The sequence below is a fragment of the Streptomyces sp. NPDC046203 genome (assembly GCF_040646255.1).
Lineage (GTDB): Bacteria > Actinomycetota > Actinomycetes > Streptomycetales > Streptomycetaceae > Streptomyces.
Genome location: NZ_JBEYZX010000009.1, coordinates 56,059 through 112,670, shown reverse-complemented (window position 1 = coordinate 112,670; position 56,612 = coordinate 56,059). Strand labels below are relative to the sequence as shown.

General features: G+C 72.1%; 52 protein-coding genes and 1 riboswitch (2 of these 53 only partly in view). Of the genes, 19 read left to right on the top strand and 33 right to left on the bottom strand.

Annotation, left to right across the window (positions count from 1 at the left end; all coding sequences use genetic code 11):
• From ABZ990_RS10550 to rsmH, 16 genes are all read right to left on the bottom strand, one after another.
• Window positions 1-208, bottom strand: the 5' portion of a protein-coding gene (locus ABZ990_RS10550) for a DivIVA domain-containing protein (RefSeq protein WP_361228411.1). Its footprint begins 980 nt before the window's first position; only the first 208 of its 1,188 coding nucleotides appear in the window; its start codon is at window positions 206-208; its stop codon lies beyond the left edge, outside the window.
• Window positions 209-274: 66 nt separating this feature from the next.
• The gene (locus ABZ990_RS10545) at window positions 275-565 is read right to left on the bottom strand and encodes a YggT family protein (protein WP_361228408.1); all 291 of its coding nucleotides are present in this window, start codon (window positions 563-565) and stop codon (window positions 275-277) included.
• Between the two features lie 83 nt (window positions 566-648).
• Entirely contained in the window at window positions 649-1,272 is a 624-nt protein-coding gene (gene sepF / locus ABZ990_RS10540; RefSeq protein ID WP_361228405.1) for a cell division protein SepF, read from the bottom strand.
• Between the two features lie 135 nt (window positions 1,273-1,407).
• The gene (locus tag ABZ990_RS10535; protein ID WP_361228403.1) at window positions 1,408-2,127 is read right to left on the bottom strand and encodes a YggS family pyridoxal phosphate-dependent enzyme; all 720 of its coding nucleotides are present in this window, start codon (window positions 2,125-2,127) and stop codon (window positions 1,408-1,410) included.
• Between the two features lie 140 nt (window positions 2,128-2,267).
• Window positions 2,268-3,014 (bottom strand): peptidoglycan editing factor PgeF, encoded by a 747-nt coding sequence (pgeF, locus tag ABZ990_RS10530; RefSeq protein ID WP_361228400.1) that lies wholly within the window; start codon window positions 3,012-3,014, stop codon window positions 2,268-2,270.
• Window positions 3,011-4,228 (bottom strand): cell division protein FtsZ, encoded by a 1,218-nt coding sequence (gene ftsZ / locus ABZ990_RS10525; RefSeq protein WP_361228397.1) that lies wholly within the window; start codon window positions 4,226-4,228, stop codon window positions 3,011-3,013. The genes pgeF and ftsZ overlap by 4 nt, the downstream gene beginning before the upstream one ends.
• A gap of 280 nt (window positions 4,229-4,508) precedes the next feature.
• The gene (locus tag ABZ990_RS10520; RefSeq protein WP_361228394.1) at window positions 4,509-5,306 is read right to left on the bottom strand and encodes an FtsQ-type POTRA domain-containing protein; all 798 of its coding nucleotides are present in this window, start codon (window positions 5,304-5,306) and stop codon (window positions 4,509-4,511) included.
• A gap of 100 nt (window positions 5,307-5,406) precedes the next feature.
• On the bottom strand, window positions 5,407-6,495 hold the full coding sequence (gene murG, locus ABZ990_RS10515) for an undecaprenyldiphospho-muramoylpentapeptide beta-N-acetylglucosaminyltransferase (RefSeq protein WP_361228391.1): 1,089 nt from the start codon (window positions 6,493-6,495) through the stop codon (window positions 5,407-5,409).
• A 6-nt stretch (window positions 6,496-6,501) separates the two neighbouring features.
• The gene (gene ftsW, locus ABZ990_RS10510) at window positions 6,502-7,851 is read right to left on the bottom strand and encodes a putative lipid II flippase FtsW (RefSeq protein ID WP_361228388.1); all 1,350 of its coding nucleotides are present in this window, start codon (window positions 7,849-7,851) and stop codon (window positions 6,502-6,504) included.
• A gap of 58 nt (window positions 7,852-7,909) precedes the next feature.
• Window positions 7,910-9,349, bottom strand: coding sequence for a UDP-N-acetylmuramoyl-L-alanine--D-glutamate ligase (gene murD, locus ABZ990_RS10505; protein ID WP_361228385.1), 1,440 nt, complete (start codon window positions 9,347-9,349; stop codon window positions 7,910-7,912).
• Window positions 9,331-10,401, bottom strand: coding sequence for a phospho-N-acetylmuramoyl-pentapeptide-transferase (mraY, locus tag ABZ990_RS10500; RefSeq protein WP_361228382.1), 1,071 nt, complete (start codon window positions 10,399-10,401; stop codon window positions 9,331-9,333). Before mraY ends, murD begins: the two co-directional genes overlap by 19 nt.
• Window positions 10,398-11,828 carry a UDP-N-acetylmuramoyl-tripeptide--D-alanyl-D-alanine ligase gene (gene murF / locus ABZ990_RS10495; RefSeq protein WP_361228380.1) on the bottom strand — a complete coding sequence of 477 codons (1,431 nt, stop codon included), beginning with the start codon at window positions 11,826-11,828 and terminating at the stop codon, window positions 10,398-10,400. Before murF ends, mraY begins: the two co-directional genes overlap by 4 nt.
• A gap of 4 nt (window positions 11,829-11,832) precedes the next feature.
• Entirely contained in the window at window positions 11,833-13,545 is a 1,713-nt protein-coding gene (locus ABZ990_RS10490) for a UDP-N-acetylmuramoyl-L-alanyl-D-glutamate--2,6-diaminopimelate ligase (RefSeq protein WP_361228376.1), read from the bottom strand.
• Window positions 13,546-13,561: 16 nt separating this feature from the next.
• Complete coding sequence (locus ABZ990_RS10485) at window positions 13,562-15,586, bottom strand: penicillin-binding protein 2 (RefSeq protein ID WP_361228373.1); 2,025 nt, start codon at window positions 15,584-15,586, stop codon at window positions 13,562-13,564.
• Between the two features lie 3 nt (window positions 15,587-15,589).
• On the bottom strand, window positions 15,590-16,096 hold the full coding sequence (locus ABZ990_RS10480) for a cell division protein FtsL (RefSeq protein ID WP_361228370.1): 507 nt from the start codon (window positions 16,094-16,096) through the stop codon (window positions 15,590-15,592).
• Window positions 16,097-16,154: 58 nt separating this feature from the next.
• A complete protein-coding gene (gene rsmH / locus ABZ990_RS10475; RefSeq protein ID WP_361228368.1) occupies window positions 16,155-17,111 on the bottom strand; it encodes a 16S rRNA (cytosine(1402)-N(4))-methyltransferase RsmH in 957 nt (318 codons plus the stop codon).
• A 331-nt stretch (window positions 17,112-17,442) separates the two neighbouring features.
• On the opposite strand from rsmH, the gene ABZ990_RS10470 reads away from it, so the two are divergent.
• The 4 genes from ABZ990_RS10470 (at window position 17,443) to ABZ990_RS10455 (ending at window position 23,420) form a co-directional block, all read left to right on the top strand.
• Window positions 17,443-18,042: a carbonic anhydrase gene (locus ABZ990_RS10470; RefSeq protein ID WP_361228366.1), complete on the top strand. Its 600-nt coding sequence runs from the start codon at window positions 17,443-17,445 to the stop codon at window positions 18,040-18,042.
• A 229-nt stretch (window positions 18,043-18,271) separates the two neighbouring features.
• Window positions 18,272-19,387: an AAA family ATPase gene (locus ABZ990_RS10465; protein ID WP_361228363.1), complete on the top strand. Its 1,116-nt coding sequence runs from the start codon at window positions 18,272-18,274 to the stop codon at window positions 19,385-19,387.
• A complete protein-coding gene (locus tag ABZ990_RS10460) occupies window positions 19,387-20,748 on the top strand; it encodes a DUF58 domain-containing protein (RefSeq protein ID WP_361228670.1) in 1,362 nt (453 codons plus the stop codon). The genes ABZ990_RS10465 and ABZ990_RS10460 overlap by 1 nt, the downstream gene beginning before the upstream one ends.
• Before the next feature lie 260 nt (window positions 20,749-21,008).
• Complete coding sequence (locus tag ABZ990_RS10455) at window positions 21,009-23,420, top strand: transglutaminaseTgpA domain-containing protein (protein WP_361228361.1); 2,412 nt, start codon at window positions 21,009-21,011, stop codon at window positions 23,418-23,420.
• A 256-nt stretch (window positions 23,421-23,676) separates the two neighbouring features.
• Here the strand turns inward: ABZ990_RS10455 and ABZ990_RS10450 are convergent, their stop codons facing one another.
• From ABZ990_RS10450 to ABZ990_RS10440, 3 genes are all read right to left on the bottom strand, one after another.
• Complete coding sequence (locus tag ABZ990_RS10450; protein ID WP_361228359.1) at window positions 23,677-24,081, bottom strand: DUF3040 domain-containing protein; 405 nt, start codon at window positions 24,079-24,081, stop codon at window positions 23,677-23,679.
• A 631-nt stretch (window positions 24,082-24,712) separates the two neighbouring features.
• Complete coding sequence (locus tag ABZ990_RS10445; RefSeq protein WP_361228356.1) at window positions 24,713-25,501, bottom strand: methyltransferase; 789 nt, start codon at window positions 25,499-25,501, stop codon at window positions 24,713-24,715.
• 74 nt (window positions 25,502-25,575) lie between these two features.
• Window positions 25,576-26,172, bottom strand: coding sequence for an SAV_6107 family HEPN domain-containing protein (locus ABZ990_RS10440; RefSeq protein WP_361228353.1), 597 nt, complete (start codon window positions 26,170-26,172; stop codon window positions 25,576-25,578).
• Between the two features lie 219 nt (window positions 26,173-26,391).
• Here ABZ990_RS10440 and ABZ990_RS10435 point away from each other — a divergent pair, with 219 nt between their 5' ends.
• On the top strand, window positions 26,392-26,697 hold the full coding sequence (locus tag ABZ990_RS10435) for a hypothetical protein (RefSeq protein ID WP_361228350.1): 306 nt from the start codon (window positions 26,392-26,394) through the stop codon (window positions 26,695-26,697).
• A 50-nt stretch (window positions 26,698-26,747) separates the two neighbouring features.
• Window positions 26,748-27,416, top strand: a complete 669-nt coding sequence (locus tag ABZ990_RS10430) for a YdcF family protein (RefSeq protein ID WP_361228347.1) — start codon at window positions 26,748-26,750, stop codon at window positions 27,414-27,416.
• Here the strand turns inward: ABZ990_RS10430 and ABZ990_RS10425 are convergent.
• From ABZ990_RS10425 to ABZ990_RS10415, 3 genes are all read right to left on the bottom strand, one after another.
• Window positions 27,403-28,131, bottom strand: coding sequence for a class I SAM-dependent methyltransferase (locus ABZ990_RS10425; protein WP_361228345.1), 729 nt, complete (start codon window positions 28,129-28,131; stop codon window positions 27,403-27,405). The two genes, ABZ990_RS10430 and ABZ990_RS10425, sit on opposite strands and share 14 nt — an antisense overlap.
• A 118-nt stretch (window positions 28,132-28,249) precedes the next feature.
• A complete protein-coding gene (locus ABZ990_RS10420; protein ID WP_361228342.1) occupies window positions 28,250-29,770 on the bottom strand; it encodes a hypothetical protein in 1,521 nt (506 codons plus the stop codon).
• A gap of 137 nt (window positions 29,771-29,907) precedes the next feature.
• On the bottom strand, window positions 29,908-31,704 hold the full coding sequence (locus ABZ990_RS10415) for a hypothetical protein (RefSeq protein WP_361228340.1): 1,797 nt from the start codon (window positions 31,702-31,704) through the stop codon (window positions 29,908-29,910).
• A 304-nt stretch (window positions 31,705-32,008) separates the two neighbouring features.
• Here ABZ990_RS10415 and ABZ990_RS10410 point away from each other — a divergent pair, with 304 nt between their 5' ends.
• The gene (locus ABZ990_RS10410; protein WP_361228337.1) at window positions 32,009-32,632 is read left to right on the top strand and encodes a hypothetical protein; all 624 of its coding nucleotides are present in this window, start codon (window positions 32,009-32,011) and stop codon (window positions 32,630-32,632) included.
• Window positions 32,633-32,740: 108 nt separating this feature from the next.
• Here the strand turns inward: ABZ990_RS10410 and ABZ990_RS10405 are convergent, their stop codons facing one another.
• The 4 genes from ABZ990_RS10405 to ABZ990_RS10390 are packed head-to-tail and all read right to left on the bottom strand — an operon-like array spanning window position 32,741 to window position 36,314.
• On the bottom strand, window positions 32,741-33,523 hold the full coding sequence (locus ABZ990_RS10405; protein WP_361228334.1) for a class I SAM-dependent methyltransferase: 783 nt from the start codon (window positions 33,521-33,523) through the stop codon (window positions 32,741-32,743).
• Window positions 33,520-34,335, bottom strand: coding sequence for a class I SAM-dependent methyltransferase (locus ABZ990_RS10400; protein WP_361228331.1), 816 nt, complete (start codon window positions 34,333-34,335; stop codon window positions 33,520-33,522). Before ABZ990_RS10400 ends, ABZ990_RS10405 begins: the two co-directional genes overlap by 4 nt.
• Window positions 34,336-34,360: 25 nt before the next feature.
• A complete protein-coding gene (locus ABZ990_RS10395) occupies window positions 34,361-35,377 on the bottom strand; it encodes a hypothetical protein (RefSeq protein ID WP_361228328.1) in 1,017 nt (338 codons plus the stop codon).
• Window positions 35,370-36,314: a phosphotransferase gene (locus ABZ990_RS10390; RefSeq protein WP_361228325.1), complete on the bottom strand. Its 945-nt coding sequence runs from the start codon at window positions 36,312-36,314 to the stop codon at window positions 35,370-35,372. The genes ABZ990_RS10395 and ABZ990_RS10390 overlap by 8 nt, the downstream gene beginning before the upstream one ends.
• A 48-nt stretch (window positions 36,315-36,362) precedes the next feature.
• Between ABZ990_RS10390 and ABZ990_RS10385 the strand changes: the two genes are divergently transcribed.
• The 3 genes from ABZ990_RS10385 to ABZ990_RS10375 all read left to right on the top strand — a co-directional run bounded on the left by ABZ990_RS10385 (window position 36,363) and on the right by ABZ990_RS10375 (window position 39,126).
• A complete protein-coding gene (locus ABZ990_RS10385) occupies window positions 36,363-37,034 on the top strand; it encodes a histidine phosphatase family protein (protein ID WP_361228322.1) in 672 nt (223 codons plus the stop codon).
• Window positions 37,035-37,043: 9 nt separating this feature from the next.
• Window positions 37,044-38,168 (top strand): hypothetical protein, encoded by a 1,125-nt coding sequence (locus tag ABZ990_RS10380; protein ID WP_361228319.1) that lies wholly within the window; start codon window positions 37,044-37,046, stop codon window positions 38,166-38,168.
• A 205-nt stretch (window positions 38,169-38,373) separates the two neighbouring features.
• A complete protein-coding gene (locus ABZ990_RS10375) occupies window positions 38,374-39,126 on the top strand; it encodes a GntR family transcriptional regulator (RefSeq protein ID WP_361228316.1) in 753 nt (250 codons plus the stop codon).
• 1,042 nt (window positions 39,127-40,168) lie between these two features.
• On the opposite strand, the gene ABZ990_RS10370 is transcribed toward ABZ990_RS10375, so the two are convergent.
• Together ABZ990_RS10370 and ABZ990_RS10365 are read right to left on the bottom strand one after the other, a co-directional pair.
• Window positions 40,169-41,149 (bottom strand): hypothetical protein, encoded by a 981-nt coding sequence (locus tag ABZ990_RS10370; RefSeq protein WP_361228313.1) that lies wholly within the window; start codon window positions 41,147-41,149, stop codon window positions 40,169-40,171.
• A gap of 41 nt (window positions 41,150-41,190) precedes the next feature.
• Window positions 41,191-41,634 (bottom strand): hypothetical protein, encoded by a 444-nt coding sequence (locus ABZ990_RS10365; protein WP_361228310.1) that lies wholly within the window; start codon window positions 41,632-41,634, stop codon window positions 41,191-41,193.
• Window positions 41,635-42,327: 693 nt separating this feature from the next.
• Here ABZ990_RS10365 and ABZ990_RS10360 point away from each other — a divergent pair.
• From ABZ990_RS10360 to ABZ990_RS10335, 6 genes are all read left to right on the top strand, one after another.
• On the top strand, window positions 42,328-43,329 hold the full coding sequence (locus ABZ990_RS10360; RefSeq protein WP_361228307.1) for an ATP-binding cassette domain-containing protein: 1,002 nt from the start codon (window positions 42,328-42,330) through the stop codon (window positions 43,327-43,329).
• Complete coding sequence (locus tag ABZ990_RS10355; RefSeq protein WP_361228304.1) at window positions 43,301-45,526, top strand: YhgE/Pip domain-containing protein; 2,226 nt, start codon at window positions 43,301-43,303, stop codon at window positions 45,524-45,526. Before ABZ990_RS10360 ends, ABZ990_RS10355 begins: the two co-directional genes overlap by 29 nt.
• Before the next feature lie 84 nt (window positions 45,527-45,610).
• Window positions 45,611-46,219 (top strand): TetR/AcrR family transcriptional regulator, encoded by a 609-nt coding sequence (locus ABZ990_RS10350; protein ID WP_361228302.1) that lies wholly within the window; start codon window positions 45,611-45,613, stop codon window positions 46,217-46,219.
• A gap of 420 nt (window positions 46,220-46,639) precedes the next feature.
• Window positions 46,640-47,284 carry a DUF4126 domain-containing protein gene (locus ABZ990_RS10345; protein WP_361228299.1) on the top strand — a complete coding sequence of 215 codons (645 nt, stop codon included), beginning with the start codon at window positions 46,640-46,642 and terminating at the stop codon, window positions 47,282-47,284.
• A gap of 105 nt (window positions 47,285-47,389) precedes the next feature.
• A complete protein-coding gene (locus tag ABZ990_RS10340) occupies window positions 47,390-48,838 on the top strand; it encodes an NAD(P)/FAD-dependent oxidoreductase (RefSeq protein WP_361228297.1) in 1,449 nt (482 codons plus the stop codon).
• Window positions 48,839-49,013: 175 nt separating this feature from the next.
• Window positions 49,014-49,706, top strand: coding sequence for a type 1 glutamine amidotransferase domain-containing protein (locus tag ABZ990_RS10335; RefSeq protein ID WP_361228294.1), 693 nt, complete (start codon window positions 49,014-49,016; stop codon window positions 49,704-49,706).
• A gap of 63 nt (window positions 49,707-49,769) precedes the next feature.
• On the opposite strand, the gene ABZ990_RS10330 is transcribed toward ABZ990_RS10335, so the two are convergent.
• The 5 genes from ABZ990_RS10330 to ABZ990_RS10310 form a co-directional block, all read right to left on the bottom strand.
• Window positions 49,770-50,690, bottom strand: a complete 921-nt coding sequence (locus ABZ990_RS10330) for a hypothetical protein (RefSeq protein WP_361228292.1) — start codon at window positions 50,688-50,690, stop codon at window positions 49,770-49,772.
• Between the two features lie 51 nt (window positions 50,691-50,741).
• Entirely contained in the window at window positions 50,742-51,659 is a 918-nt protein-coding gene (gene metF / locus ABZ990_RS10325) for a methylenetetrahydrofolate reductase [NAD(P)H] (protein ID WP_361228289.1), read from the bottom strand.
• 218 nt (window positions 51,660-51,877) lie between these two features.
• Window positions 51,878-52,579, bottom strand: coding sequence for a thiamine phosphate synthase (thiE, locus tag ABZ990_RS10320; RefSeq protein ID WP_361228667.1), 702 nt, complete (start codon window positions 52,577-52,579; stop codon window positions 51,878-51,880).
• A 226-nt stretch (window positions 52,580-52,805) separates the two neighbouring features.
• Window positions 52,806-53,171, bottom strand: a complete 366-nt coding sequence (locus ABZ990_RS10315) for an Rv2175c family DNA-binding protein (RefSeq protein ID WP_361228287.1) — start codon at window positions 53,169-53,171, stop codon at window positions 52,806-52,808.
• 43 nt (window positions 53,172-53,214) lie between these two features.
• Window positions 53,215-54,549 carry an FAD-dependent oxidoreductase gene (locus tag ABZ990_RS10310; RefSeq protein ID WP_361228284.1) on the bottom strand — a complete coding sequence of 445 codons (1,335 nt, stop codon included), beginning with the start codon at window positions 54,547-54,549 and terminating at the stop codon, window positions 53,215-53,217.
• A gap of 103 nt (window positions 54,550-54,652) precedes the next feature.
• A riboswitch (TPP riboswitch) is annotated at window positions 54,653-54,765 on the top strand.
• Between ABZ990_RS10310 and thiO the strand changes: the two genes are divergently transcribed.
• The 3 genes from thiO to ABZ990_RS10295 form a co-directional block, all read left to right on the top strand.
• Window positions 54,763-55,947 (top strand): glycine oxidase ThiO, encoded by a 1,185-nt coding sequence (gene thiO, locus ABZ990_RS10305; protein ID WP_361228281.1) that lies wholly within the window; start codon window positions 54,763-54,765, stop codon window positions 55,945-55,947. It overlaps the preceding riboswitch by 3 nt.
• Window positions 55,944-56,240 carry a sulfur carrier protein ThiS gene (thiS, locus tag ABZ990_RS10300; RefSeq protein WP_361228278.1) on the top strand — a complete coding sequence of 99 codons (297 nt, stop codon included), beginning with the start codon at window positions 55,944-55,946 and terminating at the stop codon, window positions 56,238-56,240. The genes thiO and thiS overlap by 4 nt, the downstream gene beginning before the upstream one ends.
• 5 nt (window positions 56,241-56,245) lie before the next feature.
• Window positions 56,246-56,612, top strand: partial view of a thiazole synthase gene (locus ABZ990_RS10295; RefSeq protein ID WP_361228275.1) — the 5' portion only. 428 nt of this gene lie beyond the right edge of the window; the window shows 367 of its 795 coding nt (coding positions 1-367); the start codon lies at window positions 56,246-56,248; its stop codon lies off the right edge, out of view.

Here is a 56,612-nt window from a genome sequence, read left to right as displayed (position 1 = left end):
TGCGCATGCTCTGCTGCTGCTGACTCTGCGCGGCGGCACGCGTGGCGGCGGCCAGCTTGGCGCGCAGGTCCTCGTTCTCGCGGAGCAGTTTGGTCAGTTCGGCTTCGACCTCGTCGAGGAAGGCATCCACCTCGTCCTCGTCATAGCCTTCTCGAAGGCGGACGGTCGTGAACTGCTTGTTCCGCACGTCCTCAGGAGTCAGCGGCATCTCTTCTTCACCTCTACGTAGTCGTCGGCAGTCGGCAAGACCGTATCGTCCACATTCACCCCATTCTCACCGCGCGAAACCCTCAACGACGCGAATCAGGATGAAAACGATGATCATTAGAACGAAGAAGGACAGGTCGAGTGCCACGCCCCCGAGACGCAACGGCGGGATGAGCCGCCGAAGAAGCTTGAGCGGTGGATCGGTGACGGTGTAGGTGGCTTCCAGAATGACCACCATCGCCTTGCCGGGTCGCCAGGAACGGGCGAACTGGAAGACGTAGTCCATGACCAGTCGGAGGATCAGGAGGACCAGGAAGCACATCAGCGCGATGTAGACCACCTGTAGCGCAACGCCCATCCCGCGGTTCCCTCTCCCCTGACTTTCGTGCTCTCACTTGTCCGGCCGCGGTGTCGCGGCCGGCCGTTCTCGGTCTCGTGCTCTCAGCTCTGGTTGAAGAATCCGCCCTCTGCGATACGGGCCTTGTCCTCCGCCGTGACATCGACGTTAGCAGGCGACAACAGGAACACCTTCTGCGTCACGCGCTCAATGCTGCCATGGAGACCGAAGACGAGTCCGGCGGCGAAGTCGACAAGTCGCTTCGCATCCGTATCGTCCATCTCCGTGAGGTTCATGATCACCGGAGTGCCCTCACGGAAGTGTTCCCCGATGGTACGGGCCTCGTTGTAGGTCCGCGGGTGCAGAGTGGTGATGCGGTAAGGCTCCCGCTCGGACACGACCTTGGGCATGATCACCGGCGCGTTCTTCTCCAGGCTCGGACGTTCGGGTGTGATGGATGCCACGGGGGCAATTCGGGCCGGGCGCACGCTCTCTGCCGTTACCGGTACAGAACGGGACACCGGCTCACGGGGGGCGGGCGGCGTCACCACGCGCGCCGGCTCCTCCCGTTCCACCTGCCGCGGCGGCTGGTGGTGGCGCCGGTCGCGCTCGGGCTCCGGCTCCAACTCGGGTTCGAAGTCGTCGTCGGGGTCGAACCCCCGGCCGTCGTAACCATCGTCCTCCACGAGGCCGAGGTAGACCGCCATCTTGCGCATCGCGCCGGCCATATCTCCGCATCCTCCGCTCTGTGGTGGATCGCCTAACCGAATGTCGCAGTGTCACCAAGTGCCCGCGATCCACGAGTCCACCCGCCCCTCGGCGGATTGACCATATTTTCTGCTGTGGTCCGACTCTTCGCGACGTTACCCGAGCTTCGGACGGACTCCGAGCACCGCAGTACCGACGCGCACATGTGTCGCACCGGCCGCCACGGCCTCTTCGAGGTCCCCGCTCATCCCCGCTGACACCATGTTCGCAGCCGGGCGGGTCGCGCGCAGCGCAGTCGACAAATCCATGAGCCGCTCGAAGGCGGCCCGTTGCCGGCCCGCGTACGGGCCGGCCAGCGGTGCGACGGTCATCAGTCCACCGAGCCGCAGTCCGGGCGCGGCGTCCACCGCGGCGGCCAACTCCTCGATCCCGTCGGGGCTCACCCCGCCCCGGTCGCCCCGCCCGCCGGCCTCGGCGTCGAGGGCGACCTGGATCAGACAGCCCAGTTCGCGCTCCGCCTTCACGGCGGCCGCGGACAGAGCGGAAACCAGCTTCAAACGGTCGACGGACTGCACCACATCGGCATAACCCACCACGGAGCGGACCTTATTGGTCTGCAACTGACCCACGAAATGCCAGTCGAGGTCGAGATCCGCGCACGCGGCGGCCTTCGGCGCCGCGTCCTGGTCCCGGTTCTCGGCCACCTGCCGCACACCGAGTTCGTACAGGAATCGCACATCGCTCGCGGGGTAGGTCTTGGTGACCACGACGAGGGTCACCTCCTCCCGCGCGCGCCCGGCGGCGGCGCACGCGGCGGCGATGCGCTCCTCGACCCGGGCGAGGTTCGCGGCGAGTTCCGCCTTGCGGTCCGTCATCAGCTCATTCCTGCGGGAGGTTCGGGGTGCGGTCCCCCGGGAGAAGGGGTCCGGAGAAGGAATAGAAGGGTCTGCGGGGATGCGGTACGCCGGGGAGTGCCTCCCCCGCGGACGGTGCCCGCGGGGGCGCCGGATCCCGTTCAGCGAGGAGACTTCGGGTCCAGCCAGACATATCCCGCGAGTCGCCCCGTGGTGCGGTCGCGGCGGTACGAGTAGTGGTCACGGGATTCCAGGGTGCACACCCCGGCGTCCGCGACGTCCCGTACGCCGAGCCGCTCCAACTGGGCGCGGACTCCGGCGGCCACGTCGACGGCCGGGGTGCCCCAGGAGGTCTCCGCGTACGCGGCCGGTTCCACGGCGGCGACCTCGGCACGCATCGCCTCGGGCACCTCGTAGCAACGGCCGCAGACCGCGGGCCCGGTGCGGGCGACGATCCGGGCGGGATCGGCACCCCGCTTCCGCATCGCCTCGACGGCGGCGGGGACCACCCCGGCGACCATGCCGGGACGTCCGGCGTGGGCCGCGGCGACCACCCCGGCGACCGGGTCGGCGAGGAGGACGGGAACGCAGTCGGCGGTGAGGACGGCGAGTGCGAGGCCCGGACGGGACGTCACGAGGGCGTCCACGCACGGGATCTCACGCTCCGTCGGCCAAGGTCCTTCGACCTCGGCGACGTCGGCGCCGTGCACCTGGTTCATCCAGACGACCCGCGCCGGGTCCAGGCCCAGCTCCCCGGCGGCCCGCGCGCGGTTGGCCCGGACCGTGTCCGGGTCGTCGCCGACCGCGCCGCCGAGGTTGAGCTCCTCGTACGGAACGGCGCTCACCCCGCCCCACCGGTCGGTGAAGGCGAAGTGGGCGCCGCTCGTGTCGTAACGCTGCCCTATCACTTCAAGAAGTCCGGGACATCCAGCTCTTCGGCCGAGGTGTCCGGGTACGGACGGGCCGGCGGGACCACCGGCGGGGCGACGGGCGGCAGCGAGCTCTCGCTCGCCTGGCGCACCGGCTCGGACTGGACCGGGACGGGCTCCTCGCGCGGGGTCACCGTGCCGAGGCCGCCCAGCGGGCGGGCCGGCTCGGCGGCGCGGGGGGCCGGGGCGGGCTCCTCGCGCTTGCTGGAGGCCGAGCCGATGATGTTGTCCCGGCGGGCCGGCGGCTGGCCGCCGTCGAAGCCGGCCGCGATGACGGTGACCCGGACCTCGTCGCCGAGGGCGTCGTCGATGACGGCGCCGAAGATGATGTTCGCCTCCGGGTGGGCGGCCTCGCTCACCAGCTGGGCGGCCTCGTTGATCTCGAAGAGACCGAGGTCGCTGCCGCCGGAGATGGAGAGCAGCACACCGCGGGCGCCGTCGATGGACGCCTCCAGGAGCGGCGAGGAGATCGCCATCTCCGCGGCGGCCACCGCGCGGTCGTCGCCGCGGGCGGAGCCGATGCCCATCAGGGCCGAACCGGCCTCGGACATGACCGACTTGACGTCGGCGAAGTCGAGGTTGATCAGACCCGGGGTGGTGATGAGGTCGGTGATGCCCTGGACGCCGCTGAGGAGCACCTGGTCGGCCGACTTGAAGGCGTCGAGCACGGACACCTGGCGGTCCGAGATGGACAGCAGCCGGTCGTTCGGGATGACGATGAGGGTGTCGACCTCTTCGCGGAGCTCGGCGATGCCGTCCTCCGCCTGGTTGGCGCGACGGCGGCCCTCGAAGGTGAACGGGCGGGTGACCACACCGATCGTCAGGGCGCCGAGCGAGCGCGCGATGTTGGCGACGACGGGGGCGCCGCCGGTGCCGGTGCCGCCGCCCTCGCCGGCGGTGACGAAGACCATGTCGGCCCCCTTGAGGACCTCCTCGATCTCCTCACGGTGGTCCTCTGCCGCCTTGCGGCCGACCGCCGGGTTGGCCCCGGCCCCGAGACCGCGGGTGAGTTCACGGCCGACGTCGAGCTTCACGTCGGCGTCGCTCATCAACAGCGCCTGAGCGTCGGTGTTGATGGCGATGAACTCGACGCCCTTGAGGCCGACCTCGATCATTCGGTTGATGGCATTGACACCACCGCCGCCGACACCGATGACCTTGATGACTGCGAGGTAGTTCTGCGGTGCTGCCACGTCGAAGGCCTCTCGCCTCGAGTTACGTGTCGCCGCTTCGCGGTGGTAAGCGCGCCGCGACGACGGATGCCGATTGGGGCGGTCCGGAACGCCGACCCAAACCCTAACGTTGAAGTTTAGGGTTACCAGTGTCTCTGTTCGCTGGACTCTTCCGAACAGGACACTAAGTCGACAAGTGGCGCCCGTTCAACGAACACGCCGAACCTCCCGTTTTTCTTTTCACCCTATGTGATCACCCGTAGCGCTGGCCAACCAGGGTGCTGGCCAGCGGTGATGGGCGTCAACTCCTCGAAGAGGCGGGTGCGGTGGGGGCACTTACGTCGAAGTGTCCCGCTTTGGGCGTCGCCTTCATGAGCGCGGTGAGCACCCGGGCCTTGACCTGCCCGTGCTCGCCGCTGCCCCAGAAGACGCTGCGACCCCTGCCGAGCTCCAGAGTGATGGAGTCGAAGGAGGTAATCCGGACGACACGGACGTCTTGGGCGATTTTCTCCGGGAGTTCGCCCGTCACGCCTACCGCCGTCCTCAGCAGCCGGTCGGCGTCGAAACGCCGCAGACTGGGCGACTCGGCCACGTCGAGGACGAGCCGGGGGACACCGCGGGGCGGGGTCGCGACGGTGGCGAACCGCACTCCCCCGGAGTCCACTTCGATGAACTTTCGGCCCTTTTCCAGCAGCAGAACCGGATGACGTTCGGTCACATTCAGACCGATTCCGTGCGGCCATGACCGGACGACCTCCACCTCGTCGATCCGCGGCAGCCGTTGACGCAGCCGCGCCTCGATGGCCGACGTGTCGACCGACACGAGCGGCGCGCCGAGCGGAACGGCCGCGACACGCTCGACCTCGCCGGGGGTGAGCACCTCCGTGCCGGTCGTGGTCACCTTCTCCGCGCGCAGCCAGGTGGAGCCGTACAGCGCCCAGACGCCGCCGGCCACCAGGACCAGGGCGCCGAAGCCGATCAGGAGCGCGCGCGGGCCGGGGCGCCGAAAACCCCGGACGCCCGGCCCGGAGGGCCGCCCTGACGGCCTTTCGGAGGCGCCGGGGCGCCGTTTCCCGCCGGTCGCGGTTCCAGCCGCCACAGCTTCTCCCTCGCTCGTCGCGCCCTTGGCGCCGCCGGGGTACCGATGCGGCCGTCGAAAGAATCTCCGACAGCCGCACGCCCCTTCGATCCGTTCGCCGTCAGCGGCGGGCGGCGATCGCCTCGTACACCATGCCGACCAGCAGCTCGTCGGCGTCCCGGCGGCCGAACTCGGCGGCGGAGCGGGACATCTCGTACAGCCGGTGCGGATCGGCCAGTACGGGCAGGACGTTGCCCTGCACCCACTGCGGCGTCAGTTCCGCGTCGTCGACGAGGAGTCCACCGCCCGCCTTGACCACCGGCTGGGCGTTGAGCCGCTGTTCGCCGTTGCCGATCGGCAGCGGGACATAGGCGGCCGGCAGTCCGACGGCGGAGAGCTCGGCGACGGTCATCGCGCCCGCGCGGCAGAGCATCATGTCGGCCGCGGCGTACGCGAGGTCCATCCGGTCCACGTACGGTACCGGCACGTACGGCGGCATTCCGGGCATGTTGTCGACACGCGGCACCTCGTTCTTCGGGCCGACCGCGTGCAGGATCTGGATGCCCGAGCGCTGGAGCACCGGAGCGACCTGCTGGACCACCTCGTTGAGGCGGCGGGCGCCCTGCGAGCCGCCGGAGACCAGCAGCGTCGGCAGGTTCGGGTCGAGACCGAACGCGGCGCGCGCCTCCGGGCGGACCCGGGCCCGGTCGAGGGTCGCGATGGTGTAGCGCAGCGGGATGCCGATGTAACGGGCGTCGCGCAGCTTGGAGTCCGGGGTGGCCACGGCGACACCGGCGGCGAACCGGGAGCCGATCTTGTTGGCCAGTCCGGGCCGGGCGTTGGCCTCGTGGACCACGATCGGCACCCCGAGCCGCTTGGCGGCCAGATAGCCCGGCAGGGCCACGTAGCCGCCGAAGCCGACCACGCAGTCCGCCTGGGTACGCTCCAGGACCTGCTCGGCGGCCTTGATGGTGCCGCGCAGCCGCCCGGGGACGGTGAGCAGTTCGGGCGTCGGCTTGCGCGGCAGCGGCACGGCCGGGATGAGCGCCAGCTCGTAGCCCCGCTCGGGCACCAGCCGGGTCTCCAGGCCGCGCTCCGTGCCCAGCGCCGTGATCCCCACCGAGGGGTCACGCCTGCGCAGGGCATCCGCGAGGGCGAGCGCGGGCTCGATGTGGCCGGCGGTACCTCCGCCGGCGAGGACGACATGCACCGAAATTCACCGCTCTCCGGACGGACGCTTCTTGACGCGCCGTCGCATCGACTTCCATCTCCCCCCGGCCCGCTCGCCCCAGTGGGGGCGGATGGCCAGGGCCGCTTTCGCGGCGGGTTCCTGACGCGCGAAAGCGATCAGCAGCCCGACGGCGAACATGGTCGGCAGCAGGGCAGAGCCCCCGTAGGAGAACAGCGGGAGGGGGACTCCGGCGATCGGCAGCAGACCGAGCACCGCACCGACATTGATCACGGCCTGCGCCGTGATCCAGGTGGTCACGCCTCCCGCGGCATACCTGACGAAGGGGTCTTCCGTACCTCCGGCCACGCGGATACCCGCATAGCCTAGAGCCGCGAACAGGGCGAGTACCGACAGCGTCCCCGCCAGACCCAGTTCCTCCCCGGTGACGGCGAAGATGAAGTCGGTGTGCGCTTCGGGGAGTTGACCCCATTTTTCCACACTCGCACCAAGCCCGGATCCGAACCATCCGCCGGAGGCCAGCGCGTAGATCCCGTGCGCGGCCTGCCAGCAGGGGTCGCCCGCGCCGCCCGGGTCGCTGGCGCCGAGGCACTGGAAGCGTTCCATCCGGTGGGGGCTGGTCTTGATCAGCAGGGCGCCGATGGCACTGGCCACGGCGAGCACCCCGACGAACAGCCGGGTGGGCGCGCCGGCCGTCCACAACAGGCCGAACAGGATGGCCGTGAGGATGATGGCGGTGCCCATGTCGCCGCCCAGCATGATCAGGCCGAGCAGCAGGAAGGTGCCCGGGACCAGCGGGACCAGCATGTGTTTCCACTGGACGAGCAGCTTCATGTCCTGTTTGCGGGCCAGCAGATCGGCCCCCCACAGGATCAGCGCCAGCTTGCCGAACTCGCTGGGCTGGAGCATGAACGGGCCGCCGAGCGAGATCCAGTTCTGGTTGCCGCCGACCGCGACGCCTATCCCCGGCACCTGGACCAGCACCATCAGGAAGATGGCGCCGACCAGGATCGGGTACGCGAGCGCCCGGTGCAGCTTCACCGGCATCCGGGAGGCCGCCAGGAGCAGTCCCGCGCCGAGCAGCGCCGCGAAGAACTGTTTGCGGAAGAAGTACGAGGGCACCAGGTCGTAGCGGAGCGCCGTGATCATCGAGGCGGAATAGACCATCACCAGGCCGAGCGTGGTGATGAGCAGTCCCGCACCGATGATCACGTAATACGCCGTGAGCGGCCGGTCCCAGGCCCGCATGACCCGCTCACGGAGCCCGCGCACCCCGCCCCGGCCGCCGCGCGTACGGCGGGCCGGCCGCGGCGGCACGGGAGCGGGGCCGCCGCGTTTCGCGGCGGCCTTGCGCGGCCCGGCGGTTCTGCTCGGCATGCTCGCTGCCCCCTCCAGTCGTGCCCGGCCCGCGGCCGGGACCTTGTCACTGGTCAGGTCAGGCGCGCCCGGTCGCGGCGAGCGAGCGGACGGCGTCCGCGAACGCCTCGCCGCGCTTGTTGTAATTGGCGAACATGTCCATCGAGGCACAGGCCGGGGCCAGCAGGACCGTGTCCCCCGGCCGGGCGAGCGCCGCCGCCTCCTGGACGGCCGCGGACATCGCCCCAGTGTCGGTCCGGTCGAGGTCGACGACCGGGACCTCGGGGGCGTGTCGCGCCAGGGCTTCGCGGATCAGTCCGCGCTCCTTGCCCATCAGGACGACCGCGCGCAGCCGCTTCGCCGACGCCTGGACGAGCTCGTCGAAGGACGCGCCCTTGGCGAGGCCGCCGGCGATCCAGACGATCGGGTCGTAGGACGCCAACGAGGCTTCCGCGGCGTGGGTGTTGGTGGCCTTGGAGTCGTCGACGTAGGCCACGCCCTCGATCTCCTCGACCAGTTCGATGCGGTGCGGGTCGGGCCGGAAGGCCCGCAGTCCGTCCCGTACGGCCTGCGGCGCCACGCCGAAGGCGCGGGCGAGGGCGGCCGCGGCGAGCGCGTTGGCGATGTTGTGCGGGGCCGGCGGCTGGACGTCGGCGACCTCGGCGAGTTCCTGGGCGTTCTTCTGCCGGTCCGCGACGAAGGCGCGGTCGACGAGGATGCCCTCGACGACGCCGAGCTCCGAGGGGCCGGGCGTGCCGAGGGTGAAACCGATGGCCCGGCAGCCCTCCTCGACGTCCGCCTCGCGCACCAGGTCCTCGGTGGCCCGGTCGGCCACGTTGTAGACGCAGGCGACCGTGTTGCCCTCGTAGATCCGGCCCTTGTCGGCGGCGTACGCCTCCATCGAGCCGTGCCAGTCGAGGTGGTCGGGCGCCAGGTTGAGCACGGCGCCCGAGTGGGCGCGCAGCGAGGGCGCCCAGTGCAGCTGGTAGCTGGAGAGCTCCACCGCGAGCACGTCGTACTTCTCCTCGCCGAGGACGGCGTCGAGGAGGGAGACGCCGATGTTCCCGACGGCGGCGGTCTTGAGACCGGCCGCTTCGAGGATCGAGGCGAGCATCCGTACGGTCGTGGTCTTGCCGTTGGTGCCGGTGACCGCGAGCCACGGGGCCGCGTCCGGGCCCCGCAGCCGCCAGGCCAGTTCGACGTCGCCCCAGATCTCCACGCCCGCCTCGGCGGCGGCCCGGAACAGGGGCTTGTCGGGCTGCCAGCCGGGGGCGGTGACGACGAGCTCGGTGCCGGTCGGCAGGGTCGCGCCGTCGCCGAGGCGGACGGTGATCCCGGCCGCCTCCAGCTCGGCCGCCTGGGCCCGGGAGCGCTCGTCGTCGCCGTCGTTGACGACCGTGACGACCGCGCCCCTGGCCCGCAGGGCACGGGCGGCGGGAACGCCGCTCACGCCGAGCCCCGCGACGGTGACCCGCTTGCCCTGCCAGTCCGGCTGTTCGCTCACTTTTCGGATGCCCATCCCGCGTAGAAGATGCCCAGGCCGACGATGACGCACATGCCCTGGATGATCCAGAACCGTACGACGACCAGGACTTCCGACCAGCCCTTGAGTTCGAAGTGGTGCTGGAGTGGCGCCATCCGGAAGACCCGCTTGCGGGTCATCTTGAAGGAGCCGACCTGGATGACCACGGACATGGTGATCATCACGAAGAGGCCGCCGAGGACGGCGATCAGCAGCTCGGTGCGCGAGCAGATCGCGAGACCCGCGAGCGCGCCGCCGAGGGCCAGCGAACCGGTGTCGCCCATGAAGATCTTGGCGGGCGAGGTGTTCCACCACAGGAAGCCGAAGCAGGCGCCCATCAGGGCGGAGGCGACGACCGCGAGGTCGAGCGGATCACGGACCTCGAAGCAGGCGTTCGGGTTGGTCAGGGTCATGGCGTTGGCGCACGACTCCTGGAACTGCCACAGACCGATGAAGGTGTAGGCACCGAAGACCATCACCGACGCGCCGGTGGCCAGGCCGTCCAGACCGTCCGTCAGGTTCACGCCGTTGGACATGGCCAGGATCATGAAGAGCGCCCAGACCACGAACAGGACCGGGCCGATCGACCAGCCGAAGTCCGTGATGAAGGACAGCTTCATGGACGCCGGGGTGTTGCCGCGCAGATCGGCGAACTGGAGCGACAGCACGGCGAACGCGATGCCGACGATCAGCTGTCCGGCCATCTTCGCCTTGGCCCGCAGACCCAGCGAACGCTGCTTGACGATCTTGATGTAGTCGTCGAGGAAGCCGACCAGACCCATACCGGCCATCAGGAACAGCACCAGGACACCCGAGTAGGTCGGGTCCTCGCCGGTGATGACCTTGGCCAGGGCGTACGCGATGAGGGTGGCCAGGATGAAGGAGATGCCGCCCATGGTGGGCGTGCCCTTCTTCCCGGCGTGGCCGCGCGGGCCGTCGTCGCGGATGAACTGGCCGTATCCCTTGCGGGCGAGCAGCTTGATGAGCAGCGGGGTGCCGATCAGGGTCAGGAAGAGCCCGATGGCCCCCGCGAAGAGGATCTGCCTCATCGGCCGGCGACCTCGCCCTCGCCGGTGTTCTCGAGCAGTGCCAGGGCGACCCGCTCCAGACCCACCGACCTGGATGCCTTCACCAGGACGATGTCCCCCGGCCGCAGCTCACTGCGCAGCAGGTCGATCGCCGCCTGCGCGTCGGACACGTGCACCGACTCCTCACCCCACGAACCCTCGTTATAGGCGCCCAGTTGCAGCCAGGACGCTTCCCTGCCCCCGACCGCGACGAGCTTGCTGACGTTGAGCCGGACGGCGAGCCGTCCGACCGCGTCGTGCTCGGCGAGCGCCTCGTCACCGAGCTCGGCCATCGGGCCGAGCACCGCCCACGTACGGGATCCCTCGGCCTGTCCAGACCTGCCCATGGCCGCGAGCGCGCGCAGGGCGGCTCGCATGGACTCGGGGTTCGCGTTGTAGGCGTCGTTGACGATCGTCACGCCGTCCGGACGCTCGGTGACCTCCATGCGCCAGCGCGACAGGGTGCCTGCCTCGGAAAGCGCGGTGGCGATCTCCGCGGCGGACATACCGAGCTCATGGGCTACGGCTGCCGCGGCGAGCGCGTTCGACACGTGGTGCTCACCGTACAGGCGCAGCGTCACGTCGCTGCACCCGGTGGGTGTGTGAAGCCGGAAAGCGGGCTGTCCGGTGGCGGTGAGACGGACGTTCTCGGCACGTACGGCCGCTTCGTCCGCTTCGCCGAACAGGACGACCTTCGCCCGGGTACGGGAGGCCATGGCGCGCACGAGCGGGTCGTCGGCGTTGAGGACGGCGACGCCGCCGTCCTCGGCCGCCGGCAGGGACTCGACCAGCTCGCCCTTGGCCAGGGCGATCTGCTCACGGCCGCCGAACTCGCCGATGTGGGCGCTGCCCACGTTCAGTACGAGACCGATCCGCGGCGGGGTCAGCCCCGTCAGATAACGGATGTGACCGATGCCCCGCGCGCCCATCTCCAGGACGAGGTGACGGGTCTCGGCGGTGGCCGTGAGCGCGGTCAGCGGCAGACCGATCTCGTTGTTGAGGGAGCCCGGCGTCCACACGGTGGGCGCGTGGTGCTGGAGGACCTGGGCGATCAGGTCCTTGGTGGAGGTCTTGCCGGCCGAGCCGGTGAGGGCGACGACATCGGTGCCGAGGCGTTCGACGACGAACCGGGCGAGGGCCCCGAGCGCGGTCTGGACGTCCTCGACGACGAGCGCGGGCACGCCGACGGGGCGGGTGGCGAGTACGGCCACCGCACCCGCCTCGACGGCGCGCTCGGCGTAGTCGTGGCCGTCGACCCGCTCGCCCGCGAAGGCGGCGAAGAGACTGCCGGGCTTCACCTCCCGGGAGTCGATGACGACCGGGCCGGTGACCTGGCGGGCCGGATCCGGTATGTCGTGCGGCTGCCCGCCGACGACTTCCGCGATCTCGGCGAGGGAGAGGGCGATCACTGCTTCATCCCTGACTGTTCTGGTGACGGTGAGCGTCGTCCTGGGTGCCGGGGGCACGTGGGGCGTCGGGCCGGCTCGGCCGGCGTTCGATCGCCTCGCGCAGGACCTGACGGTCGTCGAAGGGGCGGACGGCCCCGGCGACTTCCTGGCCCTGCTCGTGGCCCTTGCCCGCGACCAGGACGGTGTCGCCGGGCTCGGCCCGGGCGACTGCCGCGGCGATGGCGGCGGCGCGGTCGGCGTCGACGAGGACCTCGCCGCGTTCGGCGGCGGGGACGGCGGCGGCGCCGGTGAGCATCGCGGTGAGGATGGCGAGGGGGTCCTCGGAGCGCGGGTTGTCCGAGGTGAGGACGGCGGTGTCGGCGAGCCGGGCCGCCGCCGCGCCCATCGGGGCGCGTTTGGTGGTGTCGCGGTCGCCGCCGCAGCCGATGACGATGTGCAGCCGGCCGGGGGTGACCTCGCGCAGCGAGCGCAGCACGGACTCGACGGCGTCGGTCTTGTGCGCGTAGTCGACGACGGCGAGGAACGGCTGGCCGGCGTCGACCTTCTCCAGCCGGCCGGGCACGCCGGGGACGGCGGCGACGCCGTCGGCGGCCGTCTTCGGGTCGATGCCGGCGGTGGCGAGGGTGGCGATCGCGGCGAGGGTGTTGGCCACGTTGAACGGGCCGGGCAGCGGGGCGGTGGCCTCGATCCGTACCCCTTCCGGGCCGACGGCCGTGAAGGTGGAGTCGGCCATGCCGCTGACGACGTCCTCGGCGCGCCAGTCGGCTTCCGGGCTGCCCTCGGCGGAGAAGGTGACGACCGGGACGGTCGCCTCGGCGGCGAGCCGGCGGCCGTAGGCGTCGTCGAGGTTGACCACGCCGACCCGGCTGCGCTCCGGGGTGAACAGCCGCGCCTTGGCCTGGAAGTAGTCCTCCATGTCGGAGTGGAACTCCATGTGCTCCGGGCTCAGGTTGTTGAAGACGGCGACGTCGAAGACGCAGCCGTCGACCCGGCCGAGCACGAGGGCGTGGCTGGAGACCTCCATGGCGACGGCCTCGGTGCCGCGTTCGCGCATCACCGCGAACAGGGCCTGGAGGTCGGTGGCCTCGGGGGTGGTGCGCTCGGACTTGATGCGCTCGTCGCCGATGCGCATCTCGACGGTGCCGACCAGGCCGGTGGCCTTGCCCGCGCCGCGCAGTCCGCCCTCGACGAGGTAGGCGGTGGTGGTCTTGCCGGAGGTTCCGGTGATGCCGATCTGGAGGAGGTCCGCACCGGGCCGGCCGTAGATCTCGGCGGCGAGGTCGCCCATCGCGCCGCGCGGGTCCCCGGTGACGAGGACGGGCAGACCGGTCGCGGCGGCGCGCTCGGCGCCCGCCGGGTCGGTCAGGACGGCCGCGGCGCCGAGGCCGGCGGCCTGGGCGACGAAGTCGGCGCCGTGCGCGCGGGCCCCCGGGAGGGCCGCGTACAGGTCGCCGGGGCGGACGGCCCGCGAGTCGTGCGTGATGCCCGACACCTCGATGCCGCCTTGGGCGGCGGGAGGCTCGGTGCCCAGTCGCGCGGCGAGGTCGCCCAGGGGTGTGGGGCGCTGCCGCTCCGGGCGGGGCGGGGTGGTTCGGTGCTGATCGGCGTGTGACACGGCGGTGAGCGTACCGGGCTGACCCGCCGGGGGGCTAAATCGGTCGGCGGCGCCGCCGGGATGCCCTTCCTGGTTCCCGAAAGGTGGGGTGATCGTTGTCACTGGTGCTCCCGGAGTGTCACGGCGTGAACAGGACCGGGAGCCGGGCGGGCCGGCTGCCGGTCGGCGGAACGTGGAGGGTCTTGAGCGAGAACTCCATGACCTTCTTGAAGATGGGGCCGCAGATCTGGCCGCCGAAGTAGCTGCCCTTGGTGGGGTTCTGGATGGCGCAGTAGACGGTGACGCGGGGCTTGTCGGCGGGGGCGAACCCGGCGAAGGAGGCGGTGTAGCCCTTGTAGCGGCCGAGTTCGGGGTCCACCCGGTTGGCGGTTCCGGTCTTGCCGGCGACCCGGTAGCCGGGGATGGCGGCCTTGGTGCCGGTGCCCTCCTGGTCGTCGACGACCGACTCCAGCATCCGGGAGAGGGTGGTGGCGGTCTTCTCGCTGACGACCCGGTTGCGCTCCGGTGCGGGCGCCGGTGTGAAGCGGCCGTCGGGGCCCTTGGTGCCGCGGACCAGGGTGGGTTCGATGCGCGTCCCGCCGTTGGCGATGGTCGAGTAGACGGAGGCGGCCTGGACGGCGTTGAGGGACAGGCCCTGGCCGAAGGGGATCGTGTACTGCTGCGAGGTCGACCAGTCCTGCGGCTTGGCGAGGATGCCGGGGGTCTCGCCCGGGTAGCCGAGCCCGGTGGGCCGGCCGACGCCGAACTTGCGCAGGTAGTCGTAGAGGACCTTGTTGGACTGGGGCTGCGTCTTGCCGAGCTGGCCGGTGGCGAGGATGGTGCCGATGTTGCTGGACTTTGCCAGGACGCCGTTGAGGGTCAGGTACCAGGTGGGGTGGTCGATGTCGTCGTGGAACAGCCGGTCGCCCCGGTGCAGCCGGTTGGGCACGGTGACATGGGTGTCGGGGGTGGCCGCCCCCTCTTCCAGGACGGCGGCGATGGACATCACCTTGCTGGTGGAGCCGGGCTCGTAGGCGTCCTGGAGGGCGGCGTTGCCCATGGCGGTGGAGTTGGCCGCGGACAGGTCGTTGGGGTCGAAGCCGGGCGAGTTGGCCAGGGCCAGGATCTCGCCGGTCTGGGTGTCCTGGACGACGACGTAGCCGCGGTCGGCCCGGGACTCGCGCACCTGGTCGGTGATGGCCTGCTGGGCGGCCCACTGGATGTCCCGGTCGATGGTCAGCTCGATGTCGGAGCCGGGCACGGCGGGGGTGCCCTGGGAGCCGACGGTGGGCACCCGGCGGCCGCCTGACTGGGCGAAGCGGATCTTGCCGTCCTTGCCGGACAGCTCCTTGTCGAGCATGGTCTCCACGCCGCCGGCACCGTGGCCCTCGGCGTTGACGTATCCCAGTATCCCGGCGGCGAGTTCACGGTTCGGGTACACGCGCTTGGTGACCGGCTCGCTGAGGACCCCGCCGAGCAGGTTGACGCCGTTGCCGCCGTTCGCGGGCGCCGCCTTCTGCTCGTAGACCTTCTTCAGGTCCTTGATCTGGTTCCAGACCTGCGGGGTCTGCTTGCGGGCGAGGACGGTGTAGCGGGACTTGGGGGTACGGAGTTTGGCCGCGAGTTCGGCGGGCTCCTTGCCGAGCACCGGCGCGAGGAGCGCGGCGGCCTGCTCGGGGGCGTCCTTGACCTTGGCGTCCTCGGGCGTGAAGAGCTTGGGGTCGGCGGTGATGTCGTACGCGTCGACGCTGGCGGCCAGCGCGATCCCGGCCCGGTCGGTGATCTCGCCCCGGTCGGCGGGGAGCGTGTACTCCAGATAGCGGTGCTTCTCGGCCTTGGCGGCGTACGCGCTCGCGTCCACGGCCTGGACCTGGAGCAGCCGGACGACGAAGACCAGCATGACGAGGGTCAGGCCGAAGGAGACCAGCCGGAGGCGGGGTTTGGGGCTGCCGAGCCGGATGGTGCGCGCCTTGGCGGCGGGACGGGCGGCGGGGCGGCGGGGCGGGGCCGGGCGCCGTCCGGAGCCGCCCGGGGACTTACCGGACGGCCGGCCCGAGGAGCCCGCTGCTCCCTGGCCGGATCTGCCGGAGGCCGCGGGGCGGCGCTGGGGGGCGGGGCGCGCGGGGCCGGGAACGCGGCGGCGCGGGGGCTCCTTGGACGGCACGGGTCACCTGCCGGAGGTCGTCGGGGCGGCGGAGGCGGGCGGGGTCGCGTCGGCGGCCGGGGGCTCCAAGACGGGCGCGGCCGGGCGGGGCGAGGGTTCCGGGGAGAGGTCCCGGGAGGGCGCTGTTTCGGGCGGGGCCGTGGGCGCGGGGGCCTCGGTGGGGACGCCGACGACCTTGCCGTCCTGGTCGAGGAAGGCGGGGCTGTCGCCGGGCACCATGCCGAGTTCGCGGGCCCGGCGCTCCAGGGCGTCGGGGGCGGCGCTGTCGTCCACGTCCCGCTGGAGGGCCTGTTCCTCGTCGGTGAGTTCGGTGGTCTTCCGCTTCAGCTCGCTGAGGTGGAACGAGCCCTGGTTGAGCGCCGAGTTGAGCAGCAGCAGGCTGATCAGGCCGCCGCCGAGCAGGGCCACGACGAGCAGCACGAAGGGGGTGCGGGCCGCCGTACTGGGCCCGGACGGCATGAGTTTGCCGAGCCGGGCGGCCCGCCCTTTGAGGGGGCCGCGCCCGCTCATCGCCGCGCTCCCCCGGCGCGTTTCCCCGCCGCGGGGCGTACGGCCGCGCGCGGGGTGCTCACGCCTCGTCCTCTCTGATCCGCTGCGCCCCCCGCAGCCGGGCGGGGGCGGCGCGCCGGTTCTCGGCGATCTCTTCCTCCGTGGGGAGTTCGGCGCCGCGGGTGAGGAGCTTCAGACGGGGCTGGTAGCGCTCCGGTACGACCGGCAGGCCGGGCGGCGCGGTGTTGGCGGCGCCCGCCGCGAACACCTGCTTGACCAGCCGGTCCTCCAGCGAGTGGTACGACAGGACGGCGATCCGGCCGTCCACGGCGAGGGCCTTCACGGCCGCCGGGATCGCCCGTTCCAGGACCGACAGCTCGCCGTTGACCTCGATGCGCAGGGCCTGGAAGGTGCGCTTGGCCGGGTTGCCGCCGGTGCGCTTGGCGGCCTGCGGCAGCGCGTCGCGGATCAGCTCGACCAGCCGGGCGCTGTTGGTGAACGGCTCCCGCTCGCGCTCGCGGACGACCGCCGACACGATCCGCTTGGCCTGCTTCTCCTCGCCGTACGCCCGCAGGATGCGGACGAGTTCGCCGGCCGGGTAGGTGTTGAGGACCTCGGCCGCGCTCATGCCGGTCGTCTGGTCCATGCGCATGTCGAGCGGGGCGTCCTGGGCGTAGGCGAAGCCTCGGTCGGCCTCGTCCAGCTGCATGGAGGAGACGCCCAGGTCGAACAGGACGCCGTCGACGCGCGGGATGTCCAGCCGGTCGAGGACCTCGGGCAGCTCGTCGTACACCGCGTGGACGAGGGTGGCGCGCTCCCCGTAGGGGGCGAGCCGCTCGCCGGAGAGCCGCAGGGCCTCCTTGTCGCGGTCGAGGGCGACGAGCCGCGCCTCGGGGAAGCGGCTCAGCAGCGCCTCGCTGTGCCCGCCGAGGCCGAGGGTGCAGTCGACGACGACCGCGCCGGGGCGCTCCAGGGCGGGAGCCAGCATGTCCAGGCACCGCTGGAGCATCACCGGGACGTGTCGGTCGTTGCTCAAAGCGCCCTCTCAGATCCGGCGGAGATCGGGTACCACCGGCGAGCGGACAGGGGGCCGAGCCGTAGGTACCGCCGCACGTACGGGGAGAAACGGCGGGAATCGCGCGATGTCTCCTGTGAACTTCGCGCCACTTTAGTCCACCGGACCCCCCGGTCAATCAACCGGCTGGCGCGTCGCCCGGTCCGGGAGGCGCGGCCGCCGATTCCGTACGGTTCACCCGTCCGGACCCGTCCTGTCCTCCCTGTGGGTTGGCTCACAACAAGGTTCATTGACGCTCTTTGTCCGCTCTCACAGCAGGCTCGGAGGGGTCTCGGCCACTAACGTCGACGTCATGTCGACCTCTGCCTCCGCGCACTCCTCCGCCGCCGCCATAGACGCCACGAGCACCGAGGGCACGGTCATCGACCGGCTCGTCCGGGCGAACGGGCACTACGCCGCCGACTTCACCGACCCCGGAATGGACGCCCGGCCCGTGCGCCGCGTCGCCGTGGTCGCCTGCATGGACGCCCGGCTCGACCTGCACGCCGCGCTCGGTCTGGAGCTCGGCGACTGTCACACCATCCGCAACGCGGGCGGTGTGGTCACCGACGACGTGATCCGCTCCCTCACCATCAGCCAGCGGGCGCTCGGCACCCGCAGCGTGATGCTGGTGCACCACACCAACTGCGGTCTGGAGTCCCTCACCGAGGACTTCCGGCACGAGCTGGAGGACGAGGTCGGGCTGCGCCCGGCGTGGGCGGTGGAGGCGTTCCGGGACGTCGACCAGGACGTCCGGCAGTCGATGCGGCGGGTGCGGACCTCGCCGTTCCTGCTCCACTCCGACGATGTGCGCGGCTTCGTCTTCGACGTGACGACGGGCCGGCTGCGCGAGATCGACCCGGCGGAGCCCAGTGAGACCGCCGAGGCCGGTAAGACCGCGTCCGAGAAGTAGGCGCGGGGCAGGCTCGGGCGTAGGGGGCGGGCGCGGGCGGGGCCCGCGCGTCAACCCGCGCGCCACGACGGCGTAAGGCCCCAAACCCCGGCATTCCACTCGCTGTTGTCCCAGTCGTGTCACGGGCGAGTGACACGAACCGGTCCCGGTGACAACAATGCACGGTGACACCCCCCGGCCTCGCGCCGGGGGCAGGTGTCGGTGCTGCGAAAGGGCCGAGGAGGGCCGGGTGACGACCTTTGACGATCGAGCGAGCCTCACGGATCTGACCACCACAGCGGAGCGGATCCGCCGGTCGGTGGAGAGCGTGATCGAGGGCAAGCCCGAAGTCGTGCGCCTCGCGCTGACCGTGATGCTCGCCGAGGGGCATCTCCTCATCGAGGACGTGCCGGGCGTCGGCAAGACCATGCTGGCCAAGACGCTGGCGCGGTCGGTCGACTGCTCGGTCCGGCGGATCCAGTTCACGCCCGACCTGCTGCCCTCGGATGTGACCGGGGTGTCCATCTACGACCAGCAGCGGCACGAGTTCGAGTTCAAGCCGGGCGCGATCTTCGCCCAGATCGTCATCGGCGACGAGATCAACCGGGCCTCGCCGAAGACCCAGTCGGCGCTCCTGGAGTCCATGGAGGAGCGCCAGGTCACGGTCGACGGCCAGTCGTACGAGCTGCCCGGCCCCTTCATGGTGGTCGCCACCCAGAACCCGGTGGAGATGGAGGGCACCTACCCGCTGCCGGAGGCGCAGCGCGACCGGTTCATGGCCCGGGTGTCCATGGGCTACCCGAGCCCCGAGGCCGAGCTGAAGATGCTCGACACGCACGGTGCCCTCTCGCCGCTCGACGACCTCCAGCCGGTCGCCCACGCCCACGACGTGCTCAAGCTGGTCGAGGCGGTGCGCGCGGTGCACGTCGCCGACTCCGTACGGCGCTACGCGGTGAACCTGGTCACCGCCACCCGTACCCACCCCGATCTGCGGCTCGGTGCCTCCCCGCGCGCCACCCTGCATCTGCTGCGGGCCGCGAAGGCGTCCGCCGCGCTCGCCGGACGGGAGTACGTGCTGCCCGACGACGTCCAGGCGCTGGCCGCCCCGGTGCTCGCCCACCGGCTGCTGCCCACCGCGCAGGCCCAGCTGAACCGGCGTACGGCCGAGCAGGTCGTGGACGACATCCTCCAGGGCACCCCGGTCCCGGCGACGGCGCCCGCCTACCCCGGGCCGCCGGCGCAGTCCGGACCGCACGGGCAGGCCGGGTCGCACGGGCCGCACGCGCAGTCCGGGCCGCCCGGGCAGTCCGCCGGGCCCGCCGGGCCGGGCTACGGCCCCCGGCAGTCCGACACCCGGCGGCCGTGATGCGCACCGCCGCCGCCCCTTCGGAGCCCGCGGCGGACGGCGAGGGGGGCGGCGGAGGCGGGCTGCGGGCCGCGTTCGCCGGGCTCACCACCCGGGGCCGGTCCTTCCTCGCCGCCGGGGTCGCCGCCGCAGGCTGCGCGTACGTCCTCGGCCAGGCCGATCTGCTGCGGGTCGGGCTGCTGCTCGCGGCCCTGCCGCTGATCTGCGTCGTCGCCGCGCACCGCACCCGCTACCGGGTCGCGGGCAGCCGCCGGCTCGCCCCGCAGCGGGTCGAGACCGGCTCCGAGGCCCGGGTCCATCTGCGGGTCGACAACGTCTCGCGGGTGCCCACCGGGCTGCTCATGCTCCAGGACCACGTGCCGTACATGCTGGGGCCCCGGCCCCGCTTCGTCCTCGACCGGGTCGAGGCATCGGGCCGCCGCGAGGTGTCCTACCGGGTCCGCTCCGACCTGCGCGGACGCTTTCCGCTCGGCCCGCTCCAGCTGCGGCTCGGCGACCCGTTCGGGATGTGCGAACTGACCCGTTCGTTCAGCGCGTACGACACCCTCACCGTCGTCCCGCGCACCGAGCCGCTGCCCGCGGTGGGCCTCGGCGGCGAGTCCAACGGCTACGGCGAGGGCCGGCAGCGGTCCCTCGCGCTGGCCGGCGACGACGACATCATTCCGCGCGCCTACCGGCACGGCGACGACCTGCGCCGGGTCCACTGGCGCTCCACCGCCCGCTACGGCGAGCTGATGGTGCGCCGCGAGGAGCAGCCGCAGCGGGCCCGCTGCACGGTGCTGCTCGACACCCGGGACCTCGCCTACGAGGGCGGCGGCCCCGACTCCGCCTTCGAGTGGGCCGTGTCCGGCGCCGCGTCCGTGCTCACGCACCTGCTGGAGCGCGGTTTCTCGGTACGGCTGCTCACCGACACCGGCAGCAGCGTGCCCGGCGAGGGCGCCGAGGGCTTCGCCGGGTCCGGCCACGACCAGGCCGAGACCGCCGGACTGCTGATGGACACCCTCGCGGTGATCGACCACTCCGACGGCGCCGGGCTCTCGCGCGCCTTCGACGTGCTGCGCGGCGGGCACGAGGGGCTGCTCGTGGCGTTCTTCGGCGACCTCGACGAGGACCAGACGGCACTGACGGCCCGGATGCGGCAGCGGCACGGCGCCGCCGTCGCCTTCGTCCTGGACTCCGGCACCTGGCTGACCGGCGGCGCGGTCGCCGGAGCCGTGGAGGACCGGGTCCGGCAGCTGCGGGAGGCCGGCTGGCTGGCGTTCCCGGTGGCCCCCGGCGACCGGCTCGCCGATCTGTGGCAGCTCGCCGGCGGGACGCCGACCCAGGCCCCCTCGGCCGACACGTACGGAGGCTGGTCATGAGCGGGTGCGGGCGCGGGCGGCTGACGCCGGCGGCGTACGGGGCGACGGCCCGGGCCTCCAAGGCCGGCAACACGCACGGAGGCCGGTCATGAGCGGACGCGGGCGGCCGACGCCGACGGCCTACGGAGCGACGGCCCGGCCCTCCAAGGCCGACAACACGCACGGAGGCCGGTCATGAGCGGACGCGGACGGCTGACACTGGCGGCCTACGGAGCGACAGCCCGGCCCTCCAAGGCCGGCAACACGTACGGAGGCCGGTCATGAGCGGGCGCGGACGGCTGACACTGGCGGCGTACGGGGCGACGATGGCCGCGTCGGCCGCGCTGCTGCCGCTGGTGAAGCCGGCGACCTGGATCTTCACGGCGGCGTTCGTGGTGGGCCTGCAAAGCCTGGTCGGGGCCCTGACCCGGCGGGTGCCGCTGGCCCGCCCGCTGACGATCGGCGCGCAGCTCCTCGTGACCGTGCTCGCGCTGACGCTGCTCTTCGCCCGGGCGGAGGCGTTCGGCTGGCTCGTCCCCGGCCCGGACGCCGTCCGCGCCTTCGCGCGGCTCTTCGAGGAGGGCGTGAACGACGTCGGGACGTACGCGCCGCCCGCGCCCAGCACCGCCGGCATCCGGCTGCTCCTGGTCAGCGGCGTCGCGGTGATCGGACTCCTTGTGGACACGCTCGCGGTGACCTTCCGCGGCGCGGCCCCGGCCGGGCTACCGCTACTCGCGCTGTACTCGGTGGCCGCCGGGCTGTCCGGCGGCGACGCGGGGTGGCTGTTCTTCCCGCTGGCCGCCGCCGGGTATCTGCTGCTGCTCCTCGCCGAGGGCCGGGACCGGCTCTCGCGCTGGGGCCGGGTCTTCGGCGGCGCCCAGCGCCCGGGGCGGCCCGGCGCCGCGGCCGGCGACGGCGGTTCGGTGTCCGCGCCCGCCCGCACCGGGCGGCGGATCGGCGCGGTCGCGCTGGGCGTCTCGCTCGTGGTGCCGCTGGTCCTGCCGGGTCTGAGCGGCGGCTTCCTCGGCGGCCCGGGCAGCGGCCCGGGCTCCGGCGGCGGCAAGGGCGGCACGATCTCGGCGGTGAACCCGCTGGTCTCGCTGCAGAACAATCTGCGCCAGCCCGAGGACCGCGAGGTGCTCCGCTACCGTACGAACGCTGTCGACAACAGCGGTCTCTACCTGCGGCTCGTCGCCCTCGACCAGTTCGACGGCACCTCCTGGAAGTCCTCGGTGCGCCCCGTACAGGACCTGCCCGGGACCCTGCCCCGGCCCATCGGGCTCTCCCAGAACGTCGACACCGGCGAGACCACCACCAATCTGGTGGCCTCCACGGCGTACGAGCAGAAGTGGCTGCCGATGCCGTTCCCGGCGTCCCGGGTCTCCATCGACGGCAGCTGGCGGTACGAGCCGGCGGGCCGGATGCTCGTCGGCGACAACGGCCAGAGCACCAAGGGCGCCCGCTACACGGTCACCAGCCTGGACGTACGGCCCACCGCCGGGCAGCTCGCGGCGGCCCCGGCCGCCCCGGCGGAGCTGCGCCGCGAGTACACCCGGGTGCCGTCCTCGCTGCCCGCCGACGTCCACGAGACGGCCCTGCGGGTCACCAGCGGGGCCCGTGACGACTACGAGCGGGCCGTGAAGCTCCAGAACTGGTTCGCCTCGGAGGGCGGCTTCCGCTACGACGTGAACGTCGCCTCCGGCACGGGTGTGCACGCGATCTCCCGCTTCCTGAAGGACAAGGAGGGCTTCTGCGTCCACTTCTCCTTCTCGATGGCGGCGATGGCCCGCTCCCTGGGCATCCCGGCCCGGGTCGCCGTCGGCTTCATGCCGGGCACCCCGCAGCCCGACGGCTCGGTCTCGGTCGGCATCCGGGACGCGCACGCGTGGCCCGAGCTGTACTTCGAGGGCGTCGGCTGGGCCCGTTTCGAGCCGACGCCCTCGCGCGGCTCCACCCCCGCCTACACCCGCGAGCAGTCCTCCGGTGACACGGCGGCCCCGTCGGCCCCGCCCTCGGCCGGTCCGAGCGACGAGCCCTCGGCCGCGCCGAGCGACGCCGCGGGCTGCACCGCGCAGGCCAAGCACCAGGGCGACTGCGGGCCGGACCAGGCGGTGGGCGCGGCGGCCTTCGACGACGGCGGCATGCCGTTGTCCCGGATCGTCTGGCTGGCCGTGGGGATCGTGCTGGTGCTCACCCTGCCGCTGCTGCCACTGCTGTGGCGGACCCGGGTCCGGGCCCGGCGGCTGGGTCCCTCGGGCGGGGTGCTCGCGGTGTGGCGCGAGATCAACGACACGGCCTGGGACCACGGGGTCGCGCCCGACGAGTCGCGGACCCCGCGCGCGACGGCCGAGCGCCTTGTGCGCCTGGGCGAGCTGCCCGAGGACGCGGCCGAGGCCGTGCACCGGGCGGCGGGCGCGGTGGAGGAGCTCCTCTACGCCCCGCGGCCCCGCCCGGCGGACGGTCTGGCGAAGCAGGCGCGGATCGTCCGGAACGGCTTCCGGCTCGCGGCGTCCCGCCGGGTCCGGCTGCGGGCGCTGCTCGCGCCGCGCTCGGCGGTACGGGTGGTCTGGGCGACCCGGGACAGGGCGGAGAAGGTGCGGGAGGCGGTACGGGCTGCGGTGCCCTCGGTGGGGGCGGGGCAGTGGCTGCGGACGCGGCTGTCGGGGGCGCGGGCTCGGGGCAAGGCGTCCTGAGCGTGGGTGGCCGGTAGGGCGGGGGCGGGGACGGGGCTTGCGGGGCCGCCCCGACCTCCGACGGACTCCGACGGACGACGGACGACGGACGACGGGCGGGGTGCCAGGCGCCTCGCCCGGTCCGGCCCCCTGGGGCCGGCAGTCGGGGCGGGCCGGTGGGAACCGGGCCATGCCTACTGCCTGCCTCCTCGTTCCTGACATGACGAGAAGGCCCGCACCGGGGTGCGGGCCTTCTCGTCATGTCAGGTGGGGCGGGTCAGTGGTGACCGCCCTGCTGTTCGTCACGGCGACGCTGCCACCGGTCCTCGATCCGGTTCATCATCGTGCGGCGCTGCCGGGCCTGCCGGCCACCGCCGGCGCTTCCCCGCAGCGGCTGCTCGCCTGGCTTGGGCGCCTTGCGCCAGCCGGTGACGGCCAGTACCGCGCACCCCAGCATGACGAGAAAGCCCACCACGCTGATGATCCAGTAATCCGGGGCGATCATTCCGGCCATGAGGAGCGCGATACCCACCAGGAAGCCGACGGCTGCCTGGTAGACCCGTCGCCGGGTGTACGTACGCAGCCCGCTTCCCTCAAGCGCTGTCGCGAACTTGGGATCTTCGGCGTACAGCGCTCGCTCCATCTGCTCGAGCATGCGCTGCTCGTGCTCCGAGAGCGGCACGGGGTCCTCCTAGTCGTCGGTCGCGGGGGCGACCGGTTCGCGGCCCTTTCAGGATAGGCAGGGAATCGCCCCCGTGAAACCCGCCCTCAATGCCAAATCGCCATCCGGGCCGCCATGCGAACCGGGTGGCTGGGGGTTGATTCCCCGGCCTCCTGCCCGTCATGCCGGATGCTGCTTCCTCGATCATACGGGGACGCGTCCCCGTATGGACGGCCCGCGCCGTACTCCGTCCGCCGTCGCGCCGCTGCTCAGGGGCACCGAGTGCCCGGGAGCCGGGTACGGGACCGGGCCGGGGGCGCCACCGGGGCGGGTGGCGCGGGGTGCGGCGGGCCGGATCCCGGGGCAGGGGGCTGCCGGGGATCCACGACGCCCGGACCGGGGTCCGAGCCGGGGTCCGAGCCGGAACCGGGCCGAGGCGCCGACCGGAATCGGGAACCCCGGTGGGGTTACGGCTCCGGCGGCGGGACCGGGGCCGGGGCCGATGGTGGCCCCGCGGACCGGAGGACCGCCGAACCAGAACCGTCGGACCAGGACCAGCGGACCGGCGGACCGACCCACGAACCAGAACCGCCGGACCAGAATCAGCGAACCCGGACCGGCGGACCAGCACCGGCGGACCAGCCGACCGGCGTCAGCCCTGCTTCTCGCTCAGGACGTGCAGCTGCGAGGCGACCGCGTGGAAGGACGGCAGCTCGGCGACGGCGGCCTCCAGGCGCATCAGGGCCTCGGGGGCGGCGGGCTCGGTGTCGACGAGGACGCCGGGCACCAGGTCGGCGAAGACCCGGACGCCGTGGACGGAGCCCACGGCGAGTCCGGCGCCGGCCGCGAGGCCGGTCAGCTGGTCGGCGGTGAAGCGCCGGGGCACGGGGTCGCCCTCGCCCCAGCGGCCGGCCGGGTCGTCCAGGGCGTGCCGGGCCTCGGTGAAGTGACCGGCGAGGGCGCGGGCCAGCACGGCGCCGCCGAGACCGGCGGCGAGCAGGCTGAGGCTGCCGCCGGGCCGCAGCGCGGCGGCCGCGTTCCGGATGCCCTCGGCCGGGTCGTCCACGTACTCCAGGACCCCGTGGCACAGCACGATGTCGAAGCCCTCGCGGTCGACGACGTCGAACAGACCGCGGATGTCCCCCTGCACCCCCCGCACCCGGTCGGCGACCCCGGCCTCGGCGGCGCGGCGGCCCAGGGCGAAGAGCGCGTTCGGGCTGGGGTCGACGACGGTGACCCGGTGACCGAGGCCGGCCACCGGGACCGCGAAGTTGCCGGAGCCGCCGCCCGTGTCGAGGACATCGAGGCTGTCCTTCCCGGTGGCCTTGACCTGGCGGTCGAGCGCGTCCTTGAGGACGTCCCAGACGACGGCGGTACGCAGAGAGGCGCGCGACGGGCGCGAGGTCGCCTCTCGACCGGAGACAGCGGAAGGGTCCGACACGACTGTTGACTCCTCGGTGACAGGTACGAACACCTCCCACCCTATGGCCTCGGCCGTGTCCGGAGAGTTCCGCCCTACGGGCGGGCCGCGCCCGGCCGGCCCTGTTCTCCGGGCCCGGCCCCGGTCCGTCCGCCCTGGTCACCCCCGTCCCCCTCGCCGAGTGCCGTCTGCCGGGGCAGCACCGGCCGCAGGACGAGCAGCCGTTCGACGAGCCGGAGGAAGAGGGCGGCGTCCCGGAGCAGGTCGTCGGCGTCCCGCCGGCTCGCCGCGCCGGGGATGCCGGCCTCGGCACGGGCCCGGCGGTCGGCGCCGGAGGCGAACAGGGAGCTCCACTCGGTCAGTTCGGGCGCTATCTCGGGCAGCACCGACCACGCGCTGCGGATCCGGGCCCGCCGGCGCGGATCCCGCTCGGGCCGGCCGCGCGCGGCGAGCACGGCGGCGGCGGTGCGCAGGGCGGCGAGATGGGCGGTGGCGTACCGCTCGTTGGGCACGTCGAGCGTGGCGGCCTCGTCGAGACCGGCCCTGGCCTTGGCGAGCAGATCCAGGGCCGCCGGCGGCGCCGAGGCGCGGCGCGGCACGGGGTGGATGTCGGTAGCGGGTCCGGTACGGGCGGGGGCAAGACGACTTCCGGTTGCGCGGCGCCGGACGGCGGCGGCGGACTGACCGGCCATGACGAGCCTCCTGTCGTCGGATGGCGGCACACGTGCCGTATGTCCCCATCCTGCCCAATCCCACTGACAACCCGTCCGGCAGACCGGCCCGCCTGTCGCGACGACACGCCCTACCGGCGTTAACCTCCGGCTGCGCGCCACGGCCCCGGGTCACCGGCGGTGCCGCCGGCCGCACGGCTACACCACGTCCGGCATCCGGCGAAACGAGGGGGAATCCGCGTGACAGCATCACTGACGTGCAGGAAGGTCGCTTCTCTCGAAGCGGGATCCGTCTATGCCTGGGAGACCGCGGAAGGCGCCACCGGAAGCATCCTGATCGATCCGACGGGATCGGTCGCCCGCCCCTGCACACCGGAGGGAATCGCCTTCGGCGACATGCTCCTCGACAAGAACACCGGAAATTTGGAGAACCCCGACCCGGACCCGAGGCTCCGTCGTACCTTCCTGATCGCGGCATCGGCGATCTTCCAGGAAGCAGGCCGGTGGGGGCGGCTGCCCGACAAGGTCACCCGCACTTACTGGTAGGCGCACGGAACCGGTCGGTGAGGCCGGGTCACGACGAGGGAAGAGCGCACGTGGGCGAGAAGCGGCGGGTCGTTTCCGAGGAGCAGTGGCGGCTGACCGAGGCGATCTGGGACTACCACCTGATGGGCCACGAGATGCGCCCCGTCGATGTCGCGATCGGGCTGGGCAGCCACGATCTCGGCGTCGCCACGGCGGCCGCCGGCCTGTACCACCGAGGGCTGTTCCCGGCGCTGGTGTTCACCGGTGGCAACAGCCCCACGACCCGGGCCCGGTTCCCGCGTGGTGAGGCCGTGCACTTCCGTGAGCATGCCCTCGGACTCGGAGTCCCCGACGCGGCGATCCTCGTCGAACCGAAGGCCGCGAACACCGGTCAGAACATCACCTTCACCCGCGCCCTACTCGAAGCGGCCGGCCTCGCCCCCGCGCGCGTGATGCTGATCTCCAAGCCGTACATGGAGAGGCGTTCCTACGCCACCGCGCGCAAGTTGTGGCCGGAGGTCGAGATCGTGTGCGCGTCGGAGCCGCTGGGGCTGGACGACTACGTCCGGAGCATCGGGGACGACAAGCTCGTGGTGGACATGCTCGTGGGCGATCTCCAGCGGGTGATCGAGTACCCGAAGCAGGGCTTCGCGGTGGCCCAGGACGTCCCGGACGAGGTCCGGGACGCGTACGAGTCCCTCGTCCGGGACGGTTTCACCAGCCGCCTCATCGGCAGGTGACACCCCGCCCCGGCGCCGCCCCTCCGGGTGCCGGCCAGGTCATCGCGAGGGCGAAGCCGAGGTCGTCGAAGCGGGCGCCGGGGAAGACGGAGGTGTGCAGGGCGCGGAACTCGGCGCGGGTCAGGTAGTGGTCGCCGAGCAGGTGGTCCAGCCAGGGGCGGCTGTGCCAGAAGCGGAGCTGGAACCAGGCGTCGCGCGGGCCGAGGCGGAGCAGTTCGCGGGGGAAGTTCCAGCGGGCGGGCCAGGTGTAGGCGCGGCGGGGCGGGGTCCGGCCGGGCCCTCGGTCGTGGACGTTGTCGACGAGGGCGACGGTGCCGCCGGGGCGGACGAGGGTCCGCAGGTGTTCGAGAGCCGCGCGGTAGTCGTCCAGGTGGTGGAGCGTCGTGTGACTGTAGACGAGGTCGAAGCCTGCGGGGTCCGTCAGGTCGAGCAGGCCCCCGGCAAAGTAGCGCACCCGGGGGTGGGCGCGGGTGGTCTCGGCGAGGGCGATCAGGGGGCGGCTCAAGTCCACGCCGACGACCTCGTCGAAGCGGTCCGCCAGGGCCCGGGCCGCGTGTCCCGAGCCGCAGCCCGCGTCCAGGGCGCGGTCTCCTCTCGGGTCGAGGCCGAGCAGCCAGGACGTGTTCCGGCCCGGGAGCAGGCCGACGAAGCGGTCGTAGTCGCGGGCGAAGCGGTCGAAGGAGCGGGGGTCGTCCGCCGGTGTCTTTCCCGTCATTCCTTGTTCGTACCGGGCGAACTCGCCGTACGGCAAAGGGAGAACGCGCCCTCGGCCCGAGCCTGGCGCAGAGGCGTGACCTGACGAAGGCCGCCCGAGGTGATCCGCCCGGCCGTCCCTAGCCGGGTAGAGGGCAGGTGAGCGGGAGGACACGCTCGCTCACCTGCCCGGTGAGGCGGGTGTCGGTAAGGGCGGTGTCGGTGAGCCAGTCCGCGGCGGTCAGCTGGTCGATTAGCTCCTTTAGTTCGCCGGAGTCGACCGGGACCCAGGCGGCGAGGGTGTCCACGCCGATGCCGTGTCCACCAGGGCCGAGACATCCCGCGGCGTCGGTCTGAGTGGCCAGGGTCAGGGCGAGCAGCCGAGTTGCGGCGGTGGCCTTGGCCTTGCGGAATTTCTTGTCCGCGATGACTTTCTGGGCCCACCCGGAGAGCTTGGGCCGCATCTTCTTGCCGAATGTGAACGGGCCCGTCTCATCGTCGCCGGGGGCCAGGGAGGGAACGGTGATCGGGGTGGCGTTCTCCGGCCGGGAGGCGAGCAGTTCGCCGACGGTGCCGGGGAGCCCAAGCCAGCCGCAGCCGCTCAGCTTCTCGACCAGGTCCTCGGGCCCGGTCAGGCCCAGCGCGGTGAGGTCCTGGCCGACGAGGTTTCCGGTGCCGGTGTGCGCGGTGCGCAGGGTCAGCATCAGCACGAGCAGCCGTGCCTCCGGTCCGGGCAGCGGGGTGTTGTCGGCCACGTGCGCGAGGACCGTGCGCGCGTGCTCCCACTGCGCCGGGACAGTCAGCAGCCGGGCTACGGTCGGCCCGCCGTCGACGCTGATGCTGCCGGTGCGCTGCTGGTGCTGGAGGCGGGTGGCGGCAGCGGCCTGTTCGGCGCGCCGGGCCTCCCACCGCAGGGCCCCGTCGCAGGTGACGTCGGCCCAGGTGGTGAAGGCGCGGGCCTTGTGCTCCTGGAGGTTGGCGAGGAGCGCAAGGTCGGGCTGGTCGCGCTGTTGGTAGGCACGGAAAAGGTTACCGAGTTCGATGAGCTCGTCCCGCAAGGCGACGGGCCGCAGGTCGTGGGGGATGACCCGCTGGGCGATCTTCGCCTGCGGGGGCCGGCGGCGCGCCGGCGCCGAGCGCGGCGCCGGAACCGGGTCGGTGACGACGCGACGGTCGGAGAACTGCGGTGCGCCGGCGCCCGGGGCGGCGGGAGCGGGCCGTTCCGGGGCCTGGGGCGCCTGGGAGGTGGCGGCGGTCTTCGCGCCGGGGATGGCGGCCGCGCACCGGGAGCAGCATTCCATCGCCTGCCACCAGCGGCCTTCCCGGTCGGTGATCACGGCCAGGACGACCGGGCCGCCGCACCGCCAGGGCTCGGCACGCCCGTGGCGGCCGCTGTCGGGGAGATGGGTGTGGCAGTCCGCCGCCCTGCACGCGCAGTACGCCCCGGCCCTCGGGGCGGGGGTGGCGCGCAGATGTGCCTTGATATGGGCGATCGCGGCGGCCCTGCCGACGGCCGCGGAGGGGTGATGCTGCTCGGCGCAGGCGGGGCGGCTGCACGAGATGCGTACTGCCGCACTGCCTCGGCCGGCGGCGTCCAGTCGCACCGTCCAACGGCGCCCCGGCACCCGTTCGTCCAGCTCGCTCATTGCGGCCTGCGTCATCCGGCGTTCCTCCTGTCTCGTGGTCATTGATGCTCGCCGCCGCCTCCGGCCGTGTCGGGCATGTGCGGGCGGCGAGGCCACCGTATGCGGCATATGAACGAAGGCCGGTGAGGTCGCCCGTGTGCCGCGGGAGTCCGTCAGGATGTCCGCGCTCGCGCGGGTGCCTGGTCCAGGGAGTCGAGAAGCTCTCCGAAGGTCATCTTCTCCTCGTCGTATGCGAAGGTCATGGCGGCGGCCAGCGCCGCCCACCGGTCCGTACTTCGGCCGCAGCGGTCGAGCAGGGTCTTCAGCACGATCTCGGGTTCGTTGCGGGAGAGGATCTCGTCTGCCGGGATCTGGAGTAGGTGCTCGGGGGTGTGGTGACGGGACTTGATGACAGCCCGGTAGATCTCGGAGCGGGAGAGGATCTCGCCGGCGGCAGGGGAGTCGAGCCAGGACTGCAGGACGGCTGCGGGGTCGGGGTGATTGCCGAGTTCGTCGTCGCTCACCAGTCGCAGCACACCGTCGTCTTCGTCTGCCGCAACCGGGATGGCAGCCGCCGCGCCCAGGAACCAGCCGGGGCCGCCGGCCCGCTCGGCGATCCAGGCCAGTTCCGCAGGGTGCAGCCCGTCCAGGACGTCGGTGACGGCGGCGCGCGGGGTGTGCAGGTTGGCGGCGAGGGCGGTCAGGGCCTGGACGCGGCGGTGCTCGGAGTGGCGTTCCAGGAGCCGGGCCGGGCGGTCGTGGTGGGGATCGACGTTGTCGATGACGCGGATCAGGGTCCGGCTCATCGCGGGAGAGACGACGGCCGGCTGATCCAGACAGGCGAGCTGGGCGCAGGCCCCCGCCAGATGGCCGGGGTTGGCGCTGAGGAGGGCCAGGTCCTCGGCGAGACGAAGGACGCGGCCCTCGAAGTCGTAGTCGCCGTCCTGCTTCTCCGGCGGGCTGAGCAGTCGGCCGTGGGCCACGAGGGCGTCGGCGGCCGCGTGCAACTGGTCGGCGGCCAGGATCGCGACGCGGGGGTTCTTGTGGACGCGGTGAGCGATGTGGTGCAGGGTCCTGCGGGCCGTCACCTGCGGGCTGGGCAGCTTGGCCAGCTCGGGCAGGCACAGGGCCGGGAGGCAGGCGAGCAACAGGTCTTCGCTCAGGACGGGAGCCGGGTCGGCGGGGAGCTCCTCGCCGACCGGGTCGGCGCCGGCGGCGCGGAGCCGGGCGTCCTCGAGGGCCTGCGTCTCGGCCTGGTCCAGCAACAGGTGCTGGACGGCCGCCCCGAGCGTGGGGTGTGTGGTGAGCTCGGCCCACCGCTCGGGGCACCGGGCCAGCATCGCCCAGCCGCCACTGTGGCCGGCCAAGTCCAGCGACCAGTCCTTCGGGAAGTCGGACACGGCCGCCCAGCCTTCTTCGGGCTCCGGGTGGAGCAGGAACGCGGCGATCGGGGTCAGGCACGCTTCCAGGACAGCGTCGAACAGTTCCTGCGGCACGGGTGGGGCCGGTGCGTCTGCTTCGGTGCGGGTGAAGCGGTCGGGGTCCCAGTCACGAACGACATGCTCCACCTCGTGGCTGGAGAGCCGGGGCAGGAGCGCGATGGCTGCCTCGACCTGTCCGGGGTGCCGTGCCAGGGCGGAGATCAGCCCGGCCCAGGCCCGGCGGTGCCGCAGGACGGCGGGCACGTCGGCTGTGGTCACCGTGCCTACCGCGACCAAGGCGGCCAGCGTCTTCTCGTCGGCGTGCATCAGGAGCCGGCCGCGCAGCCGCTTGGCAGAGGTCCGGGTGAGCAGCGCGGGCAGTGCGGCCGTGAGGGCTCCCTCCCGCCACCGGTCGGCCCGGGAGTCGAAACCGTTCGGAGTCGTCGCCGGTGTGCACAGAGCTTCGATCACCGTTTTGAGGGCTTCCCTGGGGAGGTCCTCGCTCATCGCGAGCTCCCGCCACAGCGGGTACGTACGGGCGTTGGCCATCCTCAGGGCACCTCCCATTCCTGACCGGGCGTCACCGCCCGGTCGCCATCCGTGGAACGACCGTACGGCGAAGCCGGGCCTGAGCGGGGCACGATCCGCGAAGTCGCTCGCCTCGTGCCCGGTCCGGGGGGGGCGGGGAAGCGGCGTGCGGGCCGGGCCGCACAATCTGGGCGCGTAACCCGCCTTGCAGGTCGCCCGCCTGGCGGAAGACCGGCGAGTCGCCCTCGCCGGTGCCGGAACCGTCGTTTCGCCTGCGCGGCGGTCGCCCGGCGGGCCAGGATGGAGCGAAGCGAAGTGAGGGCTCATGACGCAGCAGGAGAGCTGGGGGTACTGGCGGCCGCAGCTCAAGTCGGGCCGGCTGACCGAGTTGACCAGGAGCTGGTTCCGGCGGGTGGCGTGCACGGCGTGTGGTGCGGTCGTCGGCCGGGCGTGCCGGAGTGCCGGCGGTTACCCGACCAACCACCACAAGGCCCGCCGCGCCGCCGCCGGAGCGCCCCCGTACGAGGAATGGCGAGCCCAGGGCCTTATCAACACCCCGGAGCCGCGCCCGGCCACGGCCCTCACCCAGGCCGCGCAGGCGGCCCAGCAGGAGTTCCGGATCGACCAGCCCCTCGGCGACGCCGTGGCACTGGTCCGCCGTTTCCTGGCCGACCGGGCCGGCTGGGAAAGGGCGAGCGAGGAGGTCCTCGACCATGACGACCAGGAGGTGCGCGCGCTGCTCCTGGCCCGCGGACCCGAGGGCAGTACGGAGATCGTCACCGTCCTCGCCGGGCAGCTCGCGAGCCTCTTGAAGGGCGCGAACCCCGAAGCACCCGACGCGGCGTACACCGAAGCGGTGACCAAGCAGATCTCGTACGCCCGCGCCCGGCAGCGCATCGAGAGCCTTCTTTCCGATCTTGAGGGCGAACAAGCGACGCCAGAGGGCTGAAGGCCGGTGACACTCCAGTCGGCTGCTTCCCGCCGCGGGCCGGCCTGCCCGATTGTGCGCTGCAGGGGAGGCAGGGGCAGGCCGACGGTGCTGCAAGCGGACGGACGGCTACGACCTGGTGGCGATCACGGCTTCGATGGGGACGGTGTTCTCGAAGATGCCGGTCGGGCTGAACGCGGTGAGCTCGCGGCGCAGGCGCTCTTCGAAGGCGGCCTGCCGGGTGCCGAGGACGGCGGGGCTGGAATAGGAGAAGGAGGACTGCAGGCCGACGAGCTCGTCCAGGGTGCGGGTGAAGGTCTGGTCCCAGCGGGCGGTCTCGATGCGGGAGAACGCGGACCGGGCGAGGGCGTCGTCCCGGCCTTCGGCAGGGTGGGCGGCGGGGCCGTGCTCCTGGCGGTAGCCGGGGCCGATGACATCGGTGCAGACGCTCTCGATGATGTCGAGCCACGCCGGCCTGGGTGCGCTGGCCCGGGGGCCTGTGGAGACGAGGGCGATCCCGCCTCCAGGGCGGATGAGGGTGTCGAGGTCTGTCAAGACCTGGTCCTGGTTCATCCATTGGAAGGACTTGCCCATCGTGCACAGGTGGAACGGGGGCAGGCCCATGCCGGTGAGGCCGGCGGCGTCGCCGCACGCCCACGTGATGTTCCCGGCGCCGCGCGAGGCCGCGGCCTTGCGGCCCTCGCGGATCATCGCCGGTTCGATGTCGACGGCGTGGACCTGACCGGCCCGTGTGGCGAGGGGGAGGGTGATGGTGCCCGGTCCGCAGCCGAGGTCGAGGACCGTCTGGGTCCCGTCGAGACCGAAGCGGTCGGTGAGGAGGGTGAAGAACTCTTCGGGGTAGTGGGGGCGGAAGGCGGCGTAGTGGTGTGCGGCAGAGGCGAAGGTCGTCACGACGTGGTGTTCCTTCCGGGGCGGGTGGCGATGAGGACTTCGGTGCGGATCACCTCGCGGTAGAGGCCCGAGGGGTCGTGGTCGAGGAGGGCGCGCCGCAGGTCGCGGGTGAAGGCGTCCAGGCGGTCTCCGAGGAGGGCGGGGGTGGAGTAGGAGTTGGACAGCTGCAGGCCGATGAGCTGGTCGAGGTCGCGCGTCACGTGCTGGTCCAGGGACGTGAGCTCGACGCGGGAGAACGGCGAGCGCTGGAGGGTGTCGGTGAAGCGGTCGGCGGGTTCGGGATAGGTGCCGGTGCCGGCGCGGCGTACGGGCCCGAGGTGGGCGGTGCGGACCTGGGCGATGACGGGTGCCCAGGCGGGCAGGGGCGTGGTGCCGGGTGGTCCGGCGGAGGCGATGACGATGCCGCCGCCGGGGGTGATGAGTCGGTCGAGGTCGGCCAGGACGCGGGGCCTGTCGAACCAGTGGAACGACTTGGCCATGACGCACAGGTCGATCGGGGGCAGGTCCAGGGTGGTGATCTGGGTGGAGTCGCTGTCGACCCACTGGATGTTCGTAACGCCCCGCTCGGTGGCGAGGCGGGCGCCGGCGGCGAGCATCCCGGGCTCGGGGTCGATGGCGTAGAGGCGGGCGACGTGGGACGCCAGCGGTAAGGCGGACATGCCCGGGCCGCAGCCCAGGTCCATGGCCGTCTGGGTGCCGTCGAGGCCGAACCGCTCGGTCAGCAGTGTGAAGAGCTCGTCGGGGTACCAGGGGCGGAAGCGGACGTAGTGCTCCGCTGCCGATGCGAACAGCGCGGTCGGGTCAGCTGTCACTGCGGGCCTTCCTTCGCGGACAGGGCTATCGGGCGAGGGCGGCGAGGTAGGACTCGGCGGCGGTCCAGGGGGTGAGCTCGATACCGAAGCCGGAGCGGGGCCCATCGGTGGTGTGGACGAGCTTGCCCGACAGGTAGACGGTGTCGCCGGTGCGGAACGCACCGGTGTACGCGCCCAGGTAGGAGCGCATGTGGGTGATGCGGCGGGCGAAGATCTCGGGGTCGTCGACGGTGGACTGGATGACGGTGTCCACGCCGATCCCGTACAGCGCCGGCGTGGCCAGGCCCTGGGAGTCGTCGGTGATGGTGGCGACGACGCTGATCGCGCCGACCTCCTTCGTGGTGACGCCGGTGAACGTGGCGTCTCCGTCGTCGCGCAGCGGTTCGCAGTTGATGTGCGCGTCGGCGCCGGCGGTGAGTCCCTGCAGCTTGCGGGTTTCCTGACGCATCAGGACGTCGAAGGAGGTGCCCGTCATGTATTTGGCGCGGCGCAGGTAGAGCCGGGTGAGCGCGTCGCTCTCGTACGGGCTTATGAGCGTGCGGTCGGAGAAGAGTTCGCGGGCGGCTTCGTAGCCGCGGGGCCCGTAGCAGACGAGGTCGACGTCGGAGCGCGCGGTGAAGCAGCCGACGAGGAACGAGCCGGTCACGCCGATCACGTCCTGGGCGTCAAGGTCGACGACGCGGTCGATGACGGCCTTCAGGTCCCGGGAGACGGCGAAGTCGCCGAGGAGCTCGGGTGCTTGGTGTAGGACGGCCAGGGCGTGGCGGCAGGAGTAGTGCCGGACGACGTCGTGGCGGGGCACGCCGGTGATGACACAGCCGATCGTGTCGGAGTAGAGGTAGCACTCGGGCCGGTCGGCGAGGATGCCGAACGCCTTGGAGACGACCGTGTTCTGCCGGTAGGTGCGGCCGAATAACTGCCGGTCGCCCTTGTCGTCCGGGTAGTACTTCACGTACCCGAGGTAGTGGGTGGGCGGGTGGACGTCGCCGATGACCTTGAACACCACGCCGTGGCGGTCCAGGAGGTAGTCGCGGTCACGCACCGCCGGTACGGCAGTGCTCAGGCTGAGCGGCGAAGTCGTCGAGACTAGGGAAGACTGCGGTGTCGATACGGCCGGTGCGCTCATACTGCTCGACTCCCATCGTGAACAGGGTGCGGCGGTAGTTCCACTTGGTGGCCTTGCCGGTATTCGTGAGGTCGGCCGGCTTCATGAGCGCGAGGAAGAACAGCGCCTTGACGAGCAGGAACTCGCCCAGGTGCCGGCCCGGCCTGGTCCCCAGGACGTGCAGGGCGGCTTCGTCGAGGGCGGCGGTGTACCGCTCGCGCTGGGCGGCGGTGGCGAAGTAGCCCTTGGTACCGCCCTTGAAGGCGATGATCTCCAGGGCCGGGTAGGTGTCGTAGCCGACCGGGGCGAGGCCGTGGTGCTGCCAGTCGATGACACCTGTGGGGAAAACATTGGGCAGGCCGTAGTCGTAGTGGGCCCAGCACATCGGCGTGTGAGCGAGCCGGTCCAGCCCGGTCTCCAGCACCGAGCGGGTGCGGGCGGTGTCGAGGTCGGGGTTCTCGGCGAAGACATTGATTGTCCACCCGGCCTGCTGGACCCAGGTGTTCAGCGCGTCACGGGTGGCCGGCTCGGCGTGCTTGGCCTGGGCGGCGAGCAGCCGGGCGCCGACGGCCGCGGCCCCGTCGACCACCTCGTCGGGCATCGGCCCGTAGGTGCCGCCGACGGCGCTCCAGGCCGCGTCGTGCAGCGACGCCGACCCGAGCGAGGGCTCCACGAAGAAGGACTCCGCGCCGTCGGATCCGGTCTCCAAGACGGCGGGGACGGGGTAGCCCAGAGCGGCGATCCGCCGCTGGAACGCGGCTTCCACGTCGATCCAGCTGCCCCCGGTTCGCTTGAACTTCGAGCGGTCCTGGTTCACCCATACGGCGCCTTCGGCCGCGGTCCGGTTCTTGACGAGCGTCCACTCATCTTCCATCACTTTTCCTCTTTTTTCGTGAGGTATCGGGGCGTACCGTTCGGCGACATGAGACTTGCGGTGGTACGGCACGCGGAGTCGGTCGAGAACGCCGACAAGTACAACGGCTTCTACCAGGACCCCCGCCCGTGGACGGGCGCAGCGGCGCATGCCCTGTCGCGGGATGTCATCGGGTTGACGGCCCGGGGCTTTCGCCAGACGGCATGGTTGGGCGAGACTCTGCCTCAGGTGGTGGGAGACGGGCCGGCGGTGTTCGTCTCGCAGTACCGGCGGGCCCGGGACACTGCCGAGCTCGCGATGCCGGGGATTACCGCGGAGGTCACGGGGCTGCTGAACGAGCAGCACTACGCCGACGCCACCTACATGACGATGCGGGAACTCTTCGAGACCTTCCCCGACGGCGCGGACGACCGCCGCCACCGCAAGCACCTGTGGACCCCGCCCGGTAAGGGCGGCGAGTCCCTCGCGGTCGAGGTCCACGGGCGGGTGACCGCGTTCCTGGCGCTGCTCGCGCCCGGCGCCGTCGAGGCCGGCCGCAGCGCGGTCGCCTTCACCCACCACACCACGATCCTCGGCCTGCGCGCCGTCCTGGAACAGCGACCGGTGACCGAAGTCGTTGAGGAATCGCGCGCCCGCAAGCTGCCCAACGCCGCCGTGCTCGTCTACCGGGTGGCCGCGGGCAGGTACGAGCTGGAGCAGGTCATCGAGCCTCCCGCGTAAGGAGAGACCGTGCGCATCGCCTTCTTCAACGGACCCGTCCAAAACGGCGACTTCACCTTCGCCGACAAGCCCGGCAAGGCCGTCGGCATCCGCGCGGCCGCCGCCCTGAACACGCTGCTCGGCGAGCCCGCGGTCCCGCACCTGTGGAACACAGTCACCCTCGAAGGCGACCTGCGCCATCAGGCGGCCCCGGCCGCCTGCACGGACCGGCATCAGCACGAGCAGGACCTCATCCGCGCGAAGTACCCCGAGGGCGCGCTGCCCGCGGCGGGGGTGCTCACCGACGCGGACCCGGAAGTCGCCCGCCTCGCCCACGCCCTGATCCGTGACCAGTTGGAGACGGGCGTCCTGAGCGTGGAGGAGGCGGCCACCGTGGTGTGCGCGTCCTGCACCCACATGGCGGGCATCGGCTCGCCCGTCTGCAAGGCGTGCGGCAGCACCGACCTGGTCAGGAAGGTCGCGCCCCAACTGACGGCCCGCCGCCCCGCCGGCGCCCCGGCCCTGGGCCCGGACGAGGTTCACGGGCGACGCCTGGCGCACCTGGAGAACATCGCCCGCAACGTCCCCGACCAGCTCATCCTCTCCCGCACCCGCGCGCACGGCATCAGCCTGGCGCCGTTCGGACTGGCCGGGACGGTCCTCGACCCCCGTGCCGCTCTTCACATCGCGGTCCTGGCCGCGGCCGAGCGGCACGGCGCCGAGCGTGCTCTCATGCTGGCCACCGAGACCGCCGCCGCGCACGTCGCCGCCTACGGCCTGTCGTTCAGGAACCACGGCAGCATCCGGCTGGGCTACGCCGTCCACGGCAAGGTTCCCTACGGCGACCCGCTGATCGGCCGGCTCTACGAGGTCCACCGCCTGGGCGAGGCCCAGCGCACACTGTTCGAGAAGTGGTTCCTGCCGCTGTACGCGCTGCGCGAGCGGGGCGGCATCCACCCCGGCAAGCTGCCCGCGCTGGTGAAGTTCTTCCGCCGGGCCTCCATGGCCCCTTCCGGTCCGGGGGCCGAAGGAGGTGCCGACGATGTGCGGCGTGCGGTGCGCAGCGGGGACATGGGCTGGCTGATGGACGCGCGTACCGTGACGCATCTGCTTCCTGCCTTCCCCGGCCAGGGCGCCGTCGGCCGACGGCGGTAAACCTGGCCTGCCCTGGCGGTCGCCCTTGAAAGCGATGGTGTTCCTCGAACGTAGGGACACCCCGATACGCTGTCAATACAGTTCACATCTGCCCTGTCAGCGGTGACCGGTTTTCAGTAACCCACGCTGTCAATACAGTTGAAGTCCTGGCTTGACACAGCATCAGGGCGTGAGCCAGGCACCGCCGCCGAGCCGGAGGACACACATGGACGCCAGCACGATCGCAGCGCAGCTACGGCAGAAGATCATCGAAGGGGAGTACCCCCACGGCAGCAAGCTCCCGACCGTGCGAGACCTCGCGACAGAACACGGAGTGAGCCAGCAGACGGCATCCGCCGCCTACGCCGCACTGGGCGCGCTCGGCCTGGTCCGCACCGATGCCCGCAGCGGAACCCGCGTCACGGCGTCCCGGCAGTCCGACGCCCACCTGGGCACCTTCACGCCCCCGGACCTGTCGGTCGCCCAGGCGTGGAAGCCCACCACCCAGGGGACCGCGACGGAGGAGACGACGCTGGTGCGCCAGCTCGACGCGACGGCCGAGATGGCGGCGTGGGGCATCGCCGAGGGCACGACCGTCGTCGAACGCACCCGCATCCGGTCGGTCGACGGGGTGCCCGTGCAGCACAAGATGACGGTGATGCCCTACGAGATCGCGGCCAAGGTGCCCGACGGGTACGAAGACACCCCGCCCATGCTCACCCCCGCCGGCGAGACGTCACCGAAGGCACCGGCCGGCGTCCGCGTCGCGGACTGGCTCGGCTGGGACGTCGCACGCACCAAGTCGGTCATCACCGCCGAGCCGATGGACGCGACCGTCTGCGCGGCCCTCGGCATCCCGGCTGGAGCGCCCGGCTTCCGGATCGTCGGCGTCACATGCGCCTCCGAGGGCGAGACGGTGTTCGTGACGATCACCTCGGCACAGCTCCACCACCGCGTCACCCTCAACATCATCGGCTGATCAGCAAGCCGTCCGGGCCCAGGCATTCCACCGGCTCACCCGGTAGAACGACGGGCCCGAACGCCGCCTTCGGAAGGCGCGAACAGGCCGCCGGATGAGCAGAACTCAGTCGCCGGCCTTCGGCCCGCACAGCGCGGCTTCGTCGCCGAACACGGGCTCGCCGGTCTGATCGTCGGCGGACCACAGAGCGCGTCCCAGCGAAGATCAGCACGGAGACGTTCGCGTCGCCGCGCACCGCACTGTAGGCGACTCCCTGTCCGGTGGTGAACAGCCACGGGAACCAGGCCGATCGGACGAAGCCCGGGTCGGCGAACCGGCCGCTGCCCCGGCGCCACGCCATCAGCGGGACCGAGGCGAAGCCGATGCTGGCGAGCCGTCACTGTCGCTGACCTGCGTGCCCTGCCGAAGATCCCGGACCCTCGCACCGCGCTTCCAGCAGCACCCGCCGAAGACTACGCGTGCGGCCACCCAAGCCCGCAGCACAACCGGAGCGGGTGCACCGTCGGGGCGGGGGACGAGACACGGGACTGCCAGTGCGAGCGGTACGTTCCGGAGCCCGTGCTGACCTCTATCTCTCCGACAGATCAGGCGCGCCTGCTCCGACCTGAGACAACGGGATGACCGGGCCCCCACCCATTGGAGCGGAAAGCGCCTACGCCGACCGTCGCTACGGCATCGTCCTGGCCGAGGCCGGCACAGCCACATTGCCCAACGGAGTCTTGGCGCTCAACGGGTACTGGCCCGAGGCCCTGGATCTCAATGCCGTCTGGCGCCTCCGGCGAGCGCGCGACGGCGACCGCCGCTTTGCTCGCCGCCTTCGCCAGATTCACCGGGCCGAGCGGTTCACGGTTCACCAGTTCTCAGAGTCTGAGGAACATCTGCGGCAGATCGCTGGCGGAGCATCAGCGGAGAGACCGTCTGACGATCGACCGGCTGACCGCACGGCGCAAGTTTCACCCACAGGAAAAGACGCGGTGGAGGATGCTCTACACGACCTCCGAGCAAGCGGAGGAGATCCCGATGGTCAAAATCGACCGGGGCTTCACCGGGCATACAATTCGCTGAGGATCTGCTGTGGGTGCTCGCCGTGCGGACGGTTCACATTAACTCTGGCCGCATAGTAGCCGACCTCGACTGCCAGTACGAGGCTGTCGCGGTATTCCGTGTCCTCGCTGTCGCTGTAGTACATGACGAGGGCGTTGTGGATGCTCGGATGGGTTTGCCCCTCCTTGAAGTCCGGCCACTGCCGCTCGATCTGGGCTACTGACCAGCCCACCGCTGCCTCGTAGGTAAGGCGCTTACCTTCCGCTATGCCGATCGGGTCGGGTGCCTGCCGCAGCCTCAGGTGGAGGAGCTCCATGCAGGGGAGCACGTCGCGGCCAGCAATCTCCAGCATCCCGCCCTCTTCGAGGGCGAAGTGGGCCCGTTGCATGAGAGTAGCCATCTGCTGTACTTGCTCATAGCCGCCTTCGGACAGCCAGGCAACGTCAAGCATGCGGCTCACGTGCATCCGCGGACGGACAAGCGCTACGTACGGGATCCGCGTTCCTCTTAGCCCTTTAGTCGCCGGCCACCGTGCAGCGTACCTGTCCGTTCGCCTGCCAGTCTCGGCTGCCTGGCCGTTTCCCATACCGATGCGCGGGCTGAGTTTCCAGGGGTGCAAACCTGCCTGCGCCGCCTTGCGAGTCCAGCGATACACACAAATCGCGAGTACGCCAGCAGCAGTAAGAATGGCGACCACGAGACCGGGAAAAAGACTTCCTCGCCCGCCGATAGCCGCGAGGATCGCGGCCACGACGCCACCGATTATGAAGCCGATCAGCCATGCGCCCGCAGCACGCGGAAGGAACCATCCAATGATGAGCAGCACAATGGCCATCATCCAGGCGGTTTCGGCAACTTCTGAAGCGCTACCGAGTTGATATTTGCCTGGCATGACCCACGATGGTGCAGCGATGCCTCCCCACACAGCGATCACAGAGAACCAGACAATGGCCAAGGCTATGGGCAGTTTGGTAGGCATTGCATCCTTCGAGAGTTATTTGCGCGGCTCGCCAACGACACTCACCTGGAGGGTGACCCCATCGGGTCGAGGCCATGGGACTCGCAGTAATCCGTGGCCCGAGTCAATGCCGGCCCAGCTACGGCTACATCGTTGCTCTGCATGAATGCGATGCTCGTATCTTCGGCCAGAGCGGTCGAGGCATCAGGATCGATCCCCTCCACCTTCTCTGCGGCAGCAACAGTGGCGTTGCTCATTTCGACAACACGAGCCGGATCCAGGTTTTCAGTATCACCGCTACCGATCCGCATCATGGTCATCATCTGCACCCCGAGACCTGCGCAATATTCGAGCCGTGCTTGGTCCTTGGCGGGCATCTCTCCCGGCGAAATCAAAGAACAACCACTGATCGCTGCGATGATGACGATGGCGGAAAAGTAGCCGACAGTAAGCCGCAGACCTTTCCTTCTTTCATCAGCGCGCTCTCGATCGTCGACTAGATACACGAGTCCCCACCCGTCATGATGCAAATGTCAGCCGATTCTGGCCGACGCTCGACCTGACCTCATTTCGTCGCCAATGAGCCCCTCGACTGCAGCGCACAGGTTCCGGGCGCCAAGAGGTGGCGCTACCGGCTGTGAGGCGCAGTCGAAACTCGCCTCCAGCTGCCGACAGCTGCCCAGCCAAGAAGGGCCGAGATCGCCAAGTCGAAGACGCCGCTAATCAGATCCAGCATCTTGATGGCACTGATCAACCCACCAAGAGCCAGGCACGTCAGGAGAAGCGCGAGAACCATCCACGCCAGCCGGGCCGGAAGAGAGCGGGTTCTGCCACTCATGGAAGCCTCCAAAAGATGTGCGCGCAGAGCCGTGGACCAAACTCGACCGCGGCGGTAGGCGCGCGAGCGATGGTACCGGCGCCGCCCACCGGAGCACCCCAGGCCTCACGGAGCGGATGCCCACTTGTGACCTGGGGCTTCGAACAGCGGAAGCCGGTTCCGGCCGCGCCTCAATGCTCTGGCAGCCATCCCCCTCGCCACCTTCGCCAACTCCAACGGGACCCAGAGCGGACACTTCGCCAGGTTCGGTGCACATCCGCCAGGTTCACCAGAACCGGACACGGGCGGTTTTGCGCGGGCGGGCCCTCCGGGGTAGTTTTTGAACTGACTGGTCAGTTCAAAAAGGATTCCAGGGGGGATCGTGACAACGAACCCGGACAACCCGGACGGCGCCGCCGTCGTCGCGGACGGATTCGGCCTGAAGGGCCCGCGCGGCTGGGCGTTTCGCGGGATCACCTTCGAAGCGGCGCCCGGAAGCCTCGTCGCGATCGAGGGTCCGTCCGGCTCCGGCCGCACCTGCCTGCTGCTCGCGCTCTCCGGCCGGATGAAGCCCACGGAGGGCCACGCCGACGTGGCCGGACTGCGGCTGCCGCGCAAGATGGCGGCCGTACGGCGGCTCAGCGCGCTCGGCCCGGTCCCCGGCGTCAGCGACCTCGACCCGGCCCTCACCGTCGCCGAGCACCTGCGCGAACGGGCCCTGCTCCAGCGCCGGTTCGACGGCTCCCTCAAGATGCTGCTGCGTTCGCCCGCCGAGCGCCGCGCCGCCGCCCGGGCCCGCATCGACACCGCCCTGGCCGCCGCCGGACTCGACCTCGACTCGCTGGAGAAGGGCGAGCGAACCTCCGTACGGGATCTGGAACGCCTGGAGGCGCTGCGACTGTCGGTCGCCCTCGCCCTCATCGGCCGGCCCCGGCTGCTCGCGCTCGACGACACCGACCTCAAGCTCTCCGACGCCGACCGCGAGGAGGCCTGGGCCCTGTTGCGGTCCGTCGCCGCGTCCGGCGTCACCGTGCTCGCCGTGTGCAGCGAGGCACCCCGGGACGCCCTGCGGATCTCCACCACCGCCACCACCGCCCAGGACCCCGCGGCCCCCGGCCCGCGCGGCAAGCACGCCCGGCCCGAACAGCCCGTGCAGCCCGGCCGACAGGCCCAGGAGGCCGGCCCCCAGGCGGCCGGAGCGGACACCGTCCCCACCTCGCTGACCAAGGTCGCCGCCGAGGACGACACCCCGAAGAACTCTCAGACCTCGCAGACCTCGCGGTCCGAGAAGAACGACACGAACGACCCGAGCACCACGAACGACACGAACGACACGACCGGGAAGGGAAAGGCCGATGCGCTCGCCGAGGCTTGCCGCGCTTGAGCTGAAGCGGTTCGGCAGGGGGAAGCTCCCGCGTGCCGCGCTCGTCGCGATCCTGCTGCTTCCGCTGCTGTACGGCGCGCTGTACCTGTGGTCCTTCTGGGACCCGTACAGCAGGCTCGACAAACTCCCCGTCGCTCTCGTCAACGAGGACAAGGGCGCCACCGCCGCCGGTCAGAAGATCACCGCGGGCGCCGACATCACCGAGAACCTGCGCGAGAGCGGGATCTTCGAGTGGCACGAGGTGACCGACGAGGAGGCCCGCAAGGGTGTCGAGGACGGGACGTACTACCTGTCCCTCACCATGCCCGCCGACTTCAGCGAGCGGATCGCCTCCAGCTCCGGCGACTCCCCCGAGACCGGCGCGCTGAAGGTACGGACGAACGACGCGAACAACTACATCGTCGGGTCGATCTCCCGCTCGGTCTTCGCCGAGGTGCGCAGCGCCGCCTCCACCAAGACCTCGCGGACCTTCCTCGACAAGATCTTCATCTCCTTCTCCGACCTGCACGACGCCACCGCCGAGGCAGCCAAGGGCGCCGGTGACCTCAAGGACGGTGTCGACAAGGCGAAGGCGGGGTCCAAGGACCTGGCCGACGGTCTGAAGAACGCCAAGAAGGGCAGCGGCGACCTGGCCGTCGGCATCACCAAGCTCGACAAGGGCGCCACGGACCTCAAGGCCGGCTCCCGCGAGGTCGCGAACGGCACCCAGCGGCTCGCCGACAAGGTCAACGGCGAGGCCGCCAAGGTCCGTCCGTACCTCGCCGACAACGGCAAGTCGATCCGCGACTCGGCCAAGCTGGTCTCCGACTCGACGGTCGCCGTCCGTAACAACCTGGACGACCTGGTGCGCCGCGCTCCCGTCGTCCGCGCCACCGCGCACCAGGCGGACGCCGACCTGTCCGCGTTCTACCGCACGCAGTGCCTCACCGCCCGGCCTCCGGCCGCGCCCGTCGCGCCGCCCGCCGCCACCACCCCGGACGCCGCGGCCGACGGCGCCACCGTCGGAGCCGGCACCGGAACCGGAACCGCCGCCGCCGCCGAGACCGGCGTCCCGGCCGCCCCGGCCGCCCCCGCCGTCGACGCTCACGGCTGCGAACTGCTGCGCAAGGCCACCGTCACCTCCGGCGACCTCGTGACGATCGCCGACGACCTGCACACCCTGACCAAGGACCAGAGCGGCGACCTGAAGTCGCTCGACACCCAGCTCGCCAAGCTCAAGAAGGACGCCGACGAACTGGCCCGCCGCGCCCCGCACCTGAACGAGGACGTCGAGGGCGCCATCAGGGACATCAACGCGCTGAACACGGGCGCCCACAAGGTCGCCGCCGGCGCGGCCAAGCTGAACACCGGTCTCACCGGCGCGCGCACCGGCGCGGCCGACCTGGACACGGGCGTCGGCAAGCTGAACAAGGGCGCCGGCGACCTCGACGGCGGACTGTTCAAGCTCGCCGACGGCTCGGGCGAACTGGCCGCCGGTCTCGGCAACGGCGTGAAGAAGATCCCCGACTACGACCAGGAGGACCGCGACCGGCGCACCGAGGTGATGGCCGACCCGGTCAAGCTCGCCGCCCAGTCGCTGCACAAGGCGCCCAACTACGGCACCGGCTTCGCCCCGTACTTCATCCCGCTCTCCCTCTGGGTCGGCTCGATGGTGGCGTACATGCTCATCCAGCCGCTCAACCGGCGCGCCCTCGCCGCCGGCGCCTCCGCCTGGCGGATCGCCTTCGCGGGCTGGCTCCCGGTGGCCACGCTCGGCGTGTTCCAGGTGGCCCTGCTGGTGGGCGTGCTGCACTGGGGGCTCGGTCTGGAGATGGCCAGGGCCGCCGGCACCATCGCCTTCCTCTCCCTGACCACCTGCTGCTTCGCCGCCCTCATCCAGTGGATGAACGCGCGCTTCGGCGCGGCGGGACGCATCCTGGTGCTCGCGGTGCTGATGCTCCAGCTCACCTCGGCGGGCGGCACCTACCCGGTGCAGACCAGCCCCGGCTTCTTCAACGCCCTGCACCCCTACCTGCCGATGACGTACGTGGTCGAGGCGCTGCGCCGGCTCATCAGCGGCGGCGGTCTCGGGCCGGTCTGGCAGGGCTGCGCGGTGCTGGCCGCGTTCACGGTGGGCGCGCTCGCGCTGACCGCGCTGTCGGCCCGTAAGAAGCAGGTCTGGACGATGGACCGCCTGCACCCCGAACTGTCGCTGTGACGACCGCCCTTGAAGTGGACGCCCGCTCGTGAAGCGGGCGTCCGTCCCGCCACCCGCCCCGCGAAACCTGTGAGAATGCGCGCCATGGACAGCAGCAGCACCCGACGTCAGGCGACCCGCTCGAAGCTCTACGAAGCCGCCGTCACCCTCATAGCGGAGCAGGGCTTCTCGGCGACCACGGTCGACGAGATCGCCGAACGCGCGGGGGTCGCCAAGGGCACCGTCTACTACAACTTCAAGAGCAAGACCGAACTCTTCGAGGAGCTGCTGCGGCACGGCGTCTCCCTCCTGGCCGCCTCCCTGCGGACGGCGGCCGAGGAGAGCGCCGCACGCGGCGGCACCCGGGTCGAGGCGCTGGACGCGATGATCCGGGCCGGTCTGGTCTTCATCGAGCGCTACCCGGCCTTCACCCAGCTGTACGTGGCGGAGCTGTGGCGCACCGGGCGGGCCTGGAACTCGACGCTCCTGGTGGTACGTCAGGAGGCCGTCGCGGTCGTCGAGGGCGTGCTGCGCGAGGGGGTCGCGGCCGGCGAGCTGAACGAGGAGATCGACGTACCGCTCACCGCCTCCGCCCTGGTGGGCATGGTGCTGGTGGCCGCGCTCGACTGGCAGGCGTTCCAGAGCGAACGTTCCCTGGACGACGTCCACGCGGCGCTGTCCCGGCTGCTGCACGGACGGGTCGGCGGCCGCTGACCCGGCCCTCGGCAACCCGTACCCGAGGAGTCCGCGAAGAGTTCGCGAGGGGTCCGCGAGGAGTCCGCGCGACGAACCGCCGATAGATCCGTGACGCGGCATCCCTGACACGACGTCCACGACACCAAAAACAGAGCGCCGGTCCGGTGTGACTCGATCCCCTCGAGCCTCGCCGGACCGGCGCTCTTCCCGTACCCCGTACCCCGTATCCCCGTTTCCCCGTATCCCCCGGTTTCCCGTTTCCCCGTTTCCCCGTTCCGGCAGGCGCCCGGCCCCGCTCCGCCGCCCCGTGCCGGCGGTCTCGGAGCCGTGCCCCTCCCGTGCCTTCCACTCTGCCGTCTCCACAGGTCACGGCCTATCCGCGCGGCTACTCATCTCGTCTTCTAGGTACACCTACTCAGACTGGTTACGATGCCCGGCGTGTCCGTACTCCCCCTGGTCTTCACAAGCGGCTGGGCGAGCGGGATCAACGCGTACGCGGTGGTCCTGCTGCTCGGCCTCCTCGGCGCTACCGGTCTCGCCGACGACGTGCCCGGCGCGCTGCAGCGGCCCGACGTCCTGATCGTCGCCGGGATCCTGTTCCTGTGCGAGGTGGTCGCGGACAAGATCCCGTACGTCGACTCGGTCTGGGACACCGTCCACACGGTGATCCGACCGATCAGCGGCGCGGTGGTGGCCGCGCTGCTGGCCGGGCAGTCCGGTTCGCTGCCCGAGCTGGCGGCGGGCGCGATCGGCGGCGGCACGGCGCTGCTCAGCCATCTCGTCAAGGCGGGCACCCGGATGGCGATCAACAGTTCGCCGGAGCCGTTCTCCAACATCGTCGTGTCGACGCTGGAGGACCTGGGGGTGGCGGGCCTCGTCACCTTCGCGATCTTCCATCCGGTCGTGGCGTCGGTGATCGCGGGCACGTTCCTCGTCCTCGGTCTGGTGGTCGTGGCCTTCCTCGCCCATCGCATCCGCCGCTTCTGGCGGCGCCGGGCCGCCCGCCGCGAGGAGAAACGACTCGCCGCCGCGGCCCTGGCCGCCCCGCAGGCACCGCCTCCGCCCGCGCCGTACGCGGACTGACACCGGGCGGGCCACACGCCTGAGGCCATGCCCGGCCCCACACCCAGCCCCCTCCCCCGGACCGCGCCCGGCGCGCCGTCAGTCGCTGCCGATAAAGTCCCGGTCATGGCACGGATTGTGGTGATCGGCGCGGGTCTCGGCGCCATGGCGGCAGCCGCCCGGCTGGCGGTGGCGGGCCACCGCGTGGCGGTGTACGAGAGCGGTGCGACGTACGGCGGCGGGGTGCGCCGGCTGGAACGCGACGGGTTCGGTTTCGACACCGGCCCCGGGCTGCTGCATCTGCCCGCCGTCTACCGCGATCTGTTCGTCAAGACCGGCAAGCAGCCGCTGGAGGAGTGCGTCACGCTCACCCAGGTCGATCCGGCGAGCCGGCACGTCTTCGCCGACGGCACCCGCGCCGACCTGCCGAACGCCTCCCGCGCCGGCACCGCCGCCGCCCTGGACGCCGCGCTCGGCGCGGGCGCGGGGGCACGCTGGGGCGACTTCCTGGTACGGGCCCGCGAGGCGTGGGACCGTACCCGGCGCCCACTCCTGGAGGAACCGCAGGCCGCCGACGGCTCCACCGTCGCCGCGCTCGGCCGCGACCCGTACCCGGCGCTCAAGGCGGGTCTGCTGCGCCGCCCGACGACCACCCTCGCCCAGGTCGCCGCCCGTGAGCTGCGCGATCCCCGGCTGGTCGCGCTGCTGGATTCGTACGCCTGGGGGTACGGCTTCGACCCGGCCGACGCGCCGGCCTCGGCGGCCGTCCTGCCGTATCTGGAGCAGACCTTCGGCACCTGGTACGTGGGCGGCGGCATCCGGGCGCTCGCGGACGCGGTGTACGAGCGGTGTGTGCAGCGGCGGGTGGAGTTCGTCTTCGGCGCCGAGGTGACGGACGTCGTGGAGGAGGGCGGCCGGGCGACCGGGATCCGGCTCGCGGACGGCCGGACGGTGCCGGCGGACCATGTGGTCGCGGGCGCGCCCGTGCCCGCGCTGTACCGGGAGGGGATCGTCGGCCCCGGGCTCCCGGAGAGCCGGCCCGAGACCTGGCCGAGGCACCAGCCGGTGCGCACCGGGCGGGTGACGCTGTGCCTGGCGCTGCGCGGGGCCCGCGAGACGGGGGCCGTCCACCGCACCATGGTGCACGCCGCCGCGGACCTGCCGACGGTGACGGTGCTGCGGCCCGGCGACCCGGCGCTGCGGCCCGACGACGCCCACGAGTCGGTGACGGTCACGGCGACCACACCGATCCTGCCGTCCTGGACGGAGTTCGCCGGGCGGATGCTGACGCAGGCGGAGGCGGCCGTGCCGGGGCTGCGCGACCGGCTGCTGTGGCAGGAGGTGCGCACCCCCGACGACACGCTTCTGGAGACCGGCGCGGCCGAGGTGCCCGGGCCCGCGCTGGCCGGGGACCGCGGCCGGTGGCTGCCCGCCGCGAACATGTCGCCGCTGCCGGGCCTGTACTTCGCGGGCGGCTGGTCCCACCCGGGCGGCGGGCTCGCCCACGCCGGGATGTCGGGCGCCCTGGTCGCCGGTCTGATCGTGGAGGGCGCGGAGTTCCGCGGCTCGCAGTGAGGGGTGGGCCGGTCGTACGGGCGGGGAGGCTCGTACGACCGGGGGCTCGTACGACCGGGGCGGGCCGGGCGCGCCCCGGGTGCGGGGGGCCGTCGGGTGCGCGATCGTGGCGGGGGAAGCGGCGGCCCCGCGGCACGGACGCGGGCCGTGACCCCGGACGCTGGAGTGACCGACGATGGCCAAGCTGCTCTTCGTACTGACCGCATCCCCCTACTGGACCCTCAAGGACGGCACCCGGCACGCCACCGGCTACTGGGCCGAGGAGTTCGCGGCGCCGTACGAGACGATCACGGACGCCGGCCACCAGGTCGTGGTGGCCTCCCCCGGCGCGGTGGTCCCCACCGTCGACATGATGAGCCTGCGCCCCGAGATGGCGGGCGGCGCCGACGGCGCCCTGGCGCTGGAGGGCGTCATCCGGCGCGCGGAGGAACTCCGGCGGCCGATCCGGCTGTCCGAGGCCCGGCTGGAGGACTACGACGCCGTCTACTTCCCCGGCGGCCACGGTCCGATGGAGGACCTGTGGCAGGACGCCGACGCGGGCCGGCTGCTGACCGAGGCACTCGCCTCGGGCAAGCCGCTCGCGGTGGTCTGCCACGCCCCCGCCGCGATGCTGGCCACCCGGGTGCGCGGGGTCTCGCCCTTCGCCGGCTACCGGGTCACCGGCTTCACCAACGACGAGGAGGACGCCGTCGGGCTGGCCGCCCAGGCCCCGTGGCTGTTGGAGGACCAACTGAAGGAACTGGGCGTACGGTTCGAGCGCGGCGAGATGTGGAAGCCGTACACCGTGGTCGACCGCAATCTCCACACGGGTCAGAACCCGGCGTCGTCCGGCGTCCTCGCCAAGGAACTGCTCAAGGTCCTGGCGTAGGCGGCGGGCCGGGGAGGGCCCGGCCGCCCGGCCAGGGAGGCGGCGGGCGGCCGTGATCCCCGCTCAGCGGTAGTGCTGGTCACCGCCGTTGCCACCCTGGCCGCCGTGGCCGCCCTGGCCGTAGTGCCCCTGCGGCTCGTGCGGCTCGTGGGGCTCGTGCGGCCCGTGGGGATCCTGCTCCGGCGGGTAGGGCGGGTACGCGGGCTGCTGCCCCGGGTCGCGCTGCTGCGGGACCCAGACGCCGCCGGGCGGGGTGTCGTAGCCGCCGTACGAGGAGGCGTACGGGTCGGCGTAGGGCTGCTGGTAGGGGTCCTGGGACTGGCCGCCGCCGATGTACGGGTCGGAGTAGGCGGCATAGCTCTGCTGGTCGCCGGTGCCGTAGTCGTAGGCGGGCTGGTGCTGCCCGTATCCGGCTCCGGGGGCGTACGGGTCGGCGTAGGCCGCCGTCTGATCCTCGGCCTGAGCGGCCGGGGCGGAATGGGCGGCCTGGGCGGAATGGGCGGCCGGGTGGCCGTAGGAGCCGTCGTAGACCCCGTAGTTGCCGGTGTCCTCGGGCATCGGCTCCGTCGCGTACACCGCGGTGGGCGCGGCGGCGTCGGGGCCCGCCGGGGCGGCGGGGTCGGCGCCGGGCTCCTGGGCGGCGTCCTCGTACGTAAGGTCGCTGACCTCCAGGGTCGCGCTCTCCCGGCTCTTGCCGCCGCCCGCCCTGCGGCGGCGGCTGGCGCCCGGCTTGCCGCCGATGGCCCAGCCGGTGGAGAAGCCACGCCGGAAGGAGAGGGTGACGAGGATCTGGCCGGTGGCGAAGGCGAGGGCGCCGATGACGATCACCAGCACCGACGGCAGCAGCACGCCGAGGACCACGCCGAGGAAGCCGCCGAAGGCGAGCAGACGCCAGCGCAGTCGCGCCTTGTACTGCAGCAGCACTTCACCCAGCAGCCAGAGCGCCACCACTCCGAACGCGATGTAGAGGACCGTCCACCCCATGCCCGCCCCTCTCCTTCGGCCGCCGCCGCGGGTAAGGGCGGGTAGGGCCGGTCAGGACTGCTGGTGCAGTCCGAGATTCTCGTAGATCTCGAGCGTCGCCACGGAGTTGTTGAGCGTGATGAAGTGCAGTCCGGGGACACCCTCGGAGAGCAGCCGCGCGCAGAACTCGGTCGCGAACTCGATCCCCAAGGAGCGTACAGCGGCCGGATCGTCCTTCACCGCGTGGATGCGGTCCCTGACGTCCGCCGGGAAGGCCGCGTTGCTCAGCAAGGGCAGCCGTTCCAGGGTCTTCACGCTGATCACGGGCATGACCTCGGGGATGATCGGCGTGTCGCAGCCGGCCTTCGCCACGCTGTCGCGCAGTCGCAGATACGCCTCCGGGTCGAAGAACATCTGGGTGATGGCGTAGTCGGCGCCCGCCCGGCACTTCTCCACGAAGTGGCGGATGTCGGTGTCCCAGTCGGTGGAGCGCGGGTGCATCTCGGGGAAGGCGGCGACGCCCACGCAGAAGTCGCCGGACTCCTTGATCAGCCGGACCAGGTCGGCCGCGTAGTGGACGCCCTCGGGGTGGGCGATCCAGTCGCCGAGCGGGTCGCCCGGCGGGTCGCCGCGGACGGCGAGCATGTTGCGGATGCCGACGTCGGCGTACTGGCCGAGGACGTTGCGCAGTTCGGCGACGGAGTGGTCGACCGCGGTCAGATGGGCGACCGGGGTGAGCGTGGTGTCGGCGGCGATCTTCTGGGTGGCCTTGACGGTGCCGCCGCGGGTGGAGCCGCCGGCGCCGTACGTCACGGAGACGAAGCTCGGGGCGACCGCCTCGATGCGGCGCATGGCGTTCCAGAGGCTCTGCTCGCTCTTCTCGCTGCGCGGCGCGAAGAACTCGAAGGAGTACGAGGTGCCACCGGAGGCGAGGATGTCGCGGACCGTGCGCGCACGGTCCGGACGGACGGAAGCGGTACCAAGGGCCATACCGGCAGGTTAGACGGGGCCCGGGGTGCGGCGGGGGCATGTCCGCTTAATGGACAACCGGCGGATGCGGCTGCGGACACCGTCCCGCCACCCGCTGGCACCCCCGAAGAGCCCTCCCCGGGCCCGCGCGAACGCCTTGCCCGACGCCTACCCGACGCCTTGCCCGGACGCCCTACCCGACGCCTTACCCGACGCCTTGCCCGGACGCCTTACGCGACTCAGGCGACCGGCGCGGCGGTCTCGCGCGCCGGGTCGCGTTCGCGGATGCGGCGGGCGAGGGCGGCCGCCGCGGCGGCGGGGTCGGTGGCCTCGGTGAGCGCGCGGACGACCACGATCCGGCGGGCGCCCGCGTCCATCACCTGGTCCAGGTTGGTCTCGTCGATGCCGCCGATGGCGAACCAGGGCCGGTCCTGGGCCAGGGAGGCCGCGTACCGGACGAGGCCGAGGCCCGGGGCATACCGTCCGGGCTTGGTGGGGGTGGGCCAGCAGGGCCCGGTGCAGAAGTAGTCGACGCCCGGTTCGGCGGCGGCCGCGGCCACCTCCGACTCGGCGTGGCAGGAGCGGCCGATCAGCACCTGGTCGCCGAGGATCGCGCGGGCGGCGGGCACCGGCAGGTCGCCCTGGCCGAGGTGGAGCACGTCGGAGCGGACGGCGTGGGCGACGTCGGCCCGGTCGTTGACGGAGAGGAGCGCGCCGTGGCGGCGGCAGGCGTCGGCGAGGACGGCCAGATGGTCCAGTTCCTCACCGGCTTCCATGCCCTTGTCGCGGAGCTGGACGACGTCCACGCCGGAGGAGAGCACGGCGTCGAGGAAGTCCGGCAGGTCGCCCTGGCGCTTGCGGGCGTCGGTGCACAGGTAGAGCCGGGCGGCGGCGAGCCGGTCGCGGGGCGGGGTGCGGGGCGAGGTGCGGGGCGACGGCACGGGCCGGGCGGAAAGTGCGGCCGACACGGACTGTGTGGTTGGCGCGGACGGCATGGGCGGTGCGGACTCCATGGAAAAGCTTCTCCCCCTCGGATGGTGCCGGACCGGCCGGCCGGAGCGGGGCCGGCCCGGCGTCCGCGCGCCGTACGCCCGCACACGTCCGGCTGGACGCGTACGGGCGTACGGACACCCGGACGTACGGGTGCGGATGTGCGGGCTTCTCGGGTCAGACGGCGAGCGCCTGGGCGCGGCGCTTCACCTCCGTGCCGCGATTCTCGGCGAGGGCCTGCGCGGGGGTGCCGGGCAGGCTCTCGTCCGGAGTGAACAGCCACTCCAGCATCTCTTCGTCGGAGAAGCCGTCGTCCTTGAGGAGGGTCAGGAGCCCGACGAGGCCCTTGACCACCTTGCCGTCCTGGATGAAGGCGGCGGGCACCTGGAGCGCGTTGTTCTCGCCGCGGCGTACGGCGATGAGCTGGCCCTCCTTGACCATCTGCCGGACGCGCGTCACCTCGATGTCGAGGAGCTCCGCGATGTCGGGGAGGTAGAGCCAGGAGGGGACGAGAGCATCGGTTCTTGCGTCAATCTCGGTCACGGGACAAGCGTGCCATCTCGGACCGACAGCCGGTAGTCGGGCCCTACCGGAGTGCCGCCTTCAGGGGGACGGCCGGGTCGGCGGCCTTCGCCGGGTCGACCTCGGCGCCGCTCTCGATCAGCCGGCGGCCCTGAGCGAGGTCGCGCGGACGGCCGACGGCCAGCAGGGCGCGGACGGCGCCGTCGCGCAGCCACAGCACGCTCCAGGCCGGCTCGGCCGGGTCGCCGCGCCACAGCAGGGTGTCGGTATCGGCGTGATGGCCGGCGTACTGGACGAAGCGGCCGAACTGCTCGGACCAGAAGTAGGGCACCGGGTCGTACGGCGCGGGCGACGGCACCCCGGCACCCGCACCCGCACCCGAATCCCCCGCATCGGTCCCGTCCCCCTCGCCCTCGCCCGCGCCGACGCTCGCGGCGGCCGTGCGCGCGGTCTCGGCGACGATGTCGGCGGCGACGGTACGGGGGCCCTGGAGGGCGTTGTCCCAGTGGTGGACGAGCAGCCGGGTGCCGTAGCGGGCGGACGGGAAGGACGCGCAGTCGCCGACCGCGTACACGTCGGGCAGCGAGGTGCGCAGCCGGTCGTCGGCGGTGATCGCGCCGTCCGGGTCGAGGGCGGCGCCGGAGCCGGCCAGCCAGCCGGTGGCGGGGCGGGCGCCGATGCCGACGACGACGGCGTCGGCGGGCAGGGCGGTGCGCTCGCCGGAGCGCCCGGCGCCCTCGGCGAGGACGACCCGGCCCGGCTCGATGTGCTCCACGCGCGCGTTGAGCCGGAGTTCGGCGCCGCTCTCGGCGTACCAGCGGGCCATGGGCACGGTCACCTCGGCGGGCAGGGCGCCGGCCAGCGGCCGGTCGGCGGCCTCGACGACGGTGACGGCGCAGCCGGCCTCGCGCGCGGCGGTGGCGAACTCGGCGCCGATCCAGCCGGCCCCGACCACGACGACGTCGCGCCGCTCTTTGAGGACGGCGCCGAGGCGGCCGGCGTCGTCGAGGGTGCGCAGCAGGTGGACGCCGGGGACGCCCTCGCCGCCGGGCAGGGTGAGCGGGTGGGCGCCGGTGGCGACGACGAGGGTGCCGTACGGGACGGGGCCGGCCTCGGTGTCGATCTCGTGGTCGGCCGGGCGGAGCCCGGTGACCTCGACGCCGAGGCGGAGTTCGACGCCGAGGGAGTCGAAGTCGATGTCGAAGGCGGAGTCCTCGGCCTTGCCGAGGAGCACGGCCTTGGACAGCGGGGGCCGGTCGTAGGGCTGGTGCGGCTCGGCGCCGATGAGGGTGACGGGGCCGGTGAAGCCCTGTTCGCGCAGGGCGACGGCGGTCTGGACGCCCGCCATCCCGGCACCGGCGATCACGACGTGGTGGGGTACCTGCTTCTGCTCGCTCACCCGGCCACCCTACGCACCGGACCCACCTGACATGCCGTCAGTTCCCGGGGGTGGCCGGAGGCGCCCTGTGGCGCGCCCCGGACGAGGGCTAGTGTGGCGGCCGTAGAGCACTCGCGGGAGCCCGGACGCACCGGGCTGAGAGGGAGGCTGACCGGCCTCCGACCGTACGAACCTGATCCGGGTCATGCCGGCGAAGGGAGGGGCTGGACGCCCATGTCGCGTACTTCCGGAACGGCCGCGGTCAAAGCCGCAGTCGACGTCCTCGTCATCGGGGGCGGAATCATCGGCCTGGTCACGGCCTGGCGGGCCGCGCAGCGCGGGCTGCGCACCGCCGTGGCCGACCCCGAACCGGGCGGCGGGGCCGCCCGGGTGGCGGCCGGCATGCTCGCCGCCGTCACCGAACTCCACTACGGCGAGGAGACCCTGCTCGGTCTCAACCTCGCCTCGGCGCGCCGCTATCCCGGGTTCGTCGCCGAACTCGCCGACGCCACCGGCGGTCTGGACGTCGGTTACCGCGCCTGCGGCACCCTCGCCGTCGCGCTGGACGCCGACGACCGGGCGCACCTGCGCGAACTGCACGCGCTCCAGAACCGCTGCGGGCTCGTCTCGCAGTGGCTGAGCGGCCGCGAATGCCGGCGGCTCGAACCGATGCTGGCCCCGGGGGTGCGCGGCGGGCTGCGGGTGGACGGCGACCACCAGGTCGATCCGCGGCGGCTCACGGACGCGCTGCTGGTGGCGTGCGAGCGGGCCGGGGTGGTGTTCCACCGGGCGCGGGCCGAGCGGCTCACGGTGGTGCGGGACCGGGCCGCGGGCGCGGTCCTCGCCGACGGCAGCGCGCCGGCGGCCGGGCAGGTGGTGCTCGCCGGGGGCTCGCTGAGCGGCCGGCTCGACGGCGTGCCGGCGCACGCCGTGCCCCCGGTCCGGCCGGTGAAGGGGCAGGTGGTGCGGCTGCGGGTGCCGCCCGCGTACGCGCCGTTCCTGTCCCGGACCGTGCGCGCGATGGTCCGCGGCAGCCAGGTCTATCTCGTGCCGCGCGAGAACGGCGAGCTGGTCGTCGGCGCCACCACCGAGGAGCAGGGCTTCGACACCACGGTGACCGCCGGTGGGGTGTACGAGCTGCTGCGCGACGCCCATGAGCTGGTGCCCGGCATCACCGAGCTGCCGCTCACCGAGACCCGTGCCGGGCTGCGGCCCGGCTCCCCCGACAACGCGCCGCTGCTCGGCCCGAGCGCGCTCGCCGGACTGCATCTGGCGACCGGGCATCACCGCAACGGGGTGCTGCTCGCCCCCGTCACCGGCGACGCCCTGGCCGAGGCGCTGACCAGCGGCTCGCTGCCCGAGGAAGCGCGCCCGTTCACCGCCCGCCGTTTCGCGCCCACCTCCCTGGAGTACGCATGAACACCGACACCGGCACCGAGACCGACAGCGGTACGGACAGCGACAGCGGTACGGACAGCGGTTCCGGCAGCGGCACGGCTTCCGGCACTTCCGTGGCCGTGACCGTCAACGGCCGGGCCCGGACGCTGGCCGGGCCGACGGCCCTCGCGGAGCTGGTCGCCGAGTTCACCCCGGCCCCCTCCGGCGTGGCCGCCGCCGTCAACGAGACCGTCGTCCCGCGCGGCCAGTGGGCGGCGACCCGGCTCGGCGAGGGCGACCGGGTGGAGATCCTCACCGCGGTCCAGGGAGGCTGAGCGCGATGTCCGACGACGTGTTCCTGCTCGGCGGCAGGGAGTTCTCCTCGCGCCTGGTCATGGGCACCGGCGGGGCGCCCAGCCTCGACGTGCTCGACCGCTCCCTGGTCGCGAGCGGTACGGAACTGACCACGGTCGCCATGCGCCGCCTCGACCCGACGGTGCGCGGCTCCGTCCTCTCCGTCCTCGAACGGCGGGGCATCCAGGTCCTGCCGAACACCGCCGGCTGCTTCACGGCGGGCGAGGCGGTGCTGACGGCGCGGCTGGCCCGGGAGGCCCTCGGCACGGACTGGATCAAGCTGGAGGTCATCGCCGACGAGCGGACCCTGCTGCCGGACCCGGTGGAACTGCTCGACGCGGCGGAGACGCTGG

What these genes read in the sequence shown, in the direction of transcription:
- ABZ990_RS10545 (WP_361228408.1), bottom strand. Translation starts at nt 565, where the DNA reads ATGGGCGTTGCGCTACAGGTGGTCTACATCGCGCTGATGTGCTTCCTG.
- sepF (WP_361228405.1), bottom strand. Translation starts at nt 1,272, where the DNA reads ATGGCCGGCGCGATGCGCAAGATGGCGGTCTACCTCGGCCTCGTGGAG.
- ABZ990_RS10535 (WP_361228403.1), bottom strand. Translation starts at nt 2,127, where the DNA reads ATGACGGACCGCAAGGCGGAACTCGCCGCGAACCTCGCCCGGGTCGAG.
- ftsW (WP_361228388.1), bottom strand. Translation starts at nt 7,851, where the DNA reads ATGCCGAGCAGAACCGCCGGGCCGCGCAAGGCCGCCGCGAAACGCGGC.
- murD (WP_361228385.1), bottom strand. Translation starts at nt 9,349, where the DNA reads ATGGGCATCCGAAAAGTGAGCGAACAGCCGGACTGGCAGGGCAAGCGG.
- mraY (WP_361228382.1), bottom strand. Translation starts at nt 10,401, where the DNA reads ATGAGGCAGATCCTCTTCGCGGGGGCCATCGGGCTCTTCCTGACCCTG.
- ABZ990_RS10480 (WP_361228370.1), bottom strand. Translation starts at nt 16,096, where the DNA reads ATGAGCGGGCGCGGCCCCCTCAAAGGGCGGGCCGCCCGGCTCGGCAAA.
- ABZ990_RS10470 (WP_361228366.1), top strand. Translation starts at nt 17,443, where the DNA reads ATGTCGACCTCTGCCTCCGCGCACTCCTCCGCCGCCGCCATAGACGCC.
- ABZ990_RS10460 (WP_361228670.1), top strand. Translation starts at nt 19,387, where the DNA reads ATGCGCACCGCCGCCGCCCCTTCGGAGCCCGCGGCGGACGGCGAGGGG.
- ABZ990_RS10455 (WP_361228361.1), top strand. Translation starts at nt 21,009, where the DNA reads ATGAGCGGGCGCGGACGGCTGACACTGGCGGCGTACGGGGCGACGATG.
- ABZ990_RS10440 (WP_361228353.1), bottom strand. Translation starts at nt 26,172, where the DNA reads ATGGCCGGTCAGTCCGCCGCCGCCGTCCGGCGCCGCGCAACCGGAAGT.
- ABZ990_RS10425 (WP_361228345.1), bottom strand. Translation starts at nt 28,131, where the DNA reads ATGACGGGAAAGACACCGGCGGACGACCCCCGCTCCTTCGACCGCTTC.
- ABZ990_RS10420 (WP_361228342.1), bottom strand. Translation starts at nt 29,770, where the DNA reads ATGACGCAGGCCGCAATGAGCGAGCTGGACGAACGGGTGCCGGGGCGC.
- ABZ990_RS10415 (WP_361228340.1), bottom strand. Translation starts at nt 31,704, where the DNA reads ATGGCCAACGCCCGTACGTACCCGCTGTGGCGGGAGCTCGCGATGAGC.
- ABZ990_RS10410 (WP_361228337.1), top strand. Translation starts at nt 32,009, where the DNA reads ATGACGCAGCAGGAGAGCTGGGGGTACTGGCGGCCGCAGCTCAAGTCG.
- ABZ990_RS10390 (WP_361228325.1), bottom strand. Translation starts at nt 36,314, where the DNA reads ATGGAAGATGAGTGGACGCTCGTCAAGAACCGGACCGCGGCCGAAGGC.
- ABZ990_RS10385 (WP_361228322.1), top strand. Translation starts at nt 36,363, where the DNA reads ATGAGACTTGCGGTGGTACGGCACGCGGAGTCGGTCGAGAACGCCGAC.
- ABZ990_RS10375 (WP_361228316.1), top strand. Translation starts at nt 38,374, where the DNA reads ATGGACGCCAGCACGATCGCAGCGCAGCTACGGCAGAAGATCATCGAA.
- ABZ990_RS10370 (WP_361228313.1), bottom strand. Translation starts at nt 41,149, where the DNA reads ATGCCTACCAAACTGCCCATAGCCTTGGCCATTGTCTGGTTCTCTGTG.
- ABZ990_RS10355 (WP_361228304.1), top strand. Translation starts at nt 43,301, where the DNA reads ATGCGCTCGCCGAGGCTTGCCGCGCTTGAGCTGAAGCGGTTCGGCAGG.
- ABZ990_RS10350 (WP_361228302.1), top strand. Translation starts at nt 45,611, where the DNA reads ATGGACAGCAGCAGCACCCGACGTCAGGCGACCCGCTCGAAGCTCTAC.
- ABZ990_RS10340 (WP_361228297.1), top strand. Translation starts at nt 47,390, where the DNA reads ATGGCACGGATTGTGGTGATCGGCGCGGGTCTCGGCGCCATGGCGGCA.
- ABZ990_RS10335 (WP_361228294.1), top strand. Translation starts at nt 49,014, where the DNA reads ATGGCCAAGCTGCTCTTCGTACTGACCGCATCCCCCTACTGGACCCTC.
- ABZ990_RS10330 (WP_361228292.1), bottom strand. Translation starts at nt 50,690, where the DNA reads ATGGGGTGGACGGTCCTCTACATCGCGTTCGGAGTGGTGGCGCTCTGG.
- metF (WP_361228289.1), bottom strand. Translation starts at nt 51,659, where the DNA reads ATGGCCCTTGGTACCGCTTCCGTCCGTCCGGACCGTGCGCGCACGGTC.
- thiO (WP_361228281.1), top strand. Translation starts at nt 54,763, where the DNA reads ATGTCGCGTACTTCCGGAACGGCCGCGGTCAAAGCCGCAGTCGACGTC.
- thiS (WP_361228278.1), top strand. Translation starts at nt 55,944, where the DNA reads ATGAACACCGACACCGGCACCGAGACCGACAGCGGTACGGACAGCGAC.